Annotated in this window: 56 protein-coding genes and 1 tRNA gene (2 of these 57 only partly in view); 30 read left to right on the top strand and 27 right to left on the bottom strand. The window is 41.7% G+C overall.

Features of this window, described 5'->3' with window-relative positions; all coding sequences use genetic code 11:
* Both ACFQZI_RS17060 and ACFQZI_RS17055 read right to left on the bottom strand, forming a co-directional pair.
* A protein-coding gene (locus ACFQZI_RS17060) for a M61 family metallopeptidase (RefSeq protein ID WP_377144631.1) crosses the window boundary here: on the bottom strand, positions 1–267 show its beginning. Its footprint begins 1581 nt before the window's first position; only the first 267 of its 1848 coding nucleotides appear in the window; it begins with the start codon at positions 265–267; the stop codon falls past the left edge of the window.
* Between the two features lie 148 nt (positions 268–415).
* Positions 416–1534 (bottom strand): DUF4407 domain-containing protein, encoded by a 1119-nt coding sequence (locus ACFQZI_RS17055; RefSeq protein WP_377144629.1) that lies wholly within the window; start codon positions 1532–1534, stop codon positions 416–418.
* A gap of 121 nt (positions 1535–1655) precedes the next feature.
* Between ACFQZI_RS17055 and ACFQZI_RS17050 the strand changes: the two genes are divergently transcribed.
* Genes ACFQZI_RS17050 through ACFQZI_RS17030 form a run of 5 tightly spaced genes read left to right on the top strand, consistent with a single transcriptional unit; the run spans position 1656 to position 2823 of the window.
* Positions 1656–1970 carry a rhodanese-like domain-containing protein gene (locus ACFQZI_RS17050; protein ID WP_377144627.1) on the top strand — a complete coding sequence of 105 codons (315 nt, stop codon included), beginning with the start codon at positions 1656–1658 and terminating at the stop codon, positions 1968–1970.
* 1 nt (position 1971) lies between these two features.
* Positions 1972–2163 carry a DUF6358 family protein gene (locus ACFQZI_RS17045; RefSeq protein WP_377144625.1) on the top strand — a complete coding sequence of 64 codons (192 nt, stop codon included), beginning with the start codon at positions 1972–1974 and terminating at the stop codon, positions 2161–2163.
* 31 nt (positions 2164–2194) lie between these two features.
* Positions 2195–2497 (top strand): nucleotidyltransferase family protein, encoded by a 303-nt coding sequence (locus ACFQZI_RS17040; RefSeq protein ID WP_377144623.1) that lies wholly within the window; start codon positions 2195–2197, stop codon positions 2495–2497.
* Positions 2487–2693 (top strand): HepT-like ribonuclease domain-containing protein, encoded by a 207-nt coding sequence (locus ACFQZI_RS17035; protein ID WP_377144622.1) that lies wholly within the window; start codon positions 2487–2489, stop codon positions 2691–2693. The genes ACFQZI_RS17040 and ACFQZI_RS17035 overlap by 11 nt, the downstream gene beginning before the upstream one ends.
* Entirely contained in the window at positions 2674–2823 is a 150-nt protein-coding gene (locus tag ACFQZI_RS17030; RefSeq protein ID WP_377144955.1) for a HepT-like ribonuclease domain-containing protein, read from the top strand. The genes ACFQZI_RS17035 and ACFQZI_RS17030 overlap by 20 nt, the downstream gene beginning before the upstream one ends.
* Here ACFQZI_RS17030 and ACFQZI_RS17025 read toward each other — a convergent pair whose 3' ends face one another.
* Positions 2824–4056 (bottom strand): glycoside hydrolase family 5 protein, encoded by a 1233-nt coding sequence (locus tag ACFQZI_RS17025; protein WP_377144620.1) that lies wholly within the window; start codon positions 4054–4056, stop codon positions 2824–2826.
* Positions 4057–4283: 227 nt separating this feature from the next.
* Positions 4284–5441: an alpha/beta hydrolase fold domain-containing protein gene (locus ACFQZI_RS17020; RefSeq protein WP_377144618.1), complete on the bottom strand. Its 1158-nt coding sequence runs from the start codon at positions 5439–5441 to the stop codon at positions 4284–4286.
* 86 nt (positions 5442–5527) lie between these two features.
* Here ACFQZI_RS17020 and ACFQZI_RS17015 point away from each other — a divergent pair, with 86 nt between their 5' ends.
* On the top strand, positions 5528–6391 hold the full coding sequence (locus tag ACFQZI_RS17015; RefSeq protein WP_377144616.1) for an alpha/beta fold hydrolase: 864 nt from the start codon (positions 5528–5530) through the stop codon (positions 6389–6391).
* Positions 6392–6449: 58 nt separating this feature from the next.
* Positions 6450–7049 carry a pentapeptide repeat-containing protein gene (locus ACFQZI_RS17010; RefSeq protein WP_377144614.1) on the top strand — a complete coding sequence of 200 codons (600 nt, stop codon included), beginning with the start codon at positions 6450–6452 and terminating at the stop codon, positions 7047–7049.
* A 126-nt stretch (positions 7050–7175) separates the two neighbouring features.
* Here ACFQZI_RS17010 and ACFQZI_RS17005 read toward each other — a convergent pair whose 3' ends face one another.
* Positions 7176–8060 carry a sugar phosphate isomerase/epimerase family protein gene (locus ACFQZI_RS17005; RefSeq protein WP_377144612.1) on the bottom strand — a complete coding sequence of 295 codons (885 nt, stop codon included), beginning with the start codon at positions 8058–8060 and terminating at the stop codon, positions 7176–7178.
* Positions 8061–8142: 82 nt separating this feature from the next.
* Positions 8143–9390 (bottom strand): DEAD/DEAH box helicase, encoded by a 1248-nt coding sequence (locus ACFQZI_RS17000; protein WP_377144611.1) that lies wholly within the window; start codon positions 9388–9390, stop codon positions 8143–8145.
* 170 nt (positions 9391–9560) lie between these two features.
* Here ACFQZI_RS17000 and ACFQZI_RS16995 point away from each other — a divergent pair, with 170 nt between their 5' ends.
* The 4 genes from ACFQZI_RS16995 to ACFQZI_RS16980 all read left to right on the top strand — a co-directional run bounded on the left by ACFQZI_RS16995 (position 9561) and on the right by ACFQZI_RS16980 (position 13816).
* Positions 9561–10553, top strand: a complete 993-nt coding sequence (locus tag ACFQZI_RS16995; protein WP_377144609.1) for a hypothetical protein — start codon at positions 9561–9563, stop codon at positions 10551–10553.
* A gap of 187 nt (positions 10554–10740) precedes the next feature.
* The gene (locus tag ACFQZI_RS16990; protein WP_377144607.1) at positions 10741–11400 is read left to right on the top strand and encodes a 3-keto-disaccharide hydrolase; all 660 of its coding nucleotides are present in this window, start codon (positions 10741–10743) and stop codon (positions 11398–11400) included.
* 43 nt (positions 11401–11443) lie between these two features.
* A complete protein-coding gene (locus ACFQZI_RS16985; protein WP_377144606.1) occupies positions 11444–13180 on the top strand; it encodes a GMC family oxidoreductase in 1737 nt (578 codons plus the stop codon).
* 6 nt (positions 13181–13186) lie between these two features.
* Entirely contained in the window at positions 13187–13816 is a 630-nt protein-coding gene (locus ACFQZI_RS16980; protein WP_377144604.1) for a gluconate 2-dehydrogenase subunit 3 family protein, read from the top strand.
* Positions 13817–13845: 29 nt separating this feature from the next.
* On the opposite strand, the gene ACFQZI_RS16975 is transcribed toward ACFQZI_RS16980, so the two are convergent.
* Positions 13846–14523, bottom strand: a complete 678-nt coding sequence (locus ACFQZI_RS16975; RefSeq protein ID WP_377144602.1) for a response regulator transcription factor — start codon at positions 14521–14523, stop codon at positions 13846–13848.
* Between the two features lie 89 nt (positions 14524–14612).
* Positions 14613–15125 carry an outer membrane beta-barrel protein gene (locus tag ACFQZI_RS16970; RefSeq protein WP_377144600.1) on the bottom strand — a complete coding sequence of 171 codons (513 nt, stop codon included), beginning with the start codon at positions 15123–15125 and terminating at the stop codon, positions 14613–14615.
* Between the two features lie 269 nt (positions 15126–15394).
* Here ACFQZI_RS16970 and ACFQZI_RS16965 point away from each other — a divergent pair, with 269 nt between their 5' ends.
* On the top strand, positions 15395–16138 hold the full coding sequence (locus ACFQZI_RS16965; RefSeq protein ID WP_377144599.1) for a YdcF family protein: 744 nt from the start codon (positions 15395–15397) through the stop codon (positions 16136–16138).
* Positions 16139–16142: 4 nt separating this feature from the next.
* On the top strand, positions 16143–17126 hold the full coding sequence (locus ACFQZI_RS16960) for a glycoside hydrolase family 43 protein (RefSeq protein WP_377144597.1): 984 nt from the start codon (positions 16143–16145) through the stop codon (positions 17124–17126).
* Between the two features lie 153 nt (positions 17127–17279).
* Here ACFQZI_RS16960 and ACFQZI_RS16955 read toward each other — a convergent pair whose 3' ends face one another.
* Positions 17280–18677, bottom strand: coding sequence for a Gfo/Idh/MocA family protein (locus ACFQZI_RS16955; RefSeq protein WP_377144596.1), 1398 nt, complete (start codon positions 18675–18677; stop codon positions 17280–17282).
* A gap of 222 nt (positions 18678–18899) precedes the next feature.
* On the opposite strand from ACFQZI_RS16955, the gene ACFQZI_RS16950 reads away from it, so the two are divergent.
* Entirely contained in the window at positions 18900–20801 is a 1902-nt protein-coding gene (locus ACFQZI_RS16950; protein WP_377144594.1) for a beta-N-acetylhexosaminidase, read from the top strand.
* 181 nt (positions 20802–20982) lie between these two features.
* Here the strand turns inward: ACFQZI_RS16950 and ACFQZI_RS16945 are convergent, their stop codons facing one another.
* From ACFQZI_RS16945 to ACFQZI_RS16920, 6 genes are all read right to left on the bottom strand, one after another.
* Complete coding sequence (locus ACFQZI_RS16945; protein ID WP_377144592.1) at positions 20983–21411, bottom strand: hypothetical protein; 429 nt, start codon at positions 21409–21411, stop codon at positions 20983–20985.
* Positions 21412–21526: 115 nt separating this feature from the next.
* Positions 21527–21904 carry a DoxX family protein gene (locus ACFQZI_RS16940; RefSeq protein WP_377144590.1) on the bottom strand — a complete coding sequence of 126 codons (378 nt, stop codon included), beginning with the start codon at positions 21902–21904 and terminating at the stop codon, positions 21527–21529.
* A 34-nt stretch (positions 21905–21938) separates the two neighbouring features.
* Entirely contained in the window at positions 21939–22478 is a 540-nt protein-coding gene (locus ACFQZI_RS16935; RefSeq protein ID WP_377144588.1) for an SRPBCC family protein, read from the bottom strand.
* Positions 22479–22480: 2 nt separating this feature from the next.
* Complete coding sequence (locus ACFQZI_RS16930) at positions 22481–22861, bottom strand: DoxX family protein (protein WP_377144587.1); 381 nt, start codon at positions 22859–22861, stop codon at positions 22481–22483.
* Between the two features lie 19 nt (positions 22862–22880).
* Positions 22881–23291: a VOC family protein gene (locus ACFQZI_RS16925; RefSeq protein ID WP_377144586.1), complete on the bottom strand. Its 411-nt coding sequence runs from the start codon at positions 23289–23291 to the stop codon at positions 22881–22883.
* Positions 23292–23320: 29 nt separating this feature from the next.
* On the bottom strand, positions 23321–23530 hold the full coding sequence (locus tag ACFQZI_RS16920) for a hypothetical protein (protein ID WP_377144585.1): 210 nt from the start codon (positions 23528–23530) through the stop codon (positions 23321–23323).
* A gap of 117 nt (positions 23531–23647) precedes the next feature.
* Here ACFQZI_RS16920 and ACFQZI_RS16915 point away from each other — a divergent pair, with 117 nt between their 5' ends.
* A complete protein-coding gene (locus ACFQZI_RS16915) occupies positions 23648–24628 on the top strand; it encodes a GlxA family transcriptional regulator (protein WP_377144583.1) in 981 nt (326 codons plus the stop codon).
* 120 nt (positions 24629–24748) lie between these two features.
* Here the strand turns inward: ACFQZI_RS16915 and ACFQZI_RS16910 are convergent, their stop codons facing one another.
* A complete protein-coding gene (locus ACFQZI_RS16910; protein WP_377144581.1) occupies positions 24749–26530 on the bottom strand; it encodes an NACHT domain-containing protein in 1782 nt (593 codons plus the stop codon).
* Between the two features lie 125 nt (positions 26531–26655).
* Here ACFQZI_RS16910 and ACFQZI_RS16905 point away from each other — a divergent pair, with 125 nt between their 5' ends.
* The gene (locus tag ACFQZI_RS16905) at positions 26656–27168 is read left to right on the top strand and encodes a DinB family protein (protein WP_377144579.1); all 513 of its coding nucleotides are present in this window, start codon (positions 26656–26658) and stop codon (positions 27166–27168) included.
* A 41-nt stretch (positions 27169–27209) separates the two neighbouring features.
* Here the strand turns inward: ACFQZI_RS16905 and rlmF are convergent, their stop codons facing one another.
* Together rlmF and ACFQZI_RS16895 are read right to left on the bottom strand one after the other, a co-directional pair.
* Positions 27210–28121 carry a 23S rRNA (adenine(1618)-N(6))-methyltransferase RlmF gene (gene rlmF / locus ACFQZI_RS16900; protein WP_377144577.1) on the bottom strand — a complete coding sequence of 304 codons (912 nt, stop codon included), beginning with the start codon at positions 28119–28121 and terminating at the stop codon, positions 27210–27212.
* Positions 28122–28180: 59 nt separating this feature from the next.
* Positions 28181–28534 (bottom strand): winged helix-turn-helix transcriptional regulator, encoded by a 354-nt coding sequence (locus tag ACFQZI_RS16895; RefSeq protein ID WP_377144575.1) that lies wholly within the window; start codon positions 28532–28534, stop codon positions 28181–28183.
* A 115-nt stretch (positions 28535–28649) separates the two neighbouring features.
* Here ACFQZI_RS16895 and ACFQZI_RS16890 point away from each other — a divergent pair, with 115 nt between their 5' ends.
* Positions 28650–29252: an FMN-dependent NADH-azoreductase gene (locus tag ACFQZI_RS16890; protein WP_377144573.1), complete on the top strand. Its 603-nt coding sequence runs from the start codon at positions 28650–28652 to the stop codon at positions 29250–29252.
* A gap of 37 nt (positions 29253–29289) precedes the next feature.
* On the opposite strand, the gene ACFQZI_RS16885 is transcribed toward ACFQZI_RS16890, so the two are convergent.
* Complete coding sequence (locus tag ACFQZI_RS16885) at positions 29290–29670, bottom strand: VOC family protein (protein ID WP_377144571.1); 381 nt, start codon at positions 29668–29670, stop codon at positions 29290–29292.
* Positions 29671–29974: 304 nt separating this feature from the next.
* On the opposite strand from ACFQZI_RS16885, the gene ACFQZI_RS16880 reads away from it, so the two are divergent.
* The 7 genes from ACFQZI_RS16880 (at position 29975) to ACFQZI_RS16850 (ending at position 38595) form a co-directional block, all read left to right on the top strand.
* Positions 29975–31570 (top strand): cysteine peptidase family C39 domain-containing protein, encoded by a 1596-nt coding sequence (locus tag ACFQZI_RS16880; RefSeq protein WP_377144570.1) that lies wholly within the window; start codon positions 29975–29977, stop codon positions 31568–31570.
* A gap of 103 nt (positions 31571–31673) precedes the next feature.
* On the top strand, positions 31674–31886 hold the full coding sequence (locus ACFQZI_RS16875) for a hypothetical protein (RefSeq protein ID WP_377144568.1): 213 nt from the start codon (positions 31674–31676) through the stop codon (positions 31884–31886).
* Between the two features lie 44 nt (positions 31887–31930).
* Positions 31931–33046, top strand: a complete 1116-nt coding sequence (locus tag ACFQZI_RS16870) for a peroxiredoxin family protein (RefSeq protein ID WP_377144566.1) — start codon at positions 31931–31933, stop codon at positions 33044–33046.
* A 393-nt stretch (positions 33047–33439) separates the two neighbouring features.
* Positions 33440–34558 (top strand): TlpA family protein disulfide reductase, encoded by a 1119-nt coding sequence (locus ACFQZI_RS16865; RefSeq protein WP_377144564.1) that lies wholly within the window; start codon positions 33440–33442, stop codon positions 34556–34558.
* A gap of 218 nt (positions 34559–34776) precedes the next feature.
* Positions 34777–35022, top strand: a complete 246-nt coding sequence (locus ACFQZI_RS16860; protein ID WP_377144563.1) for a hypothetical protein — start codon at positions 34777–34779, stop codon at positions 35020–35022.
* Positions 35023–35096: 74 nt separating this feature from the next.
* Complete coding sequence (locus tag ACFQZI_RS16855) at positions 35097–37274, top strand: peptidase domain-containing ABC transporter (RefSeq protein ID WP_377144561.1); 2178 nt, start codon at positions 35097–35099, stop codon at positions 37272–37274.
* A gap of 25 nt (positions 37275–37299) precedes the next feature.
* Positions 37300–38595: an HlyD family secretion protein gene (locus ACFQZI_RS16850; protein WP_377144559.1), complete on the top strand. Its 1296-nt coding sequence runs from the start codon at positions 37300–37302 to the stop codon at positions 38593–38595.
* A 36-nt stretch (positions 38596–38631) separates the two neighbouring features.
* Here the strand turns inward: ACFQZI_RS16850 and ACFQZI_RS16845 are convergent, their stop codons facing one another.
* From ACFQZI_RS16845 to metG, 4 genes are all read right to left on the bottom strand, one after another.
* Positions 38632–39201: an RNA 2'-phosphotransferase gene (locus tag ACFQZI_RS16845; RefSeq protein WP_377144557.1), complete on the bottom strand. Its 570-nt coding sequence runs from the start codon at positions 39199–39201 to the stop codon at positions 38632–38634.
* 139 nt (positions 39202–39340) lie between these two features.
* Positions 39341–39415: transfer RNA gene (locus ACFQZI_RS16840), tRNA-Arg, on the bottom strand.
* A 71-nt stretch (positions 39416–39486) separates the two neighbouring features.
* Positions 39487–40332, bottom strand: a complete 846-nt coding sequence (locus ACFQZI_RS16835) for a hypothetical protein (protein WP_377144555.1) — start codon at positions 40330–40332, stop codon at positions 39487–39489.
* A 68-nt stretch (positions 40333–40400) separates the two neighbouring features.
* Complete coding sequence (gene metG, locus ACFQZI_RS16830) at positions 40401–42467, bottom strand: methionine--tRNA ligase (RefSeq protein WP_377144553.1); 2067 nt, start codon at positions 42465–42467, stop codon at positions 40401–40403.
* Positions 42468–42570: 103 nt separating this feature from the next.
* On the opposite strand from metG, the gene ACFQZI_RS16825 reads away from it, so the two are divergent.
* The gene (locus tag ACFQZI_RS16825) at positions 42571–43488 is read left to right on the top strand and encodes a S66 peptidase family protein (protein WP_377144551.1); all 918 of its coding nucleotides are present in this window, start codon (positions 42571–42573) and stop codon (positions 43486–43488) included.
* Positions 43489–43502: 14 nt separating this feature from the next.
* Positions 43503–43910, top strand: coding sequence for a DoxX family protein (locus tag ACFQZI_RS16820; RefSeq protein ID WP_377144549.1), 408 nt, complete (start codon positions 43503–43505; stop codon positions 43908–43910).
* Positions 43911–44135: 225 nt separating this feature from the next.
* Here the strand turns inward: ACFQZI_RS16820 and ACFQZI_RS16815 are convergent, their stop codons facing one another.
* From ACFQZI_RS16815 to ACFQZI_RS16805, 3 genes are read right to left on the bottom strand one after another with little or no spacing between them, the layout of a single operon-like run.
* Positions 44136–45077 carry a DUF1735 domain-containing protein gene (locus ACFQZI_RS16815; RefSeq protein ID WP_377144547.1) on the bottom strand — a complete coding sequence of 314 codons (942 nt, stop codon included), beginning with the start codon at positions 45075–45077 and terminating at the stop codon, positions 44136–44138.
* 24 nt (positions 45078–45101) lie between these two features.
* A complete protein-coding gene (locus ACFQZI_RS16810) occupies positions 45102–46898 on the bottom strand; it encodes a SusD/RagB family nutrient-binding outer membrane lipoprotein (protein ID WP_377144545.1) in 1797 nt (598 codons plus the stop codon).
* 18 nt (positions 46899–46916) lie between these two features.
* Entirely contained in the window at positions 46917–50024 is a 3108-nt protein-coding gene (locus ACFQZI_RS16805; protein WP_377144543.1) for a SusC/RagA family TonB-linked outer membrane protein, read from the bottom strand.
* A 185-nt stretch (positions 50025–50209) separates the two neighbouring features.
* Here ACFQZI_RS16805 and ACFQZI_RS16800 point away from each other — a divergent pair, with 185 nt between their 5' ends.
* The 4 genes from ACFQZI_RS16800 to ACFQZI_RS16785 all read left to right on the top strand — a co-directional run bounded on the left by ACFQZI_RS16800 (position 50210) and on the right by ACFQZI_RS16785 (position 55124).
* The gene (locus ACFQZI_RS16800) at positions 50210–50545 is read left to right on the top strand and encodes a PadR family transcriptional regulator (protein ID WP_377144541.1); all 336 of its coding nucleotides are present in this window, start codon (positions 50210–50212) and stop codon (positions 50543–50545) included.
* A gap of 24 nt (positions 50546–50569) precedes the next feature.
* Entirely contained in the window at positions 50570–52243 is a 1674-nt protein-coding gene (locus tag ACFQZI_RS16795) for a PspC domain-containing protein (protein WP_377144539.1), read from the top strand.
* 1 nt (position 52244) lies between these two features.
* Positions 52245–52454, top strand: a complete 210-nt coding sequence (locus tag ACFQZI_RS16790; protein ID WP_377144537.1) for a hypothetical protein — start codon at positions 52245–52247, stop codon at positions 52452–52454.
* Positions 52455–52679: 225 nt separating this feature from the next.
* Positions 52680–55124 (top strand): outer membrane beta-barrel protein, encoded by a 2445-nt coding sequence (locus ACFQZI_RS16785; RefSeq protein ID WP_377144535.1) that lies wholly within the window; start codon positions 52680–52682, stop codon positions 55122–55124.
* 117 nt (positions 55125–55241) lie between these two features.
* On the opposite strand, the gene ACFQZI_RS16780 is transcribed toward ACFQZI_RS16785, so the two are convergent.
* Positions 55242–57671 carry the 3' portion of a M14 family metallopeptidase gene (locus ACFQZI_RS16780; protein WP_377144533.1) on the bottom strand. Its footprint extends 75 nt past the window's final position, so the window shows 2430 of its 2505 coding nt (coding positions 76–2505); its start codon lies off the right edge, out of view — the gene reads right to left on this strand; its stop codon occupies positions 55242–55244.

Below are 57671 nucleotides of genomic sequence, written 5' to 3'. Positions count from 1 at the left end.
CTCTTTACCGCTCAGGTCAAAAGCTTTTACATTGTAAATATTCTTACCAAATTCATGGGTGGCATAGCGGCCGGGAGATGAACGGCTCATTCTCATTCTTAGCGGACCGTTTTCGGGTATTTCGGGCACGGTTACCGTTATTTCGGCCTCGTGATGGGCGGCATTAGGGAACGATACAACGTAGTAAAGTCCGTTGCGTACTTTAGTTTGGGCATAGCCGCCAAACGCAAAAAATGCGGCGGCTGCCAGGAGTAATATTTTCTTCATTGGGATAATATGATTCAGGTGCTGAAATTACCAATTAATCGGTAAAGTTATCTATCAATTTTATTACAAAGCCTCACCTAAATCCTCTCCAAAGTAGAGGACTTAAAAACTCCTCACTCCCTCTCCAAAGAGAGGTGGAAGAGCAGTATTAATCATAACTATGCCTGCCCAGGTCATATTCAGATTGGGCAGTAATAATCTGCTTTCGTCGGGCAATATCGGCATCGAGGCTGTGGTCGTAAGTATTATCAGTAACGGCTATGTCCCTATCTTTATCCTTTTCTGCAAAGTGGATATTAGCTTCGCTGATCTTGGCTAAGGCGGTATCATAAGGCCCCTTAGGCGACATCAGCTTTACAAACACCGGCAAACACTCAAACAGTATAAACAGGTAGCCAATAAACGAAATGGCCATGTAGGTGTCCAGGTCGCGAGTACCATCAACATTGTAGGATAGCTGGCCTAACGCCCAGTTACGGTCGGCAAAGCCGGCAACGTTGGCAAGGCTATCCAGCTGTTTCTCGCTGAATAAACGGGTAGAGTTTAACCCTTCATAATCTTTACGCCTGCTTAGGTACTGGTCCATCTGGCCAAGATTATCTGTAACCACCTTTAGCCTGTCTTCTTTCTCTTTTAATATCTGCGCCTTTTGTTTGGCGTAAGTGCCGTAACCGGTAATACCCGATGTTTGGTTGGTTTTATCCCCAAAAACCTCCTGATTCAGCTCATATCGCGAGCGGTTAATATCGCGCTCGAGCGAATCTTTCTCTTTTTTAAGATCGTTGTTTTTAACAAGTTCCTGCCCGTATTTTTGCTGATAGGTTTTTTGCAGGGTATCTATCTTGCTGTGCTGGCCTTTTAAGTATGCCGTTTTAAGTTTGGTGCGGATCTCTTTATCAAAGATCTTCAATTCCAGCGGGCGCGATATAACTACGCCTATCATAATTGCCAGTAATATCCTGGGAGTGGCCTGCAAGATCTGCTGGTTCATGCTGCCCTCTTTGTTAATGCTTGATACGATGTATCTATCCATGTTAAATATGGCAGTACCCCATATCAAACCAAAAAGTATAGCAAAGCCTACTGCAAAGGCATTACCGCTAAATACAAAGTACATAGCATAACCGCCGGATAGTGAGGCAAAAAGCGCGGTGAAAAATATGGTGGCACCAATGCCCACATATTTGTTATGTTCTATAGGGTATTTTTTTAGCGTGTCCACGTGCGCGCCGGAACAGAACCAAAAAAACCTTGTTACTTTTTTCATTCAGATAACAGCGTAATAATTTACACTTAACTATAAAACGCACTAAGGGAATGATTGTTACAGATTGACTACAAATATTTGGAAGAGAAAAACATACCTTTGGCTATTAATTATATTTACGATGAAAGAAATAAGCGTACAGGAATTAAAACAAAAGTTTGATGCAGGCGAAGATCTTCAACTGATTGATGTTCGTGAGGATTTTGAATATGAAACATCAAATATTGGCGGCTTGTCTATCCCTCTTGGCGGTATTTTAATTGAAGCCGATAAGGTAGCCAAAGATAAGCCTGTTGTAATTATGTGCCGCAGCGGTAAACGTAGCATGGCGGCCATTATGCAATTGGAGGCGCAGGGTTATACCAACCTTAGCAACCTGCAAGGCGGTATTTTAGCCTGGAAAGCAGAGATAGACCCGGAACTAAACGTTTACTAAAATGGGTAAAAAGGTAGCGCTTAACGTGTTTTACAACATTGTTATATTTTTGTGTATCGTTATCATTTGGCAGGCGGTTGAAAAAGCCCGCTGGGAATATGTACTGGCCTGCGCGTTTATTGCAGGTATTATCATTACCCTTAAAATAAAGCTGATAAAAGATATAAAAGGCATGCAGAACAACAACAAGTAGGACTTTTTGCCGGGTTCTAACTTTTATTATTATGGATGAGTTAAAGAAGCATATTAAACAGATAAATGAATTATGCAACTTGTATAAAGTGAAATCGTTATTTGCTTTTGGGTCGGTAACATCCAAAAAATTCAACATTAACAGCGACATTGATCTTGTTGTTGATATTGATAGCAACGACCCGCTTGATTATTCTGATAAATACTTTGCTATTAAATTTCAGCTTCAAGATATACTTCATCGCCAGGTTGACCTTTTAGAAGAGAGGGCAATTAAAAACCCTTTATTAAAAAAGGAAATAGATAACACAAAAGTGCTTGTTTATGGCAGATGAGATTAAAACCTGGCTTTTGGATATTAAGAAAGCAATTGATGAAATAGATAGCTTTCTCCCGGATAAAAAAAACTTTTTTGATTTTAAGAAGGATCTTAAAACCAAAAGAGCTATTGAAAGGAATGTAGAGATCATTGGTGAAGCAGCAAATCGGATACTAAAAAGACCAGCCCAATATTCAAATAACCGACATTAAAAAAATTATTGATACAAGAAACCGCATCATACATGGATATGATACGGTTTCTGATGATATTATATGGGCGATAGTAATTAGAAATTTACCGGTGCTTTCGAGAGCAGTTAATACTTTATTAATTCCATAACTATTTCGCCGGCACCTTTAACCCTAAAGCTTCAATATATCCCTTATTAGGGGTACAATTCACAAACTTGCTGTTCTCTAAAAATGCCCATAATGCCTTGCGGACTTTTTCCCTGTCGGCTGGTCCTGCTTTTCGGATCTCCTCGAAAGTGCTGCGCGGCGCTTCGGTATAGTTGATGATATCTTCGTAGTTATCCGGCACCTTAAAGCTCATGATGCCTTTCAGGTTATCCAGTTTTTTGTATGGCCAGTAATGCCAGCCTATGCGGTTCTTCTCGCAAAGTATCCTAAAATCTTTCACCCATGCATCTTCATTCTCGCCGGTTTCGCCAACGTAGATAGGTACGTTATATTTGTCGCGGTAATCCATGTAATCTTGTATTACTTTTTGTACCGGTTCTGTCCAGTATTTATGGAAGGTATAAACGCTTTTACTATCGAATGGCTTGCCGAATGGTTTAAAATTGCTGTCCCACTGCGCGCCACCCAGAAAAACGATGTGGTTTTTATCAACCGAGCGTACTGCCGCCGTTATCTGCTTGTAGGTAGGCTCCAGATGGGGGTTTAGTTCAGCAACATTAAAGTAATGGGCAATAGGTTCATTCAGCAGATCGTACCCCATAATAATGGTTTCGTTTTTATAATGATTGGCAATTTTACGCCAGATGTCGGCCGTTAACTTCCTGCTTGCCGCGCTGGTGAACAGGAACGGATAGCCGTTGCCATCATCAATATTATCTCCGGTTTGTCCGCCCGGCGCGCAATGCATATCCAGTATTATATATAGGTTAGCTTTTTTGCACCAACCTATCACCCGGTCCAACAATTCGAAACCACGGTTAGGGTTGTTTTGACCCATGTAGTCTTCATAGGTAAATAATTTATAGCTAAATGGGATACGGATGGAGTTCATGCCCGATGCTTTCAGGAATTTGATATCGGCCTCGGTTACATATGTATCCTGAAACTTGCGCCAAAATAGCTTCATCTCTTCGGGGCCAACCAGCTCTGTTAAAGCTTCGTTTATGAGCCTTTGCGAATTGATCTTTTTAAACTTAAACATATAACCCTCGGGCACCAGCCAGTTGCCCAAATTTGTACCCCGCATTAAAAATGGCTTACCATCGGCACCTATAATTTCTTTGCCTTTAACAGTAATAAATTTAGCGGTTTGCGCCTGCAGGTTTAAAATACCTGCAGCAAAAAGCAGCAAGAGGGTAATAATTCTTTTCATATGGGTTTGTATGGTTTACAAGAAGTATAGCAATTGGCGGCCGGTGCTAAGCAAATGTAAGCTATTACATTATCATTTAACAGTGTGCCGATGTTACAATAATGCGTATTTTGTAACCATTACTTATTACAACCGGTGAAACTTTTCACTAAAACGTTTTCGTTCAAATTTAGTCGTGAAGCTCATAAGCAAACCGGCCCGCGGGATTATGCACCCGGGCTTTTATGTTATTTACAAACCGAATTTATAAAACGCTCCACCACGTAGGTAGATAGCTGCCCGCCCGGCCCGTTTATATTATAATCGAACCCGTGGGTTGCCCATGCCAGGCGCAGGTAATAATGCTTTACACCATATTTAGCAAGTTTTGTATCCAGCTTTTGGCTATGGACAGGCGATACCAGTACATCGTTATCGCCATGTATAATAAGTGTTGGCACGGTTTGCTTGTTAACAAATTCTATAGGCGAACTTTCAAAATACTTATATGGCACGGCCTTGTAGGTGCCGCCCAAATAACGCTCCATAACCGCGCGCGAATCCATTACCAGTTTGCTGGCCGGTTTAGAATAACCCCAAACCATATCTGCCGGGCCGTAAAAATTTATGATCCCCTTCAAGCCGTTTTGCGGGCGGTTATAAGCCGATAAAAGGGCTATCTGCGCCCCCGCCGAGCGACCAAAAAGCACAAAATTATTGGTGTCGATATTTAATTTTTCTGCATTTTGACGCATATAGGCAAAGGCTTGCTCAACATCTTCAATAGCCAGCGGTGCTTTATACTGCGGCGCCAAGCGGTAATTTATAGAGGCTACATTGTAACCTTCGGCTGCCAGGTAACTATTTAGTTCGGGCAGTTGCCTGCTATCGCCACTGCTCCACGAGCCACCGTGTACAACTATTATACAAGGTTTTTTACCCCCTACCCGGGCCGGGTAAAAATCGAGGGTTAGCTTATTAATATTGCTGTAAGTTAAAACACTGTAAGGCAATTGTTGCCCCGCACCCTTCAGCAGTTTCGCAAAGTTAAATACAGGTTGTGTATTATCACCCTTTATGATAGTGCTGCCCGGCCCAAAGGCCTTATTAAAGTTTTGTTTGATGGCCGATGAAGCTACATAAGCCCTTACTACGGGCGATATAAATAATATCAGGGTAACCATTCCAATCATGACGGATACAGATTGGTACTTTTCTACCCAACAACAAGCAATTGTTAGCACCCCGGTTATTCCAACAAATATCAACGGAAATTCGGTTACGGCTATGGCCAACAACCACAAATGATAGGTTGGCGCTTTAAAAACCGTTAGTAACGATGCAAGCAGCAATAAAACAAGCAGTAGCGGCACAATTAAACTCACACTTCTTAATATTTTCCTCATATACGTAAAACCCGCTTGTTTGATGTAATGTAAACTTATATAATTTACCACTATCAGCTATATTAAAATTATAGCTTTGGCTATTAATGAAAAAGTTAAAGCAAATTATACAGGAGGTTAAAACCCTGGTAGCTCAAAATAAGCCCGCCGAATTAAATGCCATGCTTTGGCAACTTATATGCTACCCTCCAAAAATGCCATTACGTTTGCAGCAGGAGCAACTTTTAACCGAAGCCGAAACGTTTAACGTTACAGTACCGGATCCTTATTTTACCCATAAGCCCTTGCAGGTAAATGGATTTAAGTGGGGCAAAGGCAGCAACCGCGTGTTGATAAGCCATGGTTGGGGCTCTAAAGCTATGGATTTTGACGGATTGATAACTACGCTTAAAGAAGACCCCCGTTTACAAATTATAGCATTCGACGCACCTGCCAACGGTAGCTCTGAGGGCGATCTGTCGAACCTTTTACTATTTGCAAATGCAGTTAAGGCGGTTATTGCCGCTACAGGCAAACCCGATATTGCCATAGGCCACTCCTTTGGTACCATGGCCAATGTTGCGGCATTGTGTGAGTTGGGTATAAAACCTAAACTACTTATTAGCATTGCTCCGTTCATTCTGCTGCAGGAGAATTTCATCAGAAGCATGTCGGCAGCAGGTGTACCGGCCGAAGCCCAGCAGGCATTTTTAGACGATTTCAAATTGCGCTACGGCATTTACCCATCAACGTATGCCATGCAAAATCTCTACAAGTTTGATGACACGCTCAATCATTGGCTTGCCTATGACGAGCATGATGCCATGTTACCCGATGCTTACCTGCAGGCCTTCCTTAAAGAACATCCATCCATCCGAACAAAAAACTTTAGAAATGCCGGCCACGAGCGCATCATTAAATCGGCTGATGTTATCAGGGATGTGGTGGAGCAAGTGAGCGGGGTGATCTGATCACTTATAGGTTCGCTATTACCGAGCGCTGGCGCTTTGGTGTTATCTGTTGTTTTAAATGCCAAAACCTTACCTTTATGCCATGTTTACACAGCCTGTTTACGACGATAAGACCTTCGAAAAGATTGAATTAACCGATGGCCTTACTCGCCACGTAGAGTTTCAAAGCTGCACTTTTCGCAATTCCGATCTTAGCAACAGCGCGTTTATCCGGTGCAAGTTTTTGGAGTGTACCTTTGAAGAATGCAACCTCAGCATGGTAAACTTTGAGGGATCAACCCTAAACGATGCGCGTTTTAAAGGCAGCAAACTTTTGGCCGTTAACTTTAGCAAATGCGAAGACTTTTTATTTGGTGTAAGTTTTGAAGGCTGCATTCTGGACTATGCTTCCTTCGCCGGGAAAAAAATGGTAAAGACAAAGTTCAGCAGGTCGTCGCTTAAAGAGGTTAGCTTTAGCCAAACCAATTTAACAGGATCTGTATTTGAAGAATGCGATCTGTTAGAAACCGTTTTTAACCGCACCGATCTTACATCCGTAAATTTCACAACCGCCTACAACTACATCCTCGACCCGGAACTTAACGTGCTTAAAAAAGCCATATTCGCTGTGAGCGGATTGGAAGGGTTATTAACTAAGTATGGCATAAAAGTGGTGTAGAAGCAACCCAAATACCTCGTTCGAAATGACATTATAATATCAGACAAAAAAACCCGCTTACTTACGCAACCGGGCTTCTTGTATCTTGATTCTTAATTCTTAATTCTTAATTCTTATGTCTAAAGCCTATACATGCAGGTTATTGGCTTTAATGTAATTGTAGCTTTGGGTAATGCTTACAAACGGATCGCCGGGGCAAATATCCTGCTCATTAAAGAAGTATTTTAAGCCGGATGTTTTAGCATGGGCGAAAATAGTTTTGAAAGGGATAACGCCATTACCAACTTCGGTAAACATTTGTTTAGGAGTTCTATCCATATCCTTAACATGCCATAGCGGGAAACGGCCCGGGTGTTTCTTAAACATGGCAATAGGGTCTTGCTTTGCGCGATACATCCAGTAGATGTCCATTTCCATTTTTACAAGGTCGGCATCAGTACTGTTCAGTAATACATCATACGGGTACTTGCCGTCTTGTGATGCAAATTCAAAATCATGGTTGTGGTAACAAAGCTGTATGCCTGCCTTTTTAGCTACCTCGCCGGCTTTATTAAGTTTATCGGCGGTTTCTTTGTAATGGTCAAGCGCACCGCGCTCGCTATCTAACAGATAGGCACAAACCATATATTTTAAACCAACTGCAGCGGCATCATCAACGGCCTTTTGCCAATCGTTGCTAATGGTTCCTTTTACATTTGCCATACCTTCGCCCAACATAAAGTGGCCGCTTGGCATAATAAGACCATTATCGGCCAGTACCTTTTTAAATTCGGCAGGCTCCATACCATAAAATTTTTGCGTACCGGTATATGTAGCGCCCTCAACCGAGTTAAAGCCAACCTTAGCAACTTTGGCCAGGGTAGCAACAGGGTCTTTAGCCATTGCATCGCGTACGGTATAAAGCTGTACGCCTATATATCTTTTTTTATTGGCTGCAAATAATTCGGGAGCCATTAACAGGCCGGCCGAAAGCACCGCCGTGTTTTTCAGGAACGAACGTCTTGATGTCATTATCTGGTTAGTTTAATTTGGTTTGTGTAAATGTAACGCATTGACTATACAAAACAAATAGACCACATAATTATTACAAGGTTTAATTTTGCGCCGGGCGGGGTGGTTTCTTTTTCCCAAATCGTTTCGGGTTGCGTTTACCATCGCGGCGCTGGCCTGACGCCGGGCCATGCGGGCGGTCCTCTTTTGGCGGCGCTTCAATGCTTTGCAATATTTCAGGCAGTTCTTTAAGGGCAATAGGTTTTTCTATCAGATCCTCAATACTCTTTAAACGCTTCAGGTCGCGGTTGTTTACGAAGGTTATGGCTGTGCCTTTTGTGGCGGCACGCGCTGTACGGCCAATACGGTGCACATAATCTTCGGGGTCGCCGGGCACGTCGTAGTTCACTACCAGGTCAATACCTTCCACATCAATACCGCGCGATAATGCATCTGTACCAATTATAACCGGTAATTGCTTATTCTTAAATCTTAACAAGATCTCTTCGCGCTCGTTCTGCTGCAGATCGGAGTGAAAAGCTGCGACACTTATAGGCGCTGCCTTTAATTCTTTATAAAGCGATTTTACAATCTCCTTACGGGATGCAAAAATGATAGAGCTTAAATAGCCGCCATCTTTTAAAAGCATTTTCAGCAATGGGGTTTTCTGCCCATCGTGCAGCTTGTAGATCTGCTGATCGATGCCTGCTGCCGGTTGCGATATGGCGATATTTATCTGTTGCGGATCGGTAAGGATATTTTTAGCCAGCGTGCGGATCCTGCCGGGCATTGTGGCCGAGAATAGCAGCGTTTGACGTTTTTTAGGCAGATAGCCAATAATACGCATAATATCGTCAGAGAAACCCATGTCCAGCATGCGGTCGGCTTCGTCAAGTATCAGGTGGGTAATTTTATCGAGCTTTAACACTCCCGATGTTAAGTGGGCTATAAGCCTGCCGGGTGTAGCTATAATAATGTTTACATTGTTTTGTATGCCGCGGCGCTGCTGCTCGTAAGCCATACCATCGCCGCCGCCAAATACCGCCTGCGAGCTGATGCCTGTAAAGTACGCCAGGCCCTCTACCTGCTGGTCTATCTGCTGAGCAAGCTCGCGCGTGGGGGCAAGCACCAAAGCAGTTGTGTGGTGGTTATGGCTGTTGGCTATATAGTTCATTACCGGTAAAAGGTATGATGCTGTTTTACCGGTGCCTGTTTGCGCGCAGGCTATAAGGTCGTCGCCATTCATAATAACCGGGATGGTCATTTCCTGAATGGGCGTTGGGGTGGTGAACCCCATGCTTAAAACGCCTTCTAAAAGTTGTTCGTTAAAATTAAAATCGTGGAAAGTCACTTATATTATTAAAGATGAGCATGCAAGGTAAGCAATTTTGTGGTTTTATGCATGTTTACTTTATAATGATGAAGTATCATGTATTTTTGAAACGTCGTTTAATAACCTTAATTTAATATTAAATCAAACTATTTAGGGCCAAATCTCTTAATAGATTTCTGTCAGTTTGTATGTTTAAACACTTTACCAAAGCGCTGTTTCATATTTCATTTTTGTTTGTATTATTACCGGGTAAAGTGCGTGCATCTGTTACCGATACCATAACGGTTAATGCATCAGATACAGGCAAAATAGCCGGGCGCAAAATTAACCGCGCCTTTAACAACATATATGTTCAAAATTTAAAACCGTCATTCTTCGGGCAGGAGCTTTTTCAGCCTGTGAAAACCCTGTTGGTAGGCGATGTTAACGCGCACTTTGTAATGTTTAATACGGCTAAGTCGCGGTTCTTTTTTGATGTATCGGCAAGGGTAAAGCTGCGACTGCTGAAAGCCTATGGTGAGCCTGTTAAATCGCCAAGCTATATGCCCAGCGGTAATTTGTATTACCGCATAAACCGCGACCCTTACAAACCACAGTTCCTGCAATTATCATATACACACCACTCCAATGGCATCCGCGGGCCAACCATTATGCCCGATGGAAGCTTTAACCGCGATAGCGGTAAATTCAGCACCGATTTTATTAACGCCAACTATACCATTGGTAAGCGTATAGATAAAGCCAACACTATTGATAATCATTACAGTACCCTGGGGGTAGAGATTCACCGCGGGCTGTTTGGCCAGTCGGGTACGGCTAAAGGCTTGCCGGGGCATTATGGTTTTGTGCGGGTAAATGGCGGCTATATCTACAACATAGCCAAAAAATATCAGGACGATATTGATCCCCAAAAATCCGACTTCAAAAACTGGCAGCGTATCCAGTTCGATTTTACTTACATAGCCGATAAATACAACGGTTACAACGCGCTTAACCTTAAAAAGCGTTTCAATGCCAGCCTTAAATATTACTACCAGTTCCCCTTTATGCAGAATGTATCATTTATTGTGGGCGGTGGCTACCGCGGGCAGGATGATTACAACATATATTTTGAGGACAGCTATGCTTATGTGCAGTTCGGGATTGCATCGGGGTTGAATTTCCTGTTTCATAAGGATTAAGAGGCAAACTGTTTTACTAACCTATGGGCTATACCTTTATAAGGGGTAAAATCGTCTTTCGGACAGTTCTCCTTGTAAAATTTTCGATTGATGTTTGCGTTCCTATAGCATCAATAAAAATAAATCATACATTTAGCTGTTTAAATTAAACATGTATGCGCCCCTACGCTGCTAAAACTAACATCTAATGAAAAAACTAATCTTGAGTGCGCTTGCTGTTGCGGCGTTACAGTACACCACCATGGCACAAACCAAATTATTTGATGGCAAAACAACCAAAGGCTGGCATGCTTATTTAAAACAAGATGCAGGGCCGTGGAAAGTGGTAGACGGCGCTTTGCAATTAGACCCCAAAGCCGAAGGACAAGCTGATTTGGTTACCGATGGCGAATATGAAAACTACGAATTGAGCATCGACTGGAAAATTGCCGAAGGCGGTAATAGCGGTATTATTTTTGGCGTGCACGAAGACCCTAAACTAGGCGCTACTTACCTATCGGGTATTGAAATGCAGGTTTTAGATAACGAAAAAGCCGAAGACAACAAAAAAGCAAGCCACCTGGCCGGTTCATTATACGATTTAAAGGCAGCGCCTGCTGATGCTGCAAAACCTGCCGGCCAGTGGAACACCGCCAAGATACGCAAAGATAAAGGCCACCTTACTTTTTGGCTTAACGGCAAGCAGACCGTTGATGTACAAATAGGTAGCCCAGAGTGGACCGAAATGCTCAATAACAGCAAATTTAAAACCTGGAAAGATTTTGCAGCCTACCCAAAAGGCCGCATTGCTTTACAATCGCACGGTGCGGTGGTAGCGTTTAAAAAGATCACCCTTAAACAGCTGTAAATCATCAGCGCAAAAATCTTATAGTTCGACATATATCTTATTAATGGAAGAGTTACAGATCAAGAAAACAACCGAAACTTACGATGTAGTGGTTGTAGGCTCGGGCGCGGGCGGCGGTATGGCCGGCTACGTTTTGGCCAATGCAGGCATTAAGGTTTTAATGCTGGAGGCGGGCGCCTACTTCGACCCCAAGACAGATTCGCACCAACTAAAGTGGGCGTGGGAATCTGCACGCCGCGGCGCGGGCACCACCCGACCATTTGGCGATTTTGATGCTGCCTACGGTGGCTGGGAGCTGGAAGGCGAACCTTATACCCAAAAAGATGGTACCGAGTTTGCCTGGTTCCGCGCGCGGATGCTGGGTGGCCGTACCAACCACTGGGGAAGGATCTCGTTACGTATGGGCCCCGAAGACTTTAAACCCAAAGACGGCCTTACCGACCCATGGCCAATAACCTACGACGAACTGAAACCTTACTATGATAAGGTTGACCGCATGATAGGTATTTACGGCACAGTAGAAAATATTGAAAGCGAGCCCGATGGTATTTTCCTGCCGCCGCCAAAACCACGTTTAAATGAACTTTTTATAAAACAAGGTGCAGATAAAGCGGGTGTAAAGGTAATTACGGGACGTGGCTCGGTACTTACCGAGGCGCTGCCAAATAATAAAGACCGCGGAGCATGTTTCTTTTGCGGACAATGTGGCCGCTCATGTAAAGTTTACGGCGATTTCTCGGCATCATCATGTTTGGTTATCCCGGCTATAAAAACCGGCAACTTAAAAGTAATTACCAACGCCATGGTGCGCGAGGTTATCACCAATAAAGATGGCGTTGCAACCGGCGTATCTTACGTAAATAAAAATGACCTGCAAGAATACCAGGTAAACGCCAAAACGGTAATATTGGGTGCCAGCGCGGGCGAATCGGCACGCATCCTGTTAAACTCAAAGTCGGCTGCCCACCCGGGTGGTTTGGCTAACAGCAGCGGTGTTGTTGGTAAATACCTGCATGATTCTACCGGATCGGGCGCGGGTGGTTTCCTGCCGCAGCTAATGGACCGCAAGCGTTATAATGAGGATGGAGTAGGTAGCGTACACATCTACTCGCCATGGTGGCTTGACAATAAAAAACTGAACTTCCCGCGTGGTTACCATATCGAATATGGTGGCGGTATGCACATGCCATCATACGGTTTTGGCGGCGGCATTCAGGATATGAATGGTGCTGTACCGGGCCGAGACGGTAAAATGAAACCGGGTGGCGGTTACGGCGCCGGGTTAAAAGATGATTACCGCCGTTTCTACGGTACGCAGGTTGGTATGGCCGGCCGTGGTACTGCCATTGCACGTGCCGATAACTATTGCGAGATAGACCCGAACGGGGTAGTTGATAAATACGGTATCCCGGTGCTGCGTTTCCACTACAAATGGACCAACGACGAGATAAACCAGGCCAAGCACATGCAGGAAACGTTTGAGGAGATCTTACACAACATGGGCGCTATTTATGGCACTATGCAGGGCAAAGAAACCAACTATGGCTTAGAGGCCCCGGGCAAAATCATACACGAGGTAGGCACTGTGCGAATGGGCGACGATCCTAAAAAGTCGGCATTGAACAAGTGGTGCCAGGCGCACGATTGTAAAAACCTTTTTGTGGTTGATGCCGCCCCATTTGTGCAGCAGGGCGATAAAAATGCTACCTGGACCATCCTGGCCCTAAGCATGCGCACCGCAGAGTATATTATTCAGGAACGTAAAAAACTTAATGTATAAAGCATCATGAACAGACGCGACTCCCTCAAAGCAATAGGTTTAGGAACATTGTCAACCAGTTTATTCCTGGGTGGCTGTAAACCGGGCGATAAAAAAGCCGAAACTACCGATGCCAAAACAGAAGCGGTACCCGGCCGAGAACAATACGAAGTAGAGCGGGAAAATAAATTAAAGGACGAAAAGTATTTTAACGAGCATGAAATGGCTACCATTACCATGCTGGCTGATATCATTATCCCTAAAGATTCCCACTCCGGCAGTGCATCAGATGCAAAGGTACCCGAGTTTATTGAGTTTATAGTAAAGGACATCCCGAGCCACAAGCTGCCCATGCGCGGTGGTTTAAAATGGCTTGACATCCAATGCCTTAATCGCTACAACAATACATTTATTAAATGTAACCAAACTCAAAAAACCGAGATCTTGGATGAGATAGCTTACCCATATAAAGCCAAGCCGGAAATGGCGCAAGGCGTAGCCTTCTTTAACCGCATGCGCGATCTTACCGCCTCAGGCTTCTGGAGCAGCGAAATGGGGACCAAAGATATTGGTTACGCGGGTAACACCCCCAACAAATGGATGGGCGTACCTGCCGATGTGCTGAAGCAATACGGAATGGAAAACGTTAAAATTTAATTGAGAAACGCCCCTGAAAGGGGCGTTTCTCAATTAAACCACTTTTTACTGGTAGCAACACGTATGGCCGAAGCCTTATTGCATACGTGCAGCTTATCATAAATATTGGCTATATGCTTGCGTACGGTATGCGGGCTAATGAACAACCGTTCGCCTATTTCCTGGTAATTTAGCCCTTCAACAATATAGTTTAATATCTCCATCTCGCGGCTCGAAAGATTATGTTCTTCTGCAGTTTCAAACTTTAGCTGCTCATTTATATCGGGAATGTTCCTTAGCAGGGCCAGCGCCTTACGCGCTATGCTTGGCGACATCGGCACACCACCCTCATGTACAATTTCGGCAATGGCTTTTACAATGTTCGATACCTTTTCGTCTTTAAGTAAATATCCGCTTGCCCCCGCTTTAATGGTTTCAAATAACTTTTCATCGTCATCAAAAACGGTAAGCATCAAAAAATGCATGTCGGGATACAGGCTTTTCGCAATAGCTACAGTTTCAATACCATCCATTACAGGCATTTCAATATCCATAAGTACCACCAGTGGGCGGTTGGCTGCGGATATCTTTTTTAAAGCGTCTAAAAAAACCGAACCATCGCAGGCCTGCATCACCACGTCTATCTCACTGTAGTAAGAAATATTATTAATTAAAGCTTCGCGAAGCAGCCGCTTATCATCAACAATAGCAACCGGTATTTTATTCATATCCTACACATTATCTTCCCTAAAAATAATATAAAAAATAAAGCCGCCCAATTAATGAGCGGCTTTATAAATTGGTTTTTGTATTGAATTTAGAAGTTAAAGCCAAGGCGTAGGCCCATAAAGCTCTGCCCTTCGTAACCTTCGTACCTTAAGCTGGCATCAAACCCGCCCAGGTTAACGCCCAAACCCGGCGCATAGGTAAAGTGTGTACTACCAACAGATTGCAGGTCGCCGTTAGCATCGCTGTAGTACGACCGGATAATGGTTGCACCGGCCTCGCCTATTAGATAAACCGGGCCGCCAACGTTATATTTAAAACCCGCTTTTACAGGTATATTTAACTGAGCTTTCGAATCTATACCCAGGTTAGAAAGATCTTTTGGCAAAAATGCTATGGCACCGGTAGTTACCGTTACAGCGCTCGATTCGTCGATGCTGAATGCACCGCGGAATGTTAAACCCGCACCAAAGTTATAGGCAGATTTCATGTTACCTAAGGGTAAAGCGCCCTCAAGGCCTAAACCAAGCTTAAAGCCCTGGGCATGAGATTTGGTGGCGAAGCCCGCCAAAAGAATAAACGCGATTGTAAAGATCTTTTTCATTTGTGTTTAAGATTTAGTTGTTAATATAATTATTAGGTTTTGTACAGCTAAGGAACGGTAATAATACCTTGGCATCAATACCACATATGCGGTATTTATCTACGTAAGATACATCATAAAATACTATATGTCAATTAAATATATAATTATAGCATAGGTTAATATTTTATTGGATATTAATAATACAGCCGGCAACCAAACCATATATAATAAAAGTAACCGGTGGCTTTATTAAAATTTGAATTAATTTGCGCTTACATTAATTGCAAATGGTTTATATCCTGTCGAAATTGCTTTATGTATTTATTTTGCCGCTTACATGGGTGTTTTGTCTTTTGCTTTACACGCTGTTCGCTAAAAATAAAGGTCATAAACGCAAAGTGCTTATACTTGCTATTTTTATATTCTGGTTTTTTGGAAACAGGTTTACGGCTAATTTAATGGCCAACATATGGGATGTTAACCCCGGTGTATCAGCAGCAAAAAGTTACAGTGCCGCCGTTCTTTTGGGTGGATTTGTATCTGAAGGCAAAAACGGCGAAGGGCACTTTAACGGCGCTGCCGACCGTTATAATACAGCGGTTAAGCTACTGCAAACGGGCACAGCCGGTCACCTGCTTTTTAGCGGTGGTAACGCAGATATTAATCCTGATGGTTTTAGCGAAGCACAATTTGTTGGGCAGGAGCTTAAAAAACTAAATATTGCAGATAGCCTGGTACTGTTGGATGATAAAGCGCGTAATACCATGGAGAATGCGGCGTTTTCAAAAGACCTGTTACAAAAAGCAGGGCTAAAACCACCATATTTGCTGGTAACATCGGCCTACCATATGCGCAGGGCTATGCTCATTTATAAAAAAGCGGGATTAGAGGTGGTGCCCTACCCCTGTGATTATATTACCAATTATGGCACAATTATGCCTACAGATTTTGTTCCGGGTGTAGAAGCAATTGGTGCCTGGAATACTTATATTAAGGAACTTGTTGGCTATATTGTGGCCTTGTTTAAATAAGCTTATGAAAAAAAACGTTATACTATTATTGCTGCCTGCCCTATTGATGCAAGCTGCATATGCACAAAAATCAAAGAAAAAAACATCGGGCAACCCTATAGCCGAAGGTTGGTACGCCGACCCCGAAGCTACCATTTTTGGTAAGCAGTACTGGGTTTACCCAACCTTTTCAGACAAGTACAATAAGCAGGTACATTTTGACGCGTTTTCATCGCCCGACCTGGTAAACTGGACCAAACACGATAACGTGCTCGATTCATCAAACGTAAAATGGGCTAAACGCGCCATGTGGGCACCGGCCATTGTAAAAAAAGGCGGTAAATATTATTTCTTCTTTGGGGCTAATGATATACAAAGTGATAAAGAATATGGCGGTATAGGCGTGGCTGTTGCGGATAAGCCAGAAGGCCCGTTTAAAGATTATTTAGGCAAACCGCTTATTGACAAGATAGTAAACGGCGCGCAACCGATAGATCAGTTTGTGTTTAAAGACAAGGATGGCCAGTACTACATTATTTATGGCGGATGGGGCCACTGTAACATCGCGAAGCTAAAGGACGACTTTACAGGTGTTGTACCTGCTGCAGATGGTAAAATTTATAAAGAAATAACCCCCGAAGGATATGTTGAAGGCCCTATAATGTTCATCCGCAAGGGTAAATATTATTTTATGTGGAGCGAGGGCGGATGGACAGGTCCCGATTACCGCGTGGCTTATGCCGTGGGTAACAGCATAAACGGCCCTTTTAAAAAGATGGGTATAGTATTAAAGCAAGACCCCGCGATTGCTACCGGAGCAGGCCATCACTCGGTAGTACAGGTACCAGGTAAGGATGAATGGTATATTATTTACCACCGCCGCCCACTAACTGAAACTGATGGCAACCACCGTGTAACCTGCATTGATAAGATGATCTTCGACAAAAATGGTATGATAATGCCGGTTAAGATGACCAACGAAGGGGTGAGTGCGAGTAGGATAAAATAAAGGAATAAGCCATGTCATGGTGGGCCTGTCCAAACCATTTGAATACGTGTAGGTTTCGACAGGCTAAGACTGATATTAGATAACAAAAGAGCCGCTGAATTTCAGCGGCTCTTTTGTTATCTTGATTCTTCATTCTGATAGTGCTGAGTCCTCTTATCCTACTATCTTCATATTTTCTGCATCCCAATGGATAAGCTTATTTTGGAAGTAGCTGTCGTTGCAGGCCAGCGCAGGCGCAGCGGCGCGGAAGCCGAACACGGCATCTTCCACAACAGGCTTACCCGTACGTACCGATTCCATAAAGTTGGCAAAGTGGTCGTTTGAGGCATTATAACCCTCCGGTGCACGGTATGTTATTGGCTGAAACTGCGGTGTTTGCTGCTGCACTTTTGTCCAGCGCTTATTGTAATCGTCCATTAGCTTTTTCTGCTCGCTTTCGGTATAGGTAAATAACGAATCCCAGCCGCCAATGCCCGGCGCTTCGGGCATCTTATTTTGCTGTATCCTGAACGCTTCGCCCTCGCCGCCAATATCCATCACCCCTTCCGATCCTACAATTTTAGTAGTGGTTTTATCACCTTCGCCGCTTATAAAGTTTACGCGCAGGGTAACCTGAAAGGCCGGGTGCTCTTTAGTTTCGCCGTAGCGCACAACAGCGCTCATTACATCGGGAACATTACGGCCGTCTTTCCAATACGACAGGTCGCCTATAGAATAGATGCTCTCGGGCCCTTTAGAACCGGTTATAAAATGAATGCCGGTAAGCAGGTGTACAAACAGATCGCCGGCAACACCGGTGCCATATTCCCGGTAATTTCGCCAGCGGAAGAAACGGTTAGGGTCAAAATCCATTTTTTTGTCGGCATTGCTTTGATACCGCGCCCAATCAACATTTTGGATGTTACCATCGGTAGGGATAGTATATTGCCATGCGCCTAAAGCGCTTTGGCGGTTAAACGATGCCTCTATAGAATTGATCTTACCAATAGCGCCTGCTTCATACATCTCCTTAGCCTTTCGATAAGCTATACTACTCACACGCTGGCTGCCCACCTGGAAAACTTTTCCGGTTTCCTTTTGCACGCGTATCTCCTCAAGCCCCTGGCTTATTTTGTGCACCATTGGTTTCTCACTATAAACGGCCTTCCCTTTGCGCATGGCATCAATAGCTATCTGGCTGTGCCAGTTATCGCTGGTTGCAACTATAACCGCGTCAATATCCTTACGTTCCAGTATCTCCCTGTGGTCCATAGTTGTAAACAGGTTTTTACCGTATATTTCTTTAGCATGTGTAAGGCGGCCTTTGTACAGGTCGCAGGCGGCAACCATCTCCACGCCGGGCACTGTAAGCGCCGCGTTGGTATCATTAAAGCCCATTATCCCCATGCCAATGGTGGCAATGCGTATTTTATCATTAGGTGTTACGCGCTTTTCATCGCGCAGTATCCTTACTTCATTTTCTTCTTTGGCGGCCAAACTGGTAAGCGATGCCGAGGTAAGCAAAACGGATGTACCCAAATGCTTCAAAAACTTTCTACGGTCTGTTGACATGGTGTGATATAATTAGCTTTAATAATTGGTTTATTATTGCAGGCGCAATAATATTTATTAAAGGCAATGTAGTAAAAAAACCAAAAGCATAAGTTATTTACTTACATTAATATTCAGTGGTTTACAGGCATGATTTTGAAGTAGAAAAAACTTATTAATTTAATTTAAAAAGTTATAAATTGCATGTGATTACCCCAATAGTAAAAACCTCAATTATACTCCATGAAAAAACTATCCTTATTGGTATGCTCGTGCCTTATTGGAACGCTTGCCTTTGGCCAGGCCGACACTAAGCTTGCCATTATTCCCGAACCGGTTAAAATTACTCAGCACACCGGCACTTATGTTTTGCCAAAAACGCTAACAGTACAGGCTGCTTCGCAAGCCGATATGACACCGGTGCTTGATCTGATCAAAAATAAATTTAGTACCGCAACCGGTAAGATCATTAAAGTAAAATCCCTTGCTGCCGATGCGGCCATTAAATTAGTGCTAAATAAAAGCACAGACAAGGTTATTGGCAAAGAAGGTTACTACCTTACTTCTAAAGCCAATGGTGTTACTATAAAAGCCAACACCCCTGCGGGTTTATATTATGGCGTACAAACATTGCTGCAACTGTTACCTAACCAAATTGAAGGCAAAGTTGTATCTAACATAAAGTGGACGGTGCCATTTGTAGACATTACCGATTACCCGCGCTTTGAGTGGAGAGGGTTGATGTTTGATGTTTCGCGCCACTTTTTTACCAAAAAAGAGGTAATGAGCTATATCGACAACATGGCTAAATACAAACTTAACCTGTTCCATTGGCACTTAACCGATGATGAGGGATGGAGGATAGAGATAAAAAGCCTGCCTAAGCTGACAACTGTTGGCGCTTACAATATCAAACGAGAAGGCAGCTTTGGAGATTTCCTGCCGCCAAGGCCTAACGAGGTACGCAATTATGGTGGTTTTTATACCCAGGATGACATACGCGAAGTAATTAAGTACGCCCAGGCCCGTTTCGTGAACATTATGCCCGAGGTTGATGTACCCGGCCATAGCCTTGCCGCGGTAGTTGCCTACCCCGAACTTTCTGCCACCGCGGGTGCCGACAAATATGTGGTACGCTCGGGCGAAAAAATTATGGATTGGAGCAAACCCGGCCACCCTGCTTTGGTAGACAATACGCTTAATCCTGCTGGTGAGTTTACCTACCAGTTTTTAGATAAAGTGGTTGGTGAAATTGCCGCTCTGTTCCCGTTCCCGTACATCCACATGGGTGGCGACGAGTGTGCTAAAAACTTTTGGGAACAAAGCGACCAGGTAAAAGCCCTGATGGCTAAAGAGAACCTGAAGACACAGGAAGAGGTACAATCTTATTTTGAAAAACGCCTGGAGAAGATAGTGGAATCAAAAGGCAAAAAGTTTATGGGTTGGGATGAGATACTGGAAGGCGGCATTGGCCCTAACGCCGCTTTAATGAGCTGGCGCGGGGTAAAAGGCGGTATAGAAGCGGCCAAGCTTGGCCACGAGGTGGTAATGAGCCCAACAACATTTGTTTACTTGGATTACATGCAAAGCGACCGTGTAATGGAACCGCGCGTATACGCATCGTTACGCCTGAACAAAACGTATGAATTTGACCCGGTACCGGCAGGTGTTGATGCCAAAATGATAAAAGGCGGGCAAGCCAACTTATGGACAGAGCAGGTTTACAACATTCGCCAGGCCGAGTACATGACCTGGCCGCGTGGCTTTGCTTTGGCAGAAAGCGTATGGTCGCCGGCAAGCAAAAAGAATTTTAATACTTTCTTTACCAAGGTTGAAAAACACTTCGACCGCTTTAACCAGGCCGAAGTTAAGTATGCCCCAAGCGCTTACGACCCAGATTTTAAACCGGGCCGTAACGCCGATAGCACGCTTAATGTTACGCTGATACCAGAAGTACAGGGATTAGACATCTACTATAGCTTCGACAACTCCTACCCGGATAATTTCTACCCGAAATATACAGGCATCGTAAATGTACCTATTGACGCTACACAAATGAAAGTTATTACCTACCGCGGTAAAAAACCTGTTGGCCGCATGATAAGCATGCCAATCGACGAGTTAAAACGCAGATTGGGAAAATAGTTAGCTTTATTAGTTTGCAGTTTGCAAATGAGAAAGCCGCGCCGGTTTGGTGCGGCTTTTTTGTGGTTATCCAACCATGCCGTCATTGCGAGGAGCGGTAGCGACGTGGCAATCCCCGACTTACAGAGCGACCCTGCATATCGGGGATTGCCACGCTCCGCTCGCAATGACGTCCAGGAGATCACTCCTTCCTTTTCATCCTTGAAAAAGGGAAACCATTGCAGCCTTTTTTAGGGTTTTGCCTGTCGGCTTTGGCGGTGGCTTCGGCTATCTTGTCGGTTTTGGCGTCGTATACACTTAAGCAGAAACCCCATTTCCATGGCTCCATATTGTTAAACTGCATATAATCTATCCGGGTGTATAAGCCACCCTCGCCCGGGTTTTGGTCGTCGTTACGGGCTACAATGTATTGGTCTTTAACATTCCATTTAATGATATGGTATTTGGTGCGCGGCAGTTGCATAAACAGGGTGTCGTTAACCGTGTAACGAATGCCATAATCGTCCACAAAGTTACCTTTAAACATTGCGGGCACTTTATCATTATCACGGCTTGTATTACCAAATGCAAGGAACGATAAAAAGATCAGTATAGAGGCCAATTTTTGCATGGGATAAATTTATTGATTTTCTGACACAGAGCGCACAGAGATCCGCTATATAAAACAAAGAGGCACGGAGAATTTCCCGTGCCCTTTAAAATATCCGATAAGTAAATATTGCCAATTACTTAACCGCAAACAACGGCGCATAATTTTTACGGTAGTAATAAGCCATAAATAAGTTAAATACCAATAGCAATATACCACCGCCGATGTTAGCAGGATCTGCATAAGCATGAAACAGAACAATGTTTACAGTAATTGGGAATATAAGTATTGTTGCAAGCGTTGCAAATCGGCCAATTACTAATAGCAAGCCACATATTAATTCAATACTTTTTACAATAGTTAGTATATGGGCAACCGCTATCCCTTTGTTATAGGTTATTACCGGCTCGGGCATTACCGCAGGTGCTTTAACAAGGTTGAAGAAATAACTTACCGAGGCAAATAAAAGGAACAGCCCCATCAACGTGCGGACAATGATCATTGCAATTTTCATATAATTTAGTTTAAGGTTTGTGTTTAAATCTTCTTTATTGCTCCAACACCCGTTTCAGGTTGTTAAGGCTTTCTTCCATATCTTTACCTAACATTTTTTCCATGTTAATAATTAATAGCATCGCATTCATCGGAAAAGGCATTTTACTGTAAAATGCCCATTTAACGGTGGTGCTGTCGGGGGCAACTTCCTGCGTGGCAATGTAGGTATCGGCAACACCGGCAAACGGCTTTATAAATACCACGCGGATATCTACACGTTCACCATCTACTATTTTCTCAATGGTTTGGTTACCTTTACCCGCCTGCTTCATATCGCTGTCCCAGGCGGCGTTGTACCCCTCGGTGCCATCGGTACCAGAATAGGTCATACGTTTATTGGGGTCCATCATTACCCACTTACTGTAATTATCCTGATTACGCAGGTATTTGACATAATCGAAAACCTGCTGCCGCGGCTTGTTGATAATAATACTGCGCTGAACGCTATAAGATTTAGGAGCGATGGCCGCTAACAGCAATACAACTACAATTATGCCGGCGAAGATGCCAATAATGGTGGTAAGGGTGTCCATGGTTATAGGTTGTTAACGGCCTGGTAACGTTTCCAAAAGTAATACAAGGTAAACATTATCAGCAACATTACTATAGGTGGTAACAATAAAGTAACCTTATCGCCAACGAATGCCCTTGAAGCAAACGCGCCAACAAAACTGATAAAAAAGCCTGCGAAAGCCCATTCCTTTAAAGTTGTAAACTTATTCTGGAGAATTGCTATAGCGCCAAACAGTTTAAATACGCCCATTATAACCATCATATAAACAGGGTAGCCTAAATGCTTAAGCACTTCCTGTCCCGCCTCTTGTTTGGTTATACCACCGTATGCGTCGCCCAGCATTGCAAGCGTAAAAAGCACATCCAATGCCCAATAGATTATACTTATTGCTTTTGGTTTCATAATAGCAAAATGCTATGGGTTATTGTTCATCTGTAAAAACGCCCCAGGCAATGCCATATTTATCAATCACGTTGCCCATTGTACCGGCAAAAAACGTCATAACTTCGTGCACTACTTTGCCTCCATTGGCGAGTTTTGCAAACTTTTCATTAACGTCTGCTTTGTTGGCGCAGGTAATAGTTAACGATACCAGCCCTATAGTTGCTTCAATATTCGGGTTGGGCATATCTGTACCAAGCAGGTTAAATTCGCTGCCGGTTAAGTCGGCATGCAGAATGCCATTTTGCAGTTCACCGGGAAAATTTTCTTCCATGGGTGAGCCTTTTACCGGCATTAAGTTTAGTTCGCCGCCTAAAAGATTTTGGTAAAAGTTCATGGCCTCGGCACATTGATTGTTTTTGAAATTGATGTAAGCGCTAATTTTTGACATGGTTTGTAAGTTTATAGGTTTGTAATTGTTTATTTAAGTATCTCGCAGTAATGCCCGTTCAGGTTAAGTAATTCTATAATGCGGTGCGGGCAAAAATCTTTCCCCTCTACTCTTAATACCTTATCGCAATCATCCAGATCGAAGTTTACTTTAGTAGCAGGAAATTGCTTCGTAAGCGCCTTCACAAGCGTTTTGGAAACCCTTTTTTGCCGCACATTTGTCTTAAAAACCTCTATCATTATAAAATATTTACCTGGTACCATACAAAGGTGCAGGGGTTCAGTAGATTTAAATGGGTGTAATTACGACAATCTAAGGGGTTGATTGCGACAGTGATACATGGTAACTTTGGTATTATGAAACACATATCCATACTCATCCCCCATGGCGAAACCAGCCTTAGCAACATTGAGGCCACCTATAAGATGTTCTCGATGGTAAATCAAACGCTTCAGCGGATGAATAAAGCGCCGCTGTTTAAGGTACAGCTTGTGGGTTTAAGTAAAGAGACAGTATTAACCAACGGCTTGTTCACCATTAAGCCCGAGCTTACCTTTACTGAAGTGGTTAAAACCGACCTTATTATTATCCCGGCGGTGCATGGAGATATAAACAAAGTTATAAAGGACAATGCAGATCTTATTCCGTGGATAATTAAGCAATATAAATTGGGTGCTGAAGTGGTCTCGCTTTGTATAGGTGCTTTCATACTGGCCTCTACGGGCTTACTTAAAGGCCGCAGCTGCACTACGCACTGGCTCATGGCAGACGATTTTAGAAAAATGTTCCCCGATATAAATCTAATGCCTTATAAGATCATTACCGATGAGGGCGGCATTTACACCAGCGGCGGCGCATATTCATCACTCAACCTGTTGCTTTACCTGGTAGAGAAATTTGCAGGCAGGGACATGGCCATCAACTCATCCAAGATCTTCGAGATAGATATTGAGCGGAACAGCCAGTCGCTGTTCATCATCTTTCAGGGGCAAAAAGACCACGACGACGAGGTCATCAAAAAAGCACAGGACTTTATAGAGCACAACTACCGCGACAAAATTACGGTAGATCACCTGGCGGATATGTTTGCCATAAGCCGCCGTCACCTGGAACGCCGGTTTAAAAAGGCCACATCAAATACCGTTGTGGAATATATGCAGCGTGTACGCATCGAAGCGGCCAAAATGAGCCTCGAAACCATCCGTGAGAACGTGAACGAGGTGATGTACAGCGTAGGTTATACCGATACAAAAGCCTTCAGGATGATATTTAAAAAGATAACAGGCCTGTCACCGGTAGAGTATAGGAATAAGTATAGTAAGGATAAAGCGGCGTAGGGATGTCGTCAACCCAACTGCGTCTTAAAAAGTCTTAATTCAAATAGAAGGTGACTATTAATAACTTTATATTTTGATAGTCTTCCTCATATCATAGTTGTTTATGCATAATATTTACTATTACATAGTTAACTTCTTAAATAAAGAATCAAATAATCTATTATTTCGATTGTTTTTATCTCTTAAAGTCTGTTCTAACTTCATCAACTCATATAACACACGAGTTTCTAAAGAATTTTTAATAATCCAGTTAAGTACTTCTTGATTAGACTCAATTTTGGACACCGGGATTGGTTTTATTTCCCTATTTGATATTGGTTTGTATTTTTCACTTTCTTTAAAATCGGTGTCAATGTTGTATATTCTTAATATGAGTTTAGTAATCCCCAAGTCCAATCTTTTTCTAGAATAATGTTCTTCTTTATCATTACCTACCGACAAACTTGGACCTGGGCCGTAAAAGCTAATAGTATCAAAATAGGTTTGGGCGAATTTGATAAATACACTTTTAGTGATTTCTCCTTCAAAGCCAATTTTCGATTTAAATTCGGTTAAAAAAGGCATAATTAGCTTTTCTTCAACCATTTTAGGGTTCATCCCATGCGCTAATTGTAAAGTGATATCTGTGTCAGCACGTTTGGAAAATTCAGCAATTAATTGACTTTGATTACTTTCATTCGTTGAAACCAGATAACATGCGGCGAAGTACTCTTGAAATGAGCGATGTGTATATTCATACATTGTACCATCCTGTAAAAGCATACAAAAAGCCCTTAATAAATCTGTGATTAAATCCTTCAACTCACATTGGCAATCAGCTAGCCTAATCGCTTTTGTTAAAAGATCTTTTAGTTCATAATCATTAAAAGATGTTTGTGTCTTCAAATATGTAATGAGAGAAAAAGCAGACATTATATCCTTACCCTTATTGATTGGCAAGTTTGTAAGCGTTGGCCGTGTAAATGATTTTGAGGCATCATGTCTATAATACAAGGCCTCGAAGGCCAATGAATAAAAGTTATGTAATTCAGAAGGGATTGATGCGCTATCTCTATATGTAATTAACATTATAGAGAGTAATAGTGGGTTTTCAAAAAAGGATTGATGAGTGTCGTATAAGCTTTTCCGTAATTCACCAATAAAATTTTCTTTTACTTCGCTATCAAAATTCAGTCTTTCAACTAAATTAATAGCTTTTTCAAGAGTTAAGGGTTGAGTATGTAATTCTATAAAATTTTCCCAAGATATAAAATCCTGACCAGGTCTAGATGTGATTATGAAGTGACATTTTGAATATACTTGAGCTATATGATCAATTTCCTTTCCAATTTCTTGAGCAAAAATCGGCGATAACTCATCGAACCCATCTAATAAAAAAAGGAAATTCCCTTTATTAAACGCTTGATCCAAGTATTCGGAGCCTAAGTCAACTTTATATAACTGTAAACTTTTATAAATATATTCTAATAGGCCAATTTTTGCTTGTTCTACATTCCTTAGTTCTACAAATATTGGAATAAGCTTCGTTAATTCCAGAGAATTCAACAGTAGATGCTTTAAAAATGTAGACTTCCCTGAACCGCCAGTACCAGTAATAATTAATGGTTTTTTAAGATTTATTAAATCAGAAATTTGAGGACTCCTTAGTTCAATCTTATCATTAAAAAGGTCTATTGGCTCGTAAAACAACTTTATTGATTGAGGAGTATCTCGATAAATTATAGTTTTAGTACTAGAATATTTCCTTTCGATGCCCTCTATATAATTAGAAAAGGTTAAACTAAGTCTAGCTTTGAGTTGATTTCCTTTATCGATGATAAATCTTTTTGATGCATCAAAAAGATTTTCAACGTTTGCTGAAATTATTTCAGCAATAAGCTTATTTGAATCTATTTCTTCCATTGTGACTAGGTGAATAGCTAATATAGAGATAATTATAGTATATTACTAGTATTTCCCAAATCCTACTGACATACTGCTGTCATTAGCCTGCTGTTTCTTTGTATTACAAATTAAAATTAACAGCCATGACAAACACAACAGCAACAACAATGGGTACCCCGGTAATTACCTCAAACGAGCTTTTAAAGCATTGGCAGGGCCACCGGGATTTAAGCCGCAGGGTTTTAGCGGCCTTCCCCGAGAAAGACCTTTACGAGTTTAGCATAGGTGGCATGCGCACTTACAATGTTTTGGCCGGCGAAATGCTTGGCCTTGCAAGCGCAGGCATCAACGGCATTACTACCGGTAAATGGGAAACTACACCAGAACTGGATTATTTTAACGAAAGCGCAAAAATTACTACCAAGACCCAATTTTTAGAAGCCTGGGACGAAGTTACCGAGCAGATAGCTGTTTTATGGCCGCAAATACCTGCCGACCGTTTTCAGCAGACAGAGGCCGCATTTGGGCAATATCCAAACACTATCATCAATACCATTCTTTACCTGATAGATAACGAGATACACCACCGGGGCCAGGGCTATGTTTACCTGCGCGCGTTGGGCATTGAGCCACCCGCATTTTGGGACAGGTTTTAACATAAATAACAAGGGCTGCAAAACACACAGCCCTTGTTATTTTAAAAACGCCAAACCAATATCCGGCTTACCTTTTGCCCTTGCGACATGCTGATGGTTTTCACATCCGCAGCTTTGTAGTAATCTAAAGATTTATAGCAGCCATCCAGCGTAGTTTTTTTAGATATAAGCGATGAGAACCATTTGCTCGATCCGGCGAATTGCTTACTCTCTGTGATCATTTTATTCAGAAAACGGGGTTCGCCGCCTTCATACCAAAGCTCGTTATTGCGGCCGCCAAAGTTTAATTCGGCGCCTTTGTCCTGCCCAAGGTTCTTCCACTTGCGGGTAGATTTTTCTTTAACTTCTTTTGATGAGGAATGGAATGGTGGGTTGCACATAGTCATGTCAAACTTTTCGCCTGGCTTTATCACCCCATCAAAAATATTGGCAAAAGTGGTTTGTTTACGAATGTCTATAACGTTGGTTAGGCTGTTATCTTCCACTATTTTTTTTGCCGACGCAAGGGCTATATAATCGGCCTCGCTGCCAACAAAGCTCCAGTCATATGTTTTATGGCCAATAAGAGGGTATACGCAGTTAGCGCCCGTGCCTATATCCAACACTTTAACATTACTCCCGATAGGTATTATGCCGTTATTACCCTCCGTCAAAACATCGGCGATGTAATGAATATAATCGGCCCTGCCGGGGATGGGCGGACAAAGGAAGCCCTGTGGAATATCCCAATGGTTAATGCCATAATATTGTTTAAGCAGGGCCTGGTTCAAGACTTTAACAGCATCGGGATTTGTAAAATCAATAGACAGATCATTAAATTCATTTTGCGCAGCAAAGCTACGCAGTACAGGCAGTGTTTTTATCAGCGTGGCAAAATCGTAACGATTCCGGTGCGCGTTGCGCGGGTGTAATATTATTTTTTCTCCGGATGCTGTGTTTTGTTTCTTTGCCATGTGCAGCAAAGTTAACAAGTATATTCAGCATAACCTGCTTCAATTTCTTGAATGGATTATTACCTCTCTTTTCTCAACTTTTCGCGATGCATAATTCCCCATTTAGACAATGCCTGTAAAACATCATCTAATGAATTGGCATACGGCGTTATCGCATACTCAACCACCACCGGCGTTTGCTTTGCATGCACTACACGGGTTACGAAGCCATTCATCTCCAGTTCCTTCAATTCGCTTGACAATACGCGGGCAGATATACCCTCTACCGTTCGCTGGATCTCGTTAAAGCGCTTTGTACTCTCCATTAACGCTACAATAACACGCAGTTTCCATTTACCGCCTATTACGTATAGCGCATCGCCTATTGATGTTAAACGGCCGTTGCATTCCTCCCTGCTCCTGGGCTTATCCATTTCACAACCAATTGATTATTAAAAAACTAATACAAAGGTTACTACTAACCTTTTGTATACTACTAATATTTTACAAGCAAATGTAAATAGCTTTGGCCAAATTAATATCAAACAGATGAAAAAAATATTGCATATTATCACGAGCCCAAGAGGCGAGGCCTCTATGAGCATTAAACTGGGTAACGCCATTGTAGAAAAGATACTGGCTAAATACCCGGGAAGCACTGTTAAAATTAAAGATATAGCTAAAAGCCTTTTCCCACACCTGGAAGAAGCCCATCTTACATCGTTCTTTACCCCTGCAGAGCACTACACGCCCGAAAATCGCGAAGCTATAAAGCATTCTGAAGAAGCTGTAAAGGAAATACATGATGCTGATATTATTGTAGTAGGTGCCCCATTATATAATTTCAGTATCCCATCAACCCTTAAAGCCTGGATTGACCATATTGCAAGAGCCGGTATAACTTTTAAGTATGACGAGAACGGCCCGCAAGGGCTTATTAATGGCAAAAAGATTTACCTGGCTATATCATCTGGTGCGGTATATTCTGACGGACCTTATAAGCCTGCTGATTTCGTAGAACCATATCTTAAATTTATGCTTGGCTTTCTCGGAATGACGGATATTAGCGTATCCCGAATAGAAGGAACAATGGTGCCGGGAATAAAGGACACCGCGGTTGAAAAAGGCCTTGAAAGTATTGCTATAGACTAACAAAAAAGCCTTTAGATAATCTCTAAAGGCTTTTTTTCTATTCATCTTTCGGTTCCCATAGTTCAATAATATTACCTTCGGGGTCCATAATGTGGATGAATTTACCGTAATCGTATTCGGCAATTTCATCAACAATAGTAACATTTTCTTTCTTTAGTTCCTCAAGTAATGCCACCAAGTTTTCTACCCGGTAGTTGATCATAAAAGGCTTTTCAGACGGATTAAAATATTTGGTATCCTGCGGGAACGCGCACCAGCTGGTAGAACCTTTTTTAGATGGGTCGTCATCCTCCCGCCATTCAAAGGTTGTACCATATTGCCCCACAGGCAAGCCAAGGTTTTTTGCATACCATTCGTTCATGCCCTTAGGGTCGTTGCTTTTAAAAAAAACGCCGCCTAAACCGGTTACTTTTTTCATGTTGTTTTAGTTTGGTTTAAATCTCCGTCAAAAATCTATAATCCGCAAATTAAACGGGTCATACTTTTGGGTGATTTTAAGTGGATTACCATTATAAGTCAAGGCTTAACTCGTTCACTGGCGTATTGGTTCCCCTTTTATTTAAAAAATTAATTTTAGAATTAATTAAAAATTAATTTACAGCCTTGAAAATGCAATTCCAGCTATAATCTCGAAAAACAAATCGCGTAAAACTACGTGAATAGAAAATACCTCTTGCTTATTTGCTTTTTAGTAAATAGATTTATGAAATACATAACAACCTATGTCTATCTTTTCTAAACCCCACAATGCCGACGCGGTATTAATTGAGTTGATCAAACTTATTAATCCCAAGATCACAGCAGACGAAGTCACCAATGAATTAAATATCCATCCGGATTACCCCAATCTTTTAGCGTTAAATGATGTACTAAATAACTTTGGTATCGAAGCCGGCGCCTACCGTATAGATGCCGGTGAACTACAAAGCGTCCCGGTGCCTTTTATTGCCCATACTAAAAAATCCGGATCAGAATTTTTACTCGTAACCGCCTTAAACGAACATAAAGCCACAGTTACCGACCAGAACCGCAAAAACTATACTTTATCTCTTAATGAATTTAAGGACATATTTAACAACGTTGTATTGGCGGTAGAAAACAACGGGCAACCCATCAGCACCCAAAACGCGGTTTTTAAATTAAACAACCAGGACACCCGAATTTCATTTGGTTTAGGCTTACTGGCTTTTGTTGTGATAGCCGGCATTGTAACCTTCGCGCCTATTTTTATGAGCTGGCATACGGTTTTAGCTGCCTTGTTTAAAACTGCCGGAGTAGCCGTTTCTATTTTATTGCTTATACAAAGTATAGACCGTAACAACCCGCTTGTTCAAACCCTGTGCGGCGGTGGCGGTAAAACAAATTGTAATGCCATATTATCATCTAAAGCAGCCAATGTTTTTGAGGGCCTAAGCTGGAGCGAGGTTGGCTTTTTTTATTTTACAGGAACCTGGTTGGCACTTTTATTTGGCGGTGGCAATATGGCGTTGTTACAGGCATTGGCTATATTAAATATCATTAGTTTGCCTTATACCGTCTACTCAATATATTACCAGGCGCGTATAGCCAAGCAATGGTGTATATTTTGCTGTATGGTGCAGGCATTACTCTGGTTAGAATTTATTCCACTTGTAGGATTCTTAAACATTCCCTTTCAAATTTTAAGTGCAAAAGCATTGTTAGGCTTAGCAATATGCCTTGCCATGCCGGTAGCCACCTGGTTATTATTAAAACCGCTGTTTTTAAATACACAGCAGGCCAGATCTCTTAAAAATCAATTACGCAATTTTAAATATAACAGCGAATTATTTAATTCCCTGCTAAAAGAGCAACCCAAATATGCAATGCCTGCCGACGACTGGAGTATTATTTTAGGTAACGTAGAAGCAGGTAATGTTATAACAATGGTGAGTAACCCATATTGCCCGCCATGCGCAAGCACACACCAGGTTTTGGATGAATGGCTAAACCGTAACCCCGATATACAATTAAGGCTGGTATTTACGGCCAATAATAAAGATGAGGACATAAAAACCCCGGTTACCCGCCACCTGATGGCACTGAATGAATTGCCCGACAAGAGCAAGGTGAAAAATGCCCTGCATGATTGGTACGAGCAAAAACACAAAGACTATAATGCCTGGGCCAAAGCCCACCCCGTTACCCTCGACGAAACAAAATATTACAGGTTAGAAAAACAACAGGAATGGTGCAACATGGCCGAAATAAGAGCCACCCCTACACTGCTGGTGAACGGATACCGTTTACCGGATGCCTATCGGATACAAGATATAAAATACCTTTTGGTACAGCAATAAAGAAACTTTTCGCGAAAGTAAAGGAGTATGCACTTTATATACATACTGCCAAATTGCCGGGGCGTGGTTACGGCAGAAGAACTAATAAATAATTTTTATTTCAATGTCAAAATTCAACAAACTCAGCAGAGCTGAGATGAAAAATGTTTTAGGTGGGTTACGTCCCCCAGGTGGTGGTACAGGCGATGTCTGTGCTGACGAGTGCTCAAGCGATGATAACTGCAGCACCAATGATTATTGTAAAAGCATTGGCACTGATTCTACAAAATGCCCCGATAAGACGACAAAATATATTTGTTATCCTAAAGGTTTATAAAAATAATAGGCCTTAGATAACTAAGGCCTATTTAATAATTAATTATGAAAATCAATATACTCATCTTTTTCTTAACTCTTTTTTCACTCAGCGGATTTACACAAAATACCGTTAAAATAAACGCCATATGCCCGCTTATAAAAGATGGGACAGAAATAACGTTAATTAAGGCTGCTCCTCGTCGATTTGAAAAATCCAAACTCAAACTTATAACTAAATCGGCATACCACCGCTTCTCGTTCGTAATACCGACAGGGTTTGGCGAAAACTACTTATTATATGTAAACAAGAATTTTGCCCGCCTTCACCTTGGGCCAAGTGACATTGCATTGGAAATTATAGATTCAACGTTAAAAACTCTAAAGGTCACGGGAAATAAGACTTATGATGAATATGAAGAGTTTAATTCAGACCAATCTAAAAGTTCAGAATCTAAAGCTTATGATATAGCACGGGTGAATTACTACCACTCTTTTGAAGCAAATAATATCACTTCAAAAGAACGAGAAATCTTAAAAATCAAGGTAGATTCCTTGAATATTTTAAAACAAAAGAAAGACCTTCAACTATCGATTACTTTTATAAATAAACATCCTTCATCTTACTTAAATACTTTTTTATTGTATAATTTGATTGATCGTGCACCCGAGAAGACAATTTCAGATGCTTTTAAAAAATTGCCATTACAATCAAAAAAAAACACTTGGGGTTCTGAATTGCAATATCGCATTGATAGTCTATTTATCGGTTCAAAAGCACCGGCTTTTATGCAAGCCGATACAGCAGGACAAATGGTTAGCTTAAATAGTTTTAAGGGTAAATACTTGCTATTAGATTTTTGGGCCTCGTGGTGTGTGCCATGCCGTGCAGATAACCCAAACTTAATTAAGGCTATAAATAATTATTCAAATAAAAATTTCACTATTGCTAGTATTTCACTCGACTCAGACAAAGCTAAATGGATGCAAGCGATAAAAGACGATAAACTGACCGCGTGGACTCACTTATCAGATTTGAAAGTATGGAACAATGAGGTATCATCAAAGTACTACGTTTATGCGGCACCTAATAATTATCTGATCGACCCGAATGGCATTATCATCGCGAAAGACATTCACGGTGAAGAGTTACTAAACAAACTCAACGAATTGATAAAATAGTACGAAAAGAAACTTCTCGCAAAAGTAAGGAGTATGCACTTTATATACATACCGCCAAATTGCCGGGGCGTGGTTACGGCAGAAGAACTAATAAATAATTTTTATTTCAATGTCAAAATTCAACAAACTCAGCAGAGCTGAGATGAAAGTGTTTTAGGTGGTGTCCGTGATCCTGGATTACCAGGCGGGCCTGTCGGTGGTGGAGATGGTTGTATAACGAGCGAGTGTTCAAATGATGAAGGTTGCGCAACTTCACAATATGGACCAAAGTGCCAAATCCCAACATGCCAAGCTACTCAATTGCCAGCAAACTATTGCTGGAAAGGTATCAACGCATCATAGCCATTTACCCAAAGGAGCCAAATTGGCTCCTTTGATTGAATTTTATAAAGCATGAAGATTTTACTTTTTTACTTGATCCTATTAATTCTTCCCGCTTTGGTGAATGGGCAAAGCAATTTACACATTATTTGTAGTGAAGCTAAGATGAAAGATGAAACCGAAATACGCTTGTCGCAGATGCTGCCTAAACGTTTAGCTAAATCCGAAAAAGTCTGGAGTACTAAAGTGTATAATCAAAAGTTTGAGTTTATGATAAAGGCGAATGGCCCAGAGCTTTATTATTTAAAAGGCCCAAGCGATGGTGCGGTGTTATTTTTAGACACAGGTAAAGCAAATATAACTTTAGAGGATTCGGTTTTTAAGCGATTAATTGTTAATGATAATATTACAGCAGCAGATTATGAAAAATATAAAGCACAATTAAAAAGCATTAAACTGATCAAAGAGTACGGTATTGCAAGAGTGGATTATGATAGATACATACACGGCAAAAATGTAGATGAATTAATTTCCGAATCAAAATTAAGAAAAAGAGATTCTTTGTCGGCTGAATTGAAAATGACACTTGTTAATCAAGTTTTAAATTGGATAAGACTTAACCCGGCGTCTGGTATTAATTCTATGGTATTACATGATGAGGTTTTAAACATAGCATCTGATGATTTAAAGAAAATTTTTTATTCACTTCCAAAAAAATCACAATTAAATCGATGGGGTAAAGAAGTGAAGTATGTAATTGACAGTATCACGGCTGGTGGGATTTTACCTGAACTAAATACTATAGATACTACAGGTAAACCATTCAGTATTCAGACATATAAAGGGAAATATGTATTGTTAGATATTTGGGCTTCGTGGTGCATCCCTTGTAGAAAAGAAAATCCTAACATAAAAAAAATAGCAAAAATATATAAACAGAAAAATTTTGAAATAGTGAGCATTTCTATCGATTTGAACAAGAATGCTTGGCAGAAAGCAATAGCGGAGGATAGTTTGAACTGGAAGCAATTGATAGAAGCCAGCTCTACTGATAAGATTGTGGAAAAGCTTTACCTTCCCTCAATCCCAGCTAATTTTCTTCTTAATAAACAAGGGAAGATCATAGCAAAAAATTTGTACGGAGAAGAGTTATTCAAAACAATTGGTAAAGTATTAGCAAATGACAATTAACATGTTCACCCAAAAGTATTATAATCAATAAAAACTTTAAGGTAAACAGGCTTTATTGCCTGCTTCTTCATACAATGCTTGTCTGACTATTATAGATCCGTTGATACGGCACTAAAGAAACCTCTCGCAAAAATAAAGGAGCATGCACTTTATATACATGCCGCCAATTTGCCGGGGCGTGGTTACGGCAGTAATATCTTAATTTTTATATCTAACTTATGTCTAAATTTAACAAACTCAGTCGGGCTGAGATGAAAAATGTTTTAGGTGGTGGCTTGCCTCCCGATCCTACCCAACCAGGCCCGCACCCATGTATCAATTACGTAGTTTGCGGTGGCAATGATGTAACCGATACTACCTCATTTTACGGCATATGCTGTAATTCACTCGCAGATGCACAAACATACTGTAGGGCACATGGCTACACAGGCGTTTACGGCTGTGTAGATAATGGCATAGCCTAATTAACACCTTTAAACAGCAAGAGCCCAAAACTCTTGCTGTTTAATTTTATATTAGCAATACTTATTGTAAACTGATGCCTTTTCCCTTTTATAAACAACCCGATCAAATGGACTGCGGCCCTACCTGCCTGCGCATGGTGGCAAAACATTTTGGCCGTAATTTTAAGCTGCAAACACTCCGGCAGCTTTGCGAAATCAATCGTGAGGGTGTTTCTCTTTTAGGCATTAGCGATGCTTCCGAAAAGATTGGCTTCAGATCGTTAGGGGCTAAACTGAACATAAAAGATTTAAAGGAGGCCGAGCTGCCCTGTATTTTACACTGGCGCCAAAACCACTTTGTAGTACTATATAAAATAAGCAAAGGCAAGTACCACATTGCCGACCCTGCCCAGGGTTTAATAAAATTAAGCGAGCAGGATTTTACTGCCAACTGGCTTTCGGATACCGAAAATAGCGAGGGCATTGCGTTACTGCTAAGCCCCACCCCATATTTTTACGAACAGGAAGATGAAAAGGGAAGCGAAATAAGCTGGAGCTTTTTATTGCGTTACCTGGTTATGTACAGGCAACTGGTTATTCAATTGCTTTTTGGCTTAGGCATTGGTACATTACTGCAACTGGTTGCGCCTTTTTTAACACAGTCGGTAGTTGATATTGGTATTAATACGCGCAACCTAAATTTCATCTACATCATTATTATTGCCCAGGCGGCGCTTATCATTGGCAGGGTAAGTGTAGAATTTATACGGTCGTGGATACTACTCCACATTAGCACCCGGGTAAATATATCTATCCTTACCGATTTTTTGATAAAGCTGATGAAACTCCCCATGAGCTTTTTCGATACAAAAATGACAGGCGATATTATGCAGCGCATGAGCGACCAGCGCCGTATAGAAACCTTTTTAACAGGGTCTACTTTAAGCACGCTGTTCTCTATGTTTAACCTGTTGGTGTTTTCAGTTGTGCTGGCTTATTACAACATTGCCATATTTTTTGTATATGTAGTAAGCAGTGTATTATACCTGGGTTGGATTGTGGCTTTCCTAAAACGCCGCCGTGAGCTTAATTATAAAAGCTTCGAGATCTCGTCTAAAAATCAAAGCAGTATTGTACAACTGGTTAACGGCATGCAGGAGATTAAATTAAACAACTGCGAGCAGCAAAAACGCTGGGAGTGGGAACACATACAGGCCCGTTTATTTAAATTCAACGTAAAAAATTTGGCCCTGAGCCAGTACCAGCAGGGTGGTTCTACTTTTATAAACGAATCTACCAACCTCCTTATAACCTTCTTAAGCGCTAAAGCTGTGATAGACGGGCAGCTAACCCTTGGGGGTATGATAGCGGTACAATATATTATTGGGCAGTTAAACGGCCCTATACAGCAGTTTTTAGGCTTTATACAGGGCTTCCAGGATGCTAAGATAAGCCTTGAAAGGTTAAACGAGATCCACGAAATGGCCGATGAGGAGCCATTAGATAAAGAATATAACTATACCCTGCCGCAAAACCGTGGTTTAAGCCTAACCAATTTAACCTTCAGGTATCCCGGGGCAGGTAACGAGGCGGTATTAGACAATATCAATCTTGAGATACCGCAGGGCAAAACCACCGCCATAGTAGGCATGAGCGGCAGTGGTAAAACAACCATACTTAAACTACTGCTCAGATTCTATGTGCCCGAAAAGGGCGATATAAGAATCGGCAATCAGTCGCTTTCAAATATTGGGTTTAAAACCTGGCGCGGGCACTGTGGTGTAGTGATGCAGGATGGCTTTATTTTTTCCGACTCGATAGAACGCAACATCGCCGTTGGTGATGACTATCCCGATAAAGAGAAACTACGCCATGCAATTCATGTGGCCAATATTCAAGATCTGATTGATAGCCTGCCCCTTGGCCTCAAAACAAAAATTGGTGCCGAGGGCAATGGCATAAGCCAGGGGCAACGCCAGAGGCTGTTAATTGCCCGTGCTGTATATAAAAACCCCGAATACATTTTATTTGACGAGGCAACAAATGCGCTCGACGCAAATAATGAGCGGGTTATTATGGAAAATATGAAAGAATTTTTTGCGGGACGAACTGTGGTGATTGTAGCGCATCGCTTAAGTACTGTAAGCAATGCTGATAATATAATTTTGCTTGATAAGGGGCGTATTGTAGAACAAGGGACGCACCTGGAGTTAACATCCTTGAAAGGCGATTATTATAAATTGGTCAAAAATCAGTTAGAATTAGGTACATAACCGTGTAGCATAAACCATTATTAACATGCCTTCAAATTTTGATATAAACGTACAAACCCGGCATTCCGACGATATGCAGGATATTATTACAGCCGTACCCGCATGGATCCTGCGCTGGGGTATAACCCTGTTTTTTAGCATATTGGTACTATTATTGAGTTTATCGGCCTTTATAAAATACCCCGATATTGTAAAAACACATTTAAAAATATCGTCGCCTAATGTGGCTAAACCTATTATACCAAAAGTAACCGGTAAAATCGACAGGTTGCTTGTAACCAACAACCAAGCCGTTAGTGCCGGCCAGCCATTGGCTTATATAGAAAGTACGGCAAACCATCAGGAAGTGCTAACACTTTTAACAGGCTTGTTGAAATTACAGGAACAGGTATCACCCGGCAAACAAATAGACGAGAGCTTTTTTAATAAAACGGCAAATAATAACCTGGGAGAATTACAAGGCGCTTATCAAACTTTTATTCAATCTTATCTGGCCTATAAAGCCTCGGTTCAAAATGGTTTCCTGGTAAAAAAACGCGACTACTTGATGCATGATATCGAAACCCTTAATAAGCAAACAGGGCAGCTGAAGGCGGAAAAATCATTACAACAGCGCGATGCAGACCTGGCTAAGGAAGAGTATGACATGCACCTGAAGCTGGAAAAGCAAAAGGTGGAAACCCCTGCTGAATTGCGGCAGCAGGAAAGTAAATATATAGCACGAAAAGCGCCCCTGCTACAAACAGATGCAGCAATAATATCTGCAAATGGCAACCTGCTGGCTAAGCAAAAAGAAATACTGGAGCTGGACAACCAGGTTACCGAAGAGCGTTCTAAATTCTCTCAGGCGTTAAACAGCCTGATAAGCCAGGCCGAGGATTGGAAGAACAAATACGTTTTGTTCGCATCGCAAGAGGGGAAAGTAACTTTTGCGGGCAATGTACAGGAGAATCAGGTAGTAAGCCCGGCACATGAGGTTTTTTACGTAAGTAACGGTAACGAAAAGTTTTTTGGCGAAATGAATATCCCGCAGGATAATTTTGGTAAAGTTAAAGCAGGCCAAAGGGTTTTGGTTAAACTACGGAGTTACCGTTTCGAAGAATTTGGTATGATGAATGGCAAAATAGCTTATATAGCTGATGTGCCGCTAAATGATAGCGTATTCTTGTCAAGAGTGGTATTTACCTCTAAGACATCCGACATGAAGAAGCCCGTAAAGTTAAAACAGGGTATGATTGCCGATGCCGAAATTATTACCGAAGATGCTACTGTTTTGCAACGCCTCACCCGCAATGTTATCAAGGCGATGAAAAGTAATTAAATAGGCTCCTTATCGCGGTTTCATCAATAAATTGAACTATAATTGGCTTGCTTTTGTATTATCCTCGAGTTGTAAAAAGTCAGCCGGCACCGCGTCTGTAAGCCAAACTTTATTGTCCGACAAGTAAAACGAGTATCCGTTTTTATGCATCTCCTCTGCCATTACTTTAAATAGTGCGGGCTTGCCATGCCTGCTTCCAACCTGTACAGCGGTTACGATATCACTACTAAGATGAACATGCTGGCGGCCGCGCTTTTCGAGGCCTGTTTTCAGAATGCCTGCCACCGATTTTTCACCAGTCCCGTGGTATAAATACGCTGGTGGTGTTTCAGGCTGATAGCCCAGATCAACGTTAACAGAATGGCCCTGGCTTGCACGTATCCTTTGTTTGGCTTCATCAAAAGCAAAGCGCTTCTTAGCGTTGGTTTCAACCACATGCTTTAGTAATGCAAGATTTATGTCAAGCCCATGATCATTAACCCGCTTTAATAGCTCATCCACATTTACCCACCCCTGCTCGTCAAGTTGAATACCTATCAATTGAGGCTGGTGCCTTAAAATGAGGCTTAAAAATTTGCTGATATGTTTAATCTCTTTTTCGTTCATGGCACTCTACTATTTATTAAATGACAGTATTATGCTAAGTTACACTACGGTGGTATCTATAATATAATCCTAAAACAAGTATTCTATTAAATAAAAATCCCGTAAGCAAAGCTTACGGGATCTGAACTCTTATAAATGATGGTGGTCCTGACGAGAATCGAACTCATATCTAAAGTTTAGGAAACTTCTATTCTATCCGTTGAACTACAGGACCTATTATTTTAGGAAATGCAAATTTGCAAATTTTACCTGACCCTGCCAATTAACGGCGAATATAAAAACATATTATTTACTATTATTTTGCGAGCTGCTTAATGCCCCCGCAGCACCTACGGCTGTAACAACGCCTATTGTAGCCATTGTTTTGCCGTACCCTGTAGCTTTTGAGTTAATAAAGTAGTCGCCGCGTTGTTGGTTAAACTCTGTTAAGTCTTTTGGATTTGTAGTTGTGGTTAACGATCTCGATACAAAAAAGTCGTTTTGATAATTAACCGGCTTTACCTCATTACCGTTTACGATGTAAAGTGTTAAGTAGCTACGGAATTTTAAAGGAGAATTTTGCGCTGTAAAATCAGCCATTTTAACATTAATAGGGTCAACTGTGTCTTCGTATATACGGGTCATTTTCGATTTATTAAATGCGCTATCCGGAATGCTTAAAAACCCTTGAGTAAGCCTTATACTGGTATTGCTGGCTTGAGAGTGAGGTGGTAAAAAAGTAGCAGTTTTTGGCAGGTTGGCTACTGCATTAATGCTACCTGTAGTATAACTTGGATTACTAAATGCCGAGTTGGTATTATAATGATAAGTATCCGTTTGGGTATCAACACGGCCGTTAACGGCAATTTTATCTGCAACGTAGCTTACAGCCCTGCCCTCAATGATCATGGCTGATCTTTGCCAATCAATATATAAAGGTTTATCTAACTTATTTTGAATGTTTACGGTAACAGGGGCGTCGGGGCCGTAAAAGGAGTAAGCAATTTTAACAGAATCATTTTCAAATTCAAGATCTCCTGTTTGCTGGTTCTTGTTGCTGTTTTGGCTGCTAATAACATTTAATTGATACCTGCTGCATGATATGAGTATAAAGCAACATACTGTGAGGAGAGTAAAAGTTAAGGTCTTCATTTTAATAAGTGTTAATTGTTAAACCATGACTTAAAATTCAAGTCATGGTTTAATTATTAACAAACTTTTTACCTTATTACAGAACCATTTGGCATTTCTTCATTTGGAGAAACAAAGCTTAGCTTGCCTTCGGCATTTTCTGCCATTAATATCATCCCTTGCGACATGATGCCTTTTATTTCCCTTGGCTCCAGGTTCACCAGTATGCTTACCTGTTTACCTATTATAGTTTCGGGCTCGTAATGCTCGGCAATGCCAGATACCACTGTACGTTGATCGATGCCTGTATCGATGGTTAACTTTAAAAGTTTCTTAGTTTTAGCAACCTTTTCTGCGGTAAGAATGGTTCCGATGCGAATATCCATTCCCACAAATTCATCAAAGGTAATATTAGCCTTTGCCGGTACTACAACCGGTTTAACAGCCAAAGTTGATGCAGTCTTTTTATCAGCCAGTTTTTGAATTTGCTTCTCTATGGGTTCATCCTCAACTTTCTCGAACAGTAATGTGGCTGGTTTAAGTTGGTGCCCATTCGCAAACTCAAGTTCCTTGTCAAACGCAACTGCATCTAAATTTAACATATCAAATATTTTAGCGGCTGTTGCAGGTAAAAATGGCTGCAGGCAGGTTGCTATACGGCCTATTAGTATCAAACTATTATGTAAAGCTGTTTTAGCGGCCTCTGGCTCATTTTTTATAGCTTTCCATGGTTCTTGCTCGGTAAGGTAACGGTTGCCCAGGCGGGCCATATCCATTACGTTTTGCAAGGCAGCACGGAAACGGTAATTCTCCAGGTTTTTACCTAACTCATCGTAATACGAGCCTAACTCTGCATCTATTTTGGCGTCGGTTAATTTAATAGTAGCGCCATCGTTTTCTACCTTGCCATCATAGTATTTATGCATTAGTATCATTACGCGGTTAACGTAGTTACCTAAAATGGCAACCAATTCGTTATTCACACGTGCCTGGTAATCCTTCCACGTAAATTCACTGTCGCTGGTTTCCGGCAAGATCGATGTTAGTACGTAACGTAATTCATCCTGCTTACCCGGAAATTCTTCCAGGTACTCGTGCAGCCAAACCGCATGGTTGCGAGATGTGGAAAGCTTATCGCCCTCCAGGTTTAAAAATTCGTTAGCCGGTACGTTTTGCGGCAATATATAATCGCCGTGCGCTTTTAATATCGCCGGGAATATGATACAATGGAATACTATATTATCCTTACCAATAAAGTGCATCAGGCAGGCATCATCCTCGGTATTGGCCTGCTTTTTCCAGTACTGCTGCCAATCTTTACCATTATCAATAGCCCATTGTTTGGTAGCCGATATATATCCGATTGGCGCATCCATCCATACGTATAGCTTTTTTCCTTTAGCTTCTTCTAACGGTACGTCAATTCCCCAGTCCAGGTCACGCGTCATTGACCGGGGCTGCAAGCCTGATTTTAACCACGAGCGGCACTGTCCAAAAACGTTTACCTTCCATTCACCCTCTTTCTCATCAATCCATTTCTCTAACCATGGCTGGTATTTATCAAGCGGTAAATACCAGTGTTTAGTCGGTTTTAAAACCGGCTTCTTATTGCTTAGGGTAGATATGGGGTCAATAAGATCGGTAGGATTCAGGGATGTGCCGCAATTTTCACATTGGTCGCCGTAAGCCTTATCGTAGCTGCAAACGGGGCAGGTTCCTGTAATATAACGATCTGCCAAAAACTGGTCAAAGTCTTCGTCGTAGTATTGTTCAGAGTATTTCTCTATGAACTCGCCCTTTTCGTATAAGTTCAGAAAAAACTCCTGCGAAAGGTCATGATGAATAGATGACGACGTACGATGGTAAATATCAAACGCTACCCCAAATTCTTCAAAACTTTTTTTTATCTGGTTGTGGTATTTATCAATAATAGCCTGTGGCGTGGTGCCCTCTTTTTTAGCTTTTATGGTGATGGCCGCTCCATGCTCGTCAGATCCGCAGATGTAAACAACATCCTTTTTCATTAGCCGCAGGTAACGTACAAAAATATCTGCCGGCAGGTAAGCGCCGGCTAAATGGCCAATGTGCAGCGGCCCGTTGGCATAAGGCAACGCCGAGGTTATGGTGTATCTTTTATATTTATTAAGTTGCGACATTAAACGGGGATGTTTATTAATTTGCAAAGATAATTTTTTTAAGTCAGAAAGTTGGGGAAGACAGAAAGACACTGCCTCAATCAGTAAAATCAATCCCGGACCTATGCCGACAAATACCCTTACCACTTCGATGATCCCCTATCTGAAAAAGGGCGACAAAGTAGCTATCACCTGCCCTGCCAAAAAACTGCCCATACCTATGGATGACGCGGTAAAACTATTATCAAGCTGGGGCCTTGAAGTTGTATTGGGGCAAACTGTAAACGCGAGTTACCACCAATTTGCAGGAGACGACGCTTTTCGCGCGGCAGATATGCAGCGCCTTATTGACGATGATAGCATTAAAGCCATTTTTTGCGCTCGTGGAGGATATGGCACTATCCGGATGGTTGACCTTGTTGATTTTAACCACCTCGCCACTAACCCAAAATGGCTCATTGGCTTTAGCGATATTACTCTGTTACATTCGCATGTTATCAGCAATTATAACTTGCCTTGCATACATGGGCAGATGCCTTTAAACATTCCCGACGCTTCAGCATACTCGTTAGACACTTTAAGAATAGCGCTCTTTGGCCAACAGCTGAGCTACAAAATAGCCGGTAACCCGTTAAACCGCACTGGTACAAACAAAGGGATGCTTATAGGCGGTAACCTTTCATTACTGCTTGCCATAATCAACTCAGTTAGTGATATGGATTACGGCGGAAAAATTTTATTTATTGAGGACGTAGGCGAATACTTTTACGCAATAGATAGAATGTTACGAGCGCTTAAGCGCGCCGGTAAGCTACAAAACCTTGCCGGGCTAATAGTAGGCGGTTTTACCGATCTGAAAGATAACGACATTCCATTTGGCCAAACCCTGCCCGAAATTGTAATGGATGTTGTGGCTGAATATGACTACCCTGTTTGCTTTGATTTCCCGTCAGGGCATATCTCAAATAACTGCAGCCTGGTATTAGGTAAAGCAGTATACTTATCTGTAAAAACAGAAGGCGTTGAAATAAGTTATTCTTAATAAACTTACATAATATGGCATACTTAAGTTCTCTTGGTAAGTATAAAGATCTTGGCCTGCTCATTATTCGCATAGGCCTTGGCGCAATGTTCATCTTTCATGGCTATCCTAAATTGATGGGCGGGCCAAACGGCTGGGCTGGGCTGGGCGAATCCACCAAGTATGTAGGCATCCATTTCGCGCCGGTGTTTTGGGGCTTCCTTGCTGCTTTAACAGAAACGCTGGGTGGTTTTCTTATACTCATAGGGCTTTCTTTTCGCCCGGTGTGCTTGTTGCTGGTTATAAACCTGTTTGTTGCAGCGGCTATGCATCTTGGCAAAGGAGACGGGTTGCAAGGCGCTGCTCATGCCATAGAAGATGCAATTATGTTTGCAGGTTTATTCTTTATAGGCCCGGGCAGGTATAGTGTAGATAAAAAGTAAGACCAGGTTATACATCATATACACACACAATACTAATAAGCACATGCACAATCTTATTTATGCATAAAAGTGCTACAAAGATTATTGTACTATCTATGATCTTGATTCTCCGTGCAATCTGAATAACTCGCAAGCAATAGCGCTCTGTTAAATACTATGTTATGAGACTATAAAAAAAGCCGCCCTCAAATGAGGGCGGCTTTCACATTATTTTCTAAACTTTAATTATCGCACTCTATTATATTTCAGTGTAATATTTGCGATACGTTTATTTGTAGCACCCCAAGTGAAGTGCAATTTAAACGTTTTTGTAGCCGGATCATATTTGTTAACCTCTCCTGGAGTATTAGCTAATACAGTTGCAGGGTTCGTTGTTACAGTGACCAGGTTAGTTGCAGGGTCTACAGCAAGATTTAATCCGTCAATACCTGCTATACCACTACCATCTCTCCAGAAAAGTTGAAAGGTATTTTGAGTTGCACCTATAGTAGTTACCGCAGATGTAAGCGGAGGATTAGTTGGATATGTTCCACCTAAGCTGTTGTCGGGGTTTGTTGTACCATTGTTGTACCTTGTAATTGTTCCGGTAAGGTCGTAAATACCATCATAAGCGTTTTTAACACCTAATTGCGCCAAAATAGTACCAAAGTTACCGCTTACGGTAGCACCATCTGCAGCAGTAATGCTAAGCGGAAGTATGTATTTTAAGCTGAAATTATTAATACCTGCGCTGTTAAACTTAACGTGTATAGTTGTTTTACGTTCACCTTTTTTAATTACCACATCAGTTGGCAGGGTGTATAAGTTGCTCGGAAGTTCTGTAAAACCGGTAAGAGTTATATGATCTTTGCTTAATCGCTCTGCTACATACTCTTGGATAGCTGCTGCTTTAACACCAATTGTAACTTTAATGTCTTGCGGAGCTGCCGCACCACCTGTATAATTAACATCAAAGGGAACATCCATTTCCGGTCCTCTTTCAAAGGTTCTTACGAACAAGGCATAGTTACTTCCCGTTGATGATGCCGGCAACTCTACGTTTGATGATGAAAATTCCACTACAGCTGGTGAATTATCCGGCGTAAGGTTGGCTTTATCATCTTTTAAGCAAGATGATAAGCCGGTGATTGATAACGCTAACGTTATTATGTTTAAATATTTTTTCATTTTCTTTTTGTTTAAATATCCGTCTTAATTTAAATCATAAAACACACGTGAGGTAAATGCATTGATTCCGGCAGGTGCGTTTGCAGGGTTTAACGCATATTCTGACGCAGGATATAATACCCTTACAGGCAATTTATCTGGACGGGTTGATACAGATTGAACAGAAGCAAAATTATAATATTTCGGGTCAACGTTAGAACCAGCCGGAGCATATTGGTTACCTGTTACTGGGTAACCGGTTCTCCTGTAATCAGACCAGCCTTCATTGCTTTGGATATAAGTTAAAGCGATCCATTTTTGAGTAATGATAGCTTCTAATTTACGTTGAGTAGAATTAGTGTTATATGTATCATTTCTGTTGAGAACAAGAGCAGGAGTATTAGGATTAGGTAAACCATAGTTAACCAAATAATTATACTGATTGCCAATGGGGCTATTAGCAGAATCATCATCGTCAGTCCTGTAAAAATCAACATCAGAACCTGCGCTTATGCCAGGTACGTGATCGGTACTGATAGCCTCGTTTTGCTTGGTGTACAAATACCTGAAAGAGCTTTCAATACCCTTATAAAAATAGGTTTCATCGCTACCAGGAATAATACCGTACAACGCAGCCTCAGCCTGCAAAAAATAACTTTCTGTAGCAAGGAAGATAGGCATAGAAGCAGTTGGGCCTTTTAAGATACCTAATGCATCACCCGATGTACCTGATGCGCTGCCAACATACCAAAACGTACCATTTGGAGATGCGGGAACAAATGCATCAGTAATACCCAGTTGGTTGGCTGCAGTAACTGTAGACCCGTTAAAGATTTTAGCAGTGTAACTCGATACTGTAATTCCGGCACCTCTAACACGGTCAAAAATTTTCTCCCCTTTGTAATAACCTAATGAATAAAAGGTAGGAATAGTAATTTTTTGAGAAGCAGTACCGTTGGCATCGTAAGCATAAGCATTCCAGGCAGGATTTTGTTTACCACCTTGTGCAGCGTAACCTGGTTGTGCTTTAACATCGTAAGTGATAAAAGTTGCACTTGCTAATTTTGCTTTCTCGGCGTTAAAAGTAGATGCAAGGCTTGCAACTTCACGAATACGTACAAGCATTTTAAGCTTTATAGTGTTAGCAAGTTCAGTCCACTTCGCGTTTGGATAACCGTCTGACTCAAAACTCGCATCGTTAAATGTTGTATGAGCTGCATCATAACCACCAAAGATATCGATACGCTGGCTATTGGGGCTGGTTAGTGATTTGATAGTTGATGTTGGGTTATTTGGAAGTGCTAATGAAGCTATAGCTTCGTTAATTTGAACAAATAAATCCTTATAAATATCCTCGGCTTTGTCATATTTAGGCGTAAGGTTACCTAATCCTTTTAAAGCTTCACTATAGGGTACATCACCATAAACGTCAATTAAACGCAGGTAGTTGTACGCTTTCATGATCTTAGCAATAGCGTTATAGTTCTTGTAGACACCGGTTGCATCACTTTTGTTGATGATTGTCTGGTAATCATTAAGGTTACTAAAGCTTGAAGACCATAAACCGTTGTTATTAGCGGTAGAATAGTTGTAAGTTAATTCAGAACCAAAACCACCAAAACCACCGGCATTTGCCTGGTAACCACCAACCCAAGCTCCGTAACTGTTAAATACTACGTTGTTAGCAGCAGTTTGTGCTAATGCCGCAGGTAGAATAAGATCCGGTGTTGCGTCAATAGGCGCGTTTGGATTGTTGTTTACATCCAGATACTTTTTACATGAAGTAGCAGCAATTAAGCAGCTCCCCAAAAGTATCATGCTAAATATTTTTATCCTTTTCATCTCTGTTTTAATTAAAAATTATAATGTTACAGTTAAGGTTGCACCATAGTAACGAGTAGGAGGTGTTTGGCTTAACGTTTGGATACCGATTGCATTACCATCTGAGAAGTTGTACTCAGGGTCGGTGTACAAGTTTGATTTAGGAACCCATAGGAACAAGTTGCGGCCCTGTGCACTAATACTTACACCTTTAATAGCTTTTTGACCGGCTAACAAAGTTTTAGGAAGATCGTATGATAATGAAACTTCACGGATTTTCCAGGAAGCACCACTGTAGATATAGTTGGTAGCAACGTTTCTGTTGAAGTTACCATCAGGGAAGAAGCCTGCACCACCATCAGATACAGTAATGTTAGTATTAGCTACGTACTGGTTTGTAGCAGGGTCTAAGTATGATGAGTTAGGGAATACAAAACGCTCACGGTTGTAGAATACACTTCTTGCACCGGCACCAGAGAAATCGAAGCCGCCACCACCATCATTGTAGATAGAGAAGCCGGTACGGTATTCAGCCAAAGCAAAGAACCTTAACGATTTGTATTTTACTTCAACATTTAGACCTACACGATGCTTAGGGTTAGTGTTACCTAAAATAGTTTGAGCAGAGTTAGCGATTGGATAACCGGTAGTCCTGTCAATTACAACACGGCCTTGTGGGTCACGCAGGTAATCAACACCTTTTAAGGTTGGATAGGTGTACCCTTCAATAGCATAAACCTGAGCGCTACCGCCAGTGCTCAATTGAACTTCCTTTAAGTCGCCGCTGATAGATGTAACCTTGTTATCATTGAATGTATAATTACCTCCTAAAGTTAACTGCCAATCAGCAGTTTTTAGAGGAATAAAACTTACTACAGACTCGATACCTTCGTTTTTAAGGTTACCTGTATTTCTTAAGAAAGAAGTGTAACCGGTTGCGTTAGATACACCTGCAGGTACCGTTTGATCTGAGGTATTAGTTTTGTAATAAGTTACGCTTGCAGAGATACGCTCGTCAAGGAATAACGCGTCAAAACCACCTTCAAAACCTTTAGTGATTTCCGGGCGAAGGCCTGGAGAAACCAACTGGCCGCTAATGCGGTAACCAGGACCTGTGCTAAATGGATAACCAGCACCTTGGCCGTAAGTAGGAACGTTAGAGTACGCGCCAATGTTTGCCTGGCCTACTTTAGATACTGATGCACGGATCTTTAAGCTACTTAAGATATGGCTATTTTTCAATTCCTCGAACGCTGTGGTTGGAACAAATGAAGCACTTAATGAAGGATAGAAAAATGAACGGTTAGCTACAGCTAAAACTGAAGTCCAATCGTTACGACCTGTACCTTCCAAAGTTAAGTAATCTTTGTAGGTAACTCTCAAGTCGGCATATAAACCTACCTGACGCCTAACGTTTGAGCTTTGACCACCGCCAGTATTTGGCGTATAACGTTGAGCCACGTTGAACAAATCGCGTTGAATTAAACCACTGGCGTTGATAGTTTGTTGGTTATCATTGTTACCACGCATCTGGCCACCTGCGGTGAAAGACACCTTGAAGTCGCCAAAGGTTTTAGCGTAAGTACCTTGTAACTCTGATTGTAATTGAGTAATGTAAGAGCTACCGTCTTCTACGCTACCTGGAATGTTACTTGAAGTATTTGCTTTACCACTTGCTAAGCTGTAAGGAGTAAATACAAATTTGTTTACAGAATTTTTGTAGTTAGTATTGTAAGTAGATATACCTACACGGCCAACAAAGGTTAATTCAGTAATAGGTTTCCATTTTAACTCTACTTTACCAATTAAGTAATCCGTACGTAGTTTTTGACGGTTGTTATCTTTGGTATAGTATGGGTTATCATAGTAATCATTGTAGAAACCATTAGGGTTAGCATACTCATTATTTCTCCAGTCTTTGTAATCAGTAATACGGATGTTGTCCGGTTGGTTCAACAAGTTATCATAGATTGTACCAGTAGCAGTAGTTATGTCATAACGGTTCTGCACATAGTTAGCCGCGTATTCAAAGCTTACTTTGTTACCAAGATCACGGGTACCATTCACACGGATACCTGCACGGTTGTATTTATCACCAGGTGTTGTACCTTCCTGAGTTACATACTGACCTGACAAGTAAACTGTAGATTTTTCATCACCTGATTGTAAGGTAAAATCTGATTGATTGGTTACACCAGTTTCCCAAAAGTCATTTTTTGAATTTGTTGCAGCGTATGGTTTAATTTGTTGATCACCATTCTCTAGAACCCTACCAATTGGTTTTAAAGAACCATCAAAAGCAGGACCAAATTGCTGGTTTTCGTAAGGAATATATTCCTGAATACCAGAAGTAGAACCAGAACCGAATTTGTTTTGAACTTTAGGGAAGAAGCTAACCTGCTCTAAACTTGTAGTGTTTGAGAAACGGATTGAAGTTTGGCCTTTTTTACCTTTTTTGGTAGTGATCAATAACGCACCGTTTGATGCATCAGAACCATAAAGGGCCGCACCTGATGAACCGTTTAACACCTGGATGTCTTCAATATCCTCAGGGTTAAGGTTACTCAATACCGAGTTTGGAACAATAATGTTATCCAATACAACTAAAGCCTGGTTGTTACCCAATAAAGAACGGTTACCACGTAGTACGATACGTACCTGTGGGTTTACACCCGAACTTACAACGTTAACTTGCAAACCTGCAACTTTACCAGATAAAGCCGCTGCAACACTTGGGGTTTTACCTTGTGTAATAGCCTGGCTTTTTAATTGGGTAGTAGCGTAACCTTGTGTACTTTTTTGCACCTGCAAACCCGCAGCTGCAATTACTACCTCGCCTAATTGGTTAGCGCTTGATGATAGCTGAGTGCTAACAACATCGCTCGAGCCAATATTAGCTGTTTGTTTTTGGAAACCGATAAATGAGAAGCTTAATGATTTTGCCGAAGCAGGAACACTAAGACTAAATTTACCAGATGCATTGGTTTGAGTACCAATTGAGGTTCCGGTTACTGTAACACTTACTCCGGGTAATGGCAAACCATCATCCTTTGAAGTAACTGTACCAGTAATCGTACGATTTTGTGCATACACCTGCGTTACGCATAACATCAGGAAACACAAACTTACTAGTAGAAGTTTTTTCATGTTTGTTAATAATAAGATCAGTTAATAGTTAATTAATCATAAAAGTAGTGTTCCACTACCAATTAATCAAATAAAAAAGTAAAAAAAGATGCTTTTTCATAAAAATAATTCAAACAATTAAAAAAAGATAAAAAATACAGTACTATGTATTGCATAATACATTTTTAAACATATATCTTTGTATTATGATTGTTGAAAACACACAAACCCAAATGAGGAAAGGCATACTGGAGTATTGCATCCTTTCCATTATAGCAAAGGGCGAGATCTATGCATCAGATATTATTGCTGAGCTCAAAAAGGCCCGCCTGCTTGTTGTTGAGGGTACGCTATACCCTTTATTAACCCGATTAAAAAACAACGGACTGCTCGCTTATAACTGGGTGGAGTCAACATCGGGGCCGCCACGTAAGTACTATGTACTAAGTGATGAAGGCCGTAAAGTGCTGGAGCAACTGGACGGCACCTGGCAGGAACTGGCTTTTGCAGTACAAACCGCAATTGGCGACAGAAATAATTAATAAACCACAAATCACCACCCCATCATGAATAAGACCATAATTATAAATATAAACGGCATCGTTTTCCATATAGAAGAAGATGCTTACGAAATACTTAAAAGCTACATGACCGATGTGCAGCGCCACTTCCTAAACTCGGCCGATAGCCTTGAGATCACAACCGATATAGAGAACCGCATTGCCGAAATGTTTAATGAGATATTGCTTAAAGAAGGCAAACAGGTTGTTGTTGTGCAGGATGTTAAAACCGTTGTTGAGCAAATGGGCTCGGTAGAAGATTTTGAGGTAGATGAAGACGGCGCCAAACCACACACCCAGCAAGCATTTACTTACGGTAAAGAGTCCCGCCGCCTGTTTCGCGACCCTGATGATCGCCTGGTAGCCGGTGTTTGCTCGGGCATCGCAAATTATTTTGATTTTAACCCGGTATGGGTACGCTTGCTATTTGCCATTGCTGTAGCATTCTTTGGCACAGGCATTTTCCTCTATATAATACTGTGGATAGTTGTGCCTAAGGCCGTTACCCGTGCCGATCGTATGGCTATGAAAGGCCAAAAGCTGGACCTGCAGGGTTTTAAATCAAACTTTGAAGAAGAGTTAAATACTGTAAAAGGGAACCTGCAAAACTTCCATAACGAAGCCCGCCCATTTGTTTATAAAACCCGCGATTTTGCCGGCGACTTTTTTAGCCACTTTGGCAACTTTTTAGGTGGTGCCGGCAAAGTGCTGGGCAAGGTAATAGCTATAGCATTAATTGCAAGTGCATTTTCGGGTATTATAGCGCTTATCATAGTAACCGTATCGGCTTTTGCATATGGAAACCGTAATGTGGGCATTTATCATATATTCCCATTTAACATTGCCGACCAGCACGTCAATAATATATTTATAGTGTGTGCTTTACTCATGGCAATTATACCGTTGTTAGCTATAATTTTAACGCTGATACATTATGTATTCCGTGGTAATGTAATCAATCGCACCGCGGGCTCGGCCATGTTAATGACGTGGATCATCGCGTTGAGCATTGTTATATATTATACTGCAAAAACATCGGCTGATTTTAAGGAGTACGCCAGCTTTAGTCAAACCATAAACATCAAACCATCTGCCGATAGTACCTATTATTTAAAGCTAAATGACATTAAATTTCTAACGAAAGAAGACAGTGTTCGATTGAATGTTAAGGATGATTTTAGGGGTCGCATTATCTTAGATGACGATGATGATAACAACATGGATATGCCCGATAAGAATATTGACATATACATCGAAAAAAGCGACGTAGCTCAGCCGGTGTTGGTAGAATCCTTCAGCGCCCGGGGTAGCGACTATCAGGAGGCACTGTATAACGCCCGGGGAACAAATTACCAGTTTAAACAGGAGGGTAATGTGTTAAAATTTAACCGCCGGCTTGAAAAGCAAACAGACAGGTTATGGCGTGCGCAAAGACTACACCTTACACTCAGGATTCCGTTAAACTCTAAAGTTGTTATCGATGATCAGATAGATCGCTTTGTTAGAGATATTAACGTATATGATTGCAAGCAGATAAACAAGCAGGAAGGAGCTTCGTCTGCTAAATTCATCATGACAGATAATGGCTTGCAATGTAAGGTAGATACCGTAGTGATACCACAAACACCGCAACAAAAAGCCGCGGCAGATAGTGTCGCCCGGGCAAATGCCGATCAATAAAATGAAAGCCTTTATAAACTATATAAGCCTGCTTTTATTTAGCGGGCTTATATTACTTTTTTATAATACATCTATCCATAAAAACGACGCTTTATCTGCAATAAGGCCAATATCGGCTATAAATAAAACACGTGCAGCAAACCCCGGCCATACTCATAGCTTTATATACCAGGATGTTGTAGAGATATTGCTGCCACAGCTAATAAATTAAAGTTTTGCTGTAACCTTTAACACCCTTTTACCATCTTATAACAAAAGACATCAACATGCCGGCGTATTGCCCGCATACAACATAAATTACAACCTATGCATATATCTACATTATATATAATATAACCCGGCACATCTACCGACGCATTTAATCAAAAATTTATCGCCTGTTAAAAAACGAAGGAGAATCCTTCGCGGGGCTTTTATTGCCAAAATTTTTACAACCATGAAATCTCAAATCACTAAAATCCTGTATATCATTTTACTATTGGCTTGCGGCTACGCCGCTAATGCCCAAACCCTTAAGCCGGCAGCCGCCATAAATGGCCAGCTACTAAACGAACAATCCAAACCAATGGATTATGCTACGGTAACCCTTCTAAGAGCTAAAGACTCATCCGTAGTAAAAGGGACACTTACCAATGATGCCGGTAAATACGTTTTCGACCGTATTAGCGAGGGCAAGTACATTGTAAAGGCAACCAATGTGGGTTATAAACCAGCTTTTAGCCCCGCTTTTGATGTTATAGGAAATGCCATAAATGCGCCTGTTATTAAAATGCAGCAAGTTAGCCGCGATTTACAGGGCGTAACCATAACCTCTACCAAACCCCTTATAGAGCGTAAAATGGACCGAACAGTAATGAACGTGGAAAATAGCGTACTGGCCGCAGGTAACTCCGCTTTGGAAATACTGGAACGCGCCCCCGGCGTTACAATTGATAAAGACGACAACATATCGCTAAAAGGCAAACAGGGTGTAACCGTAATGATAAATGATAAGCTTACTTACCTGTCATCAACCCAATTGGCGGCTTTGTTACGTTCTACAGATGGCAGCACTATTCAATCTATAGAAGTGATCACCAATCCATCGGCTAAATATGATGCGTCGGGCAATTCGGGCATTATCAACATCAAATTAAAAAAGAACAAGCAAAGCGGCACAAATGGCAGCTTAACTACGGGAATCGCTTACTGGAAAAACTTTAGGGATAACACCAGCCTTACCCTTAACCATAAAACAGGTAACCTTAACATATTTGGGACGTTAACCCATGGCGACATTACCCGCCAGAATGTATTGGATATAAGCCGTACCGTGGTAAGCGGCCCTACAACACGCTACTTTACCCAAAATACGCTTATGAAAAAGCCGGTGCATTATAACAACTACCGTGTAGGTGCCGATTATAATACCTCGGCAACCAACACCTTAGGCTTTGTAGTGAGCGGCGATTACACGAACGAGTTAAATAACAATACCAGCCGCACAAACATTGGCTCGGTGCCTATGGGCATCGATTCATTCCAGAATACGCCAAGCAATATCAAACAAACATACCGCAATATTGCCATCAATTTGAACGACAAACTGGTTATTGATACCAATGGGCAGGAACTAAGTATAGATCTGGATTACTCAAAATTCAGAAATAACTCTTTTGCAGATTACGCTACTGAGTTTTACCTGCCCAATGGCTCTGTTGCAAAGCCATCATTGTTCCTGCGAAATACAACCCCGTCAACCATCAGCATTTATACTGCAAAAGCTGATTATACGTACCCGCTAAGCAAAAGCCTAAAACTTGAAAGCGGTGTTAAGCTAAGCTCTGTTAAAACTGATAACGACCTCCGGGCCGAGATACAGCAAGGCGGCGTGTTTGTAAACGATGTATCGCGCACCAATCGTTTTGTGTACGATGAAAAAGTAAATGCCGCCTATGTAAACCTGGGTAAAACCTATAAAAAGACATCCATACAAGCCGGGCTGCGTGCCGAGAATACTACCTCTACAGGTAACCTCATTACTAACAACCAGGTTGTGCACCGTTCATACCTCGATTTCTTTCCAAGCTTATTCATCAATCAAACCCTGTCGGCCAAGCATGAGCTTGGTATCAACTACAGCCGCCGGATAGATCGTCCGAGCTATGATAATCTTAACCCATTTACTTACTACCTGGACCAGTATACCTACGAAAAGGGTAACCCGTTCCTGAAACCGCAATACACCAACAGTTTTGAATTGGCGTATACTTATAATAAAACCCTGAATGTTACACTTGGGTATAGCCGCACTACCGATGCGAGCGTAGATGTTTTATACACCGATACTGTTAGGAAGGCAACATTCCAAACCAATGAGAACCTGGCCACAAGAAACAACTATAATATTAATATCAATTCGCCTTATACCATTACAAAATGGTGGTCGGGTAACGTGAATGTTGATGGCTTTTATCAACAATTTAAATCTCCTATGCTGCTGGGGCAAAACCTCAACAACGGGCAGTTTGCATTCCAGGGCAGGGCTACGCAAACCTTCATGATCCCGGGATATAAATTTGAAGTTACTGCCAATTATCAATCCGCGCAAAGCTACAGCATCTTTAAAATAAAATCTCAGTACGCTATAGATGCCGGTGTAAGCCACTCATTCTATCAGAAAAGAATGAACTTAAAATTGGCTGTGAGCGATGTGTTCGACACCAGGAAGAGCAGGGTAAGCACCAACTACTCTGTTACCAACTTAAGCCTGGTACAAAAAAACGAGACCCGAATTGCCCGCATAACCTTTACCTATAACTTTGGTAATAGCAAAATAAAGACCCGCAAACACCAAACCGGTGCCGAAGACGAAAAAGGCAGGGTAAAGAGCGGGGGATAATTAAGAGAAACACGATAACAAGACCTAAGAGTTAAGACAAGGAAGGCCGACTATTAACACCGGCCTTCTTTATTAAATAAGAATCTTGATTCCTGACTATAAAATTCTCGCCTCTATCTACTGTCCTACCATAAACACGGCGTTGCTGAACAACAGCTTACCGTTTTCCCAAAAACTGCGGAACAACGGATCGTCGGCCAGATAAACTACCGAACCACGGCCCAGGCTTTGTACGCCAAGCAACATACCATTATTAATTTTTGATTTAGATTGCACACCTGCAAAGCCCGCTACATAACCGTTTTTATCAATGGTGCCCACATTCCAGTTGTCATCGCCAAGCAATTCGTAAATATCATCACTTAATTTTAGGGAGTAGTAATAGTTAGGAAACCCGAATCCAAGTGGATGCGTGTTATCCATATTCAGCTTAAATATAGCGCCCGGTATGCTCGAGCGGATGGCATCGCGGTTGCGGTCGGCATAAAGTTTTATGCTTTGTTTAGCTTTAGGGTCGGGTTTATCATCTTTCTTAGCTTCCTTCTTTTTAACGTCGAATCCTTTTTTATCAACCAATGCTGCCACGGCGTTTTCTAACGCGATGAGCTTGCCACCGTCGCGAACCCAGTTTTGCAGGTTGTCTGCCGAAAGGTCGTTATATCTCCCATCAGGCATGATCAAAACATCGTAATCCGCCAGTTTAATACGGTTAACATCCTGGTAACGGATCAGGTTAATTGGGTAACCTATTTGCTGCTCAAAAAAGTGCCAGACCTCGCCCAGTGCTTCCGAATTGATGCCATCTCCTGTAACAAGTGCTACGTGTGGTTGCTTAATAAACTTTACATCGTACGATCCTATATCTGAGCCCTTATCAACAAAGCCCGATGATAGCGGTGTAAGCTCGTGCCCCATATTAGCAGCAAGCTGAGTAACAACACGGTCAAAATCTATTTTCTCGTTACCTGCACGGGTTATTAACAATGAACCCGCCGTAAACTTTTTGCCGTTTGCTTCAAACGGCAGTTCGGAGTAACGCACCTTAATTTTATTTTTAAGTAGGGCTGCTAAAAATTTAACGTCTGCTACCGATTGCCATGCCGATACATAAGCATAAGCTTTAGTATTGCTTAGCGCGGCTGGTTTAACCACACTTGAGTTTGAATTGGCGGGTTTATAAGATTCTTTTACACCGTAGGCTTTAAGGCCGTATGCATAAGGCAACGCCCAAGCTGTAATATCATAGGTTGCAGAGTCGGGAATAAAGGTTTTGGGCTCCAGCAACACATGTAGCAGTACCGATTTTGGCTGATAGGCGTTTACCACCAAGTCGTTCGGTTCCACATTATATTGCTCGGTAGCACCTGTAAAATAATTATACCCGGTTACCGACTTATTAGCCAGCCCGTAGCCAAACTGTATGCCATTGCGGGTAAGCATTTTAGCCAGTTCGTTCACTTTTTCGTTGTTGTCATTTTTAATAACGTAGGTTTTATATTGCCCGGGAGGGTTTTGGCGGCTGTTATCGTAAAACTTTTTAAACTCATCTACCACCTTCTGCGCATTTTCGGATACGATCTCTACAGTGCTTAAACCGGTTGTGTGGTGGTGAGCCAGCCGTTGCGCCAATGTAAGCGTATCGCCGCTGCGGGTTACCACGGCAAGCCCTCCGGAGGGGCCGCCGCCTTGTTCATAGGTCATGCCTATAGAGCCATTATACAATGGATAAGTATCCCCGTATGACGGGTAAAGCAGGTCGAACTCCTGCTTGGTAAAATACATCCAGCCATTCTGGTCGAAATGTTTGGCGTTGTTTTTACCTATCACTATCTGGAAATCGCGCTGCCACTGTGTAATATCTTTATGGTAAGGCTCGGCGGCCGGGGCAAAATAATACGGGTTATTATAGCTTTGTTCGTGGAAATCTACATGCACCTGAGGCAGCCATTGGTTAAAGAGGCCTACACGCGCCTGTGTTTCTTTTTGTGCCTGCCATGCCCAGTCGCGGTTCAAGTCAAAATAATAATGATTTACACGTCCGCCCGGCCAGGGCTCTATATGCTCGCGCGTTGACGGGCTTGCATCCGGTGTTACACCACGTACCGAATTATAAAAATTTACGTAACGGTCGCGCCCGTCAGGATTAAGACATGGGTCTATAACCACTATCGTATTTTTTAACCACTCCTTCGATTTCGAATTCGAAGGATCGGCAAGGTCAAATAAGGTCCACATGGCAGCCTCACTTGACGACGGCTCGTTACCGTGTACATTATAGCTTAACCAGGTAATTACGGGCGAATTTGGGGTAACCGCGCCGCTTTCTACCCCGGCAATACGCAGGTTATTATGGCGTATCTCTTCCAGTCGTTTTATATTATCGTCAGACGCTATGAACATCGCCAGTAGCGGGCGGCCTTCGTTAGTTGTACCAAACTGCTGTAGTTGTACGTTTTTGGCGGTTTGCGCGACATATTTAAAATACTCTACCACGCGGTAATGCGCGGTAAATTTATCGCCCAGTTTATATCCTAAAAATTGTTCGGG

The organism is Mucilaginibacter lutimaris, assembly GCF_042676625.1.
Taxonomy (GTDB): Bacteria; Bacteroidota; Bacteroidia; order Sphingobacteriales; family Sphingobacteriaceae; genus Mucilaginibacter; species Mucilaginibacter lutimaris.
The sequence above is the reverse complement of the archived record's forward strand: the minus strand, read 5'-3'. Positions and strand labels throughout refer to the sequence as shown.

What these genes read in the sequence shown, in the direction of transcription:
- ACFQZI_RS17055 (WP_377144629.1), bottom strand. Translation starts at nt 1,534, where the DNA reads ATGAAAAAAGTAACAAGGTTTTTTTGGTTCTGTTCCGGCGCGCACGTG.
- ACFQZI_RS17050 (WP_377144627.1), top strand. Translation starts at nt 1,656, where the DNA reads ATGAAAGAAATAAGCGTACAGGAATTAAAACAAAAGTTTGATGCAGGC.
- ACFQZI_RS17045 (WP_377144625.1), top strand. Translation starts at nt 1,972, where the DNA reads ATGGGTAAAAAGGTAGCGCTTAACGTGTTTTACAACATTGTTATATTT.
- ACFQZI_RS17040 (WP_377144623.1), top strand. Translation starts at nt 2,195, where the DNA reads ATGGATGAGTTAAAGAAGCATATTAAACAGATAAATGAATTATGCAAC.
- ACFQZI_RS17035 (WP_377144622.1), top strand. Translation starts at nt 2,487, where the DNA reads ATGGCAGATGAGATTAAAACCTGGCTTTTGGATATTAAGAAAGCAATT.
- ACFQZI_RS17025 (WP_377144620.1), bottom strand. Translation starts at nt 4,056, where the DNA reads ATGAAAAGAATTATTACCCTCTTGCTGCTTTTTGCTGCAGGTATTTTA.
- ACFQZI_RS17020 (WP_377144618.1), bottom strand. Translation starts at nt 5,441, where the DNA reads ATGAGGAAAATATTAAGAAGTGTGAGTTTAATTGTGCCGCTACTGCTT.
- ACFQZI_RS17015 (WP_377144616.1), top strand. Translation starts at nt 5,528, where the DNA reads ATGAAAAAGTTAAAGCAAATTATACAGGAGGTTAAAACCCTGGTAGCT.
- ACFQZI_RS17010 (WP_377144614.1), top strand. Translation starts at nt 6,450, where the DNA reads ATGCCAAAACCTTACCTTTATGCCATGTTTACACAGCCTGTTTACGAC.
- ACFQZI_RS17005 (WP_377144612.1), bottom strand. Translation starts at nt 8,060, where the DNA reads ATGACATCAAGACGTTCGTTCCTGAAAAACACGGCGGTGCTTTCGGCC.
- ACFQZI_RS16995 (WP_377144609.1), top strand. Translation starts at nt 9,561, where the DNA reads ATGTTTAAACACTTTACCAAAGCGCTGTTTCATATTTCATTTTTGTTT.
- ACFQZI_RS16990 (WP_377144607.1), top strand. Translation starts at nt 10,741, where the DNA reads ATGAAAAAACTAATCTTGAGTGCGCTTGCTGTTGCGGCGTTACAGTAC.
- ACFQZI_RS16985 (WP_377144606.1), top strand. Translation starts at nt 11,444, where the DNA reads ATGGAAGAGTTACAGATCAAGAAAACAACCGAAACTTACGATGTAGTG.
- ACFQZI_RS16980 (WP_377144604.1), top strand. Translation starts at nt 13,187, where the DNA reads ATGAACAGACGCGACTCCCTCAAAGCAATAGGTTTAGGAACATTGTCA.
- ACFQZI_RS16975 (WP_377144602.1), bottom strand. Translation starts at nt 14,523, where the DNA reads ATGAATAAAATACCGGTTGCTATTGTTGATGATAAGCGGCTGCTTCGC.
- ACFQZI_RS16970 (WP_377144600.1), bottom strand. Translation starts at nt 15,125, where the DNA reads ATGAAAAAGATCTTTACAATCGCGTTTATTCTTTTGGCGGGCTTCGCC.
- ACFQZI_RS16965 (WP_377144599.1), top strand. Translation starts at nt 15,395, where the DNA reads ATGGTTTATATCCTGTCGAAATTGCTTTATGTATTTATTTTGCCGCTT.
- ACFQZI_RS16960 (WP_377144597.1), top strand. Translation starts at nt 16,143, where the DNA reads ATGAAAAAAAACGTTATACTATTATTGCTGCCTGCCCTATTGATGCAA.
- ACFQZI_RS16955 (WP_377144596.1), bottom strand. Translation starts at nt 18,677, where the DNA reads ATGTCAACAGACCGTAGAAAGTTTTTGAAGCATTTGGGTACATCCGTT.
- ACFQZI_RS16950 (WP_377144594.1), top strand. Translation starts at nt 18,900, where the DNA reads ATGAAAAAACTATCCTTATTGGTATGCTCGTGCCTTATTGGAACGCTT.
- ACFQZI_RS16945 (WP_377144592.1), bottom strand. Translation starts at nt 21,411, where the DNA reads ATGCAAAAATTGGCCTCTATACTGATCTTTTTATCGTTCCTTGCATTT.
- ACFQZI_RS16940 (WP_377144590.1), bottom strand. Translation starts at nt 21,904, where the DNA reads ATGAAAATTGCAATGATCATTGTCCGCACGTTGATGGGGCTGTTCCTT.
- ACFQZI_RS16935 (WP_377144588.1), bottom strand. Translation starts at nt 22,478, where the DNA reads ATGGACACCCTTACCACCATTATTGGCATCTTCGCCGGCATAATTGTA.
- ACFQZI_RS16930 (WP_377144587.1), bottom strand. Translation starts at nt 22,861, where the DNA reads ATGAAACCAAAAGCAATAAGTATAATCTATTGGGCATTGGATGTGCTT.
- ACFQZI_RS16925 (WP_377144586.1), bottom strand. Translation starts at nt 23,291, where the DNA reads ATGTCAAAAATTAGCGCTTACATCAATTTCAAAAACAATCAATGTGCC.
- ACFQZI_RS16920 (WP_377144585.1), bottom strand. Translation starts at nt 23,530, where the DNA reads ATGATAGAGGTTTTTAAGACAAATGTGCGGCAAAAAAGGGTTTCCAAA.
- ACFQZI_RS16915 (WP_377144583.1), top strand. Translation starts at nt 23,648, where the DNA reads ATGAAACACATATCCATACTCATCCCCCATGGCGAAACCAGCCTTAGC.
- ACFQZI_RS16910 (WP_377144581.1), bottom strand. Translation starts at nt 26,530, where the DNA reads ATGGAAGAAATAGATTCAAATAAGCTTATTGCTGAAATAATTTCAGCA.
- ACFQZI_RS16905 (WP_377144579.1), top strand. Translation starts at nt 26,656, where the DNA reads ATGACAAACACAACAGCAACAACAATGGGTACCCCGGTAATTACCTCA.
- rlmF (WP_377144577.1), bottom strand. Translation starts at nt 28,121, where the DNA reads ATGGCAAAGAAACAAAACACAGCATCCGGAGAAAAAATAATATTACAC.
- ACFQZI_RS16895 (WP_377144575.1), bottom strand. Translation starts at nt 28,534, where the DNA reads ATGGATAAGCCCAGGAGCAGGGAGGAATGCAACGGCCGTTTAACATCA.
- ACFQZI_RS16890 (WP_377144573.1), top strand. Translation starts at nt 28,650, where the DNA reads ATGAAAAAAATATTGCATATTATCACGAGCCCAAGAGGCGAGGCCTCT.
- ACFQZI_RS16885 (WP_377144571.1), bottom strand. Translation starts at nt 29,670, where the DNA reads ATGAAAAAAGTAACCGGTTTAGGCGGCGTTTTTTTTAAAAGCAACGAC.
- ACFQZI_RS16880 (WP_377144570.1), top strand. Translation starts at nt 29,975, where the DNA reads ATGTCTATCTTTTCTAAACCCCACAATGCCGACGCGGTATTAATTGAG.
- ACFQZI_RS16875 (WP_377144568.1), top strand. Translation starts at nt 31,674, where the DNA reads ATGTCAAAATTCAACAAACTCAGCAGAGCTGAGATGAAAAATGTTTTA.
- ACFQZI_RS16870 (WP_377144566.1), top strand. Translation starts at nt 31,931, where the DNA reads ATGAAAATCAATATACTCATCTTTTTCTTAACTCTTTTTTCACTCAGC.
- ACFQZI_RS16865 (WP_377144564.1), top strand. Translation starts at nt 33,440, where the DNA reads ATGAAGATTTTACTTTTTTACTTGATCCTATTAATTCTTCCCGCTTTG.
- ACFQZI_RS16860 (WP_377144563.1), top strand. Translation starts at nt 34,777, where the DNA reads ATGTCTAAATTTAACAAACTCAGTCGGGCTGAGATGAAAAATGTTTTA.
- ACFQZI_RS16855 (WP_377144561.1), top strand. Translation starts at nt 35,097, where the DNA reads ATGCCTTTTCCCTTTTATAAACAACCCGATCAAATGGACTGCGGCCCT.
- ACFQZI_RS16850 (WP_377144559.1), top strand. Translation starts at nt 37,300, where the DNA reads ATGCCTTCAAATTTTGATATAAACGTACAAACCCGGCATTCCGACGAT.
- ACFQZI_RS16845 (WP_377144557.1), bottom strand. Translation starts at nt 39,201, where the DNA reads ATGAACGAAAAAGAGATTAAACATATCAGCAAATTTTTAAGCCTCATT.
- ACFQZI_RS16835 (WP_377144555.1), bottom strand. Translation starts at nt 40,332, where the DNA reads ATGAAGACCTTAACTTTTACTCTCCTCACAGTATGTTGCTTTATACTC.
- metG (WP_377144553.1), bottom strand. Translation starts at nt 42,467, where the DNA reads ATGTCGCAACTTAATAAATATAAAAGATACACCATAACCTCGGCGTTG.
- ACFQZI_RS16825 (WP_377144551.1), top strand. Translation starts at nt 42,571, where the DNA reads ATGCCGACAAATACCCTTACCACTTCGATGATCCCCTATCTGAAAAAG.
- ACFQZI_RS16820 (WP_377144549.1), top strand. Translation starts at nt 43,503, where the DNA reads ATGGCATACTTAAGTTCTCTTGGTAAGTATAAAGATCTTGGCCTGCTC.
- ACFQZI_RS16815 (WP_377144547.1), bottom strand. Translation starts at nt 45,077, where the DNA reads ATGAAAAAATATTTAAACATAATAACGTTAGCGTTATCAATCACCGGC.
- ACFQZI_RS16810 (WP_377144545.1), bottom strand. Translation starts at nt 46,898, where the DNA reads ATGAAAAGGATAAAAATATTTAGCATGATACTTTTGGGGAGCTGCTTA.
- ACFQZI_RS16805 (WP_377144543.1), bottom strand. Translation starts at nt 50,024, where the DNA reads ATGAAAAAACTTCTACTAGTAAGTTTGTGTTTCCTGATGTTATGCGTA.
- ACFQZI_RS16800 (WP_377144541.1), top strand. Translation starts at nt 50,210, where the DNA reads ATGATTGTTGAAAACACACAAACCCAAATGAGGAAAGGCATACTGGAG.
- ACFQZI_RS16795 (WP_377144539.1), top strand. Translation starts at nt 50,570, where the DNA reads ATGAATAAGACCATAATTATAAATATAAACGGCATCGTTTTCCATATA.
- ACFQZI_RS16790 (WP_377144537.1), top strand. Translation starts at nt 52,245, where the DNA reads ATGAAAGCCTTTATAAACTATATAAGCCTGCTTTTATTTAGCGGGCTT.
- ACFQZI_RS16785 (WP_377144535.1), top strand. Translation starts at nt 52,680, where the DNA reads ATGAAATCTCAAATCACTAAAATCCTGTATATCATTTTACTATTGGCT.